Genomic DNA, 57,671 nt, shown 5'->3' with positions numbered 1-57,671 from the left:
CATGCTGGCAGGCCTCGCCCAGGGATTCGCCCATCTTCCGGATCAGGTCCGGATCAAAGGACGCCGCCGTTGCGCTGGCAGCAGGGAAACAAACCGCCTTGATACTGTCATTAATCCCCAGGTGATCGCCTTCCTCATCCTGCTTGCGCAGGCCGTGGGGGCCGTCGCTGACCATGGAGCGCGGAACACCGAGCCGTTCCACCGCTTTCGTATGCCAGAAATCATCTCCGGACAGAAGCCCCGCTTTTTCCTCCAGCGTCATCTGGCCGATCAGTTTTCGTATCTCCTGAATGTTCATAATCCACCTCATTCTTTATTCATTCTTCAGCAGTTCCACCGTGCTCAGGTCCCAGGGTTCATGGATCTTCGGCACATCCGAAATCAGGCGTTTCGTGTAGGGCGCCTCCGGATCCAGCATTACCTTGTCAGGCTTTCCATACTCCACAAACTTTCCATGCTCCATGATATAGACCGAATCGGAAATGTAGTAAGCCAGGCCGATATCATGGGTAATGAAGATTACCGTCATTCCCGTTTCATCCCGGAGCTTCAGGAGCATATCCAGAATCGTGGCACGGGAGCAGGCGTCAATCATGGAGGTCGGCTCATCCGCCAGCAGGATTTTCGGCTTCAGCAGGAAGATCCGGGCGATCATCAGACGCTGCATCTGGCCTCCGGAAAGTTCAAACGGATATTTGTTTGTCAGCTCGGCAAACTTCAGGTTCACAAAGCTGCAGGCCTCCGTCATCAGCTCTGTCTTTTTCTCTTTCGACAGGTGCTTTCCGCCCCGCATATTGATACAGTCCAGCAGCACCGAATCGATCTTATGGAAAACATTATAGCTGGAGAACGGGTCCTGGAAGATCGCCTGGATGCCCTTCCAGTATTCCCTCTTTTTCCTGCCGGAACTGATATCCCGGGGTTTCCCCCTGAAGAAGATTTCCCCTTCCGTCACATTGAGCAGTCCCAGCAGCATTTTGGACAGCGTGGTTTTGCCGCTGCCGGATTCGCCCACGATGGAGACAAACTCTCCCTCATGGAAATCAAAATCCACATGGTCCACGGCGGTTTTTCTCTTTTCCCCTATGCCAAAGACCTTTGTCACTCCCCGGCCGGACAGGCACAGCGGCGCATCAGTGAAATCCTTCACGTTCTGGGAATTCGTTTCACTCATGGCTGTATTCCTCCTTCAGTTCGTCCACTCCCATCAGGCAGCGGTACATACGCCCTTCCTCAAACGCGCGCTCGGGAATGCTGGAATACCTGCACTCCGGTTTCGCGTATTTGCAGCGTTCCGCAAAGCGGCAGCCCTGCGGCGGTTTCTTCAGGTTGGGCGGCGTACCCGGAATAGCGGTCAGCTTGGTTCCCCGGGTTCCCTCCTCAGGAACGAGAATGGAGCCCATCAGGCCATGGGAATAGGGATGCACCGGATCAAATACCATCTCATGGGCCGTTCCCTTTTCCACAATCTGGCCGGCATACATGACCATGATGTCATCCGTCACATTGTAAAGCAGGGGCAGTTCATGCGTGATGAACAGCATGGACTTGATATATCCCTTATCCATCAGGTCGCGCATCATTTTGATAACCATCTTCTGGCTGGTCACGTCCAGCGCGCTGGACGGCTCGTCCGCGATCAGCACCTTGGGGGACAAAATGGTGGAAACGGCGATGACCGTCCGCTGCTTCATGCCGCCGGACAGTTCCACCGCGTGCTTGTCCAGCACGTCTTTCGGCAGGCCAAGTTCGGCAAAGCGGGCTTCCGCCCGAGCCCGGATTTCTTTTTTGTCCGCTTTGGGCTCATGCGCCCGGATCACGTCCGTCACGAATTTGATAATCTTCTGGGTCGGATTCAGCGCGTTCATGGCCGCCTGGGGAATATAGGCAATCTCCGTTCCCAGGATCGTTTTCCGGACAGCGTCCGGATCCATTCCGGATATATTCTTTCCGTCAATGATAATATCCCCGCTGATATAGTGCAGCGGCGGGAAATAATATCCCATCATGCTCAGCGCCAGGGTGGACTTGCCGCAGCCGGATTCACCGGCAATGCCCAGGCTCTTTCCCTCTTCGATTGTGAAGGACACTCCATCCACGGCATATACATCCTCGTGGAACCGGGTAATGTATTTCGTTTTCAGATTTCTTACTTCCAAAATCACTTTTCCCATGATGTCCTCCTTAGTCTCTCAGCGTGGGGTTGAAGACCTGATCCAGACCCGTATTCATCAGGTTCAGGGAGAATGAAATGCAGGTGATGGTCAGGATCACGGGGAAATACGCCCACCAGGAGCCATTGGTATGTGCGGAGTAGAGCATCGCCCAGTTCATCATCAGACCCAGCGTCGGCGTTGTGGTCGTCTTCGGTCCCAGGCCCAGCAGGGACAGCTGCGCTTCCGCCAGGATGCCGGAAGAAACCTGCAGGATGAAGGCCATCACCACATAGCTGGCAATGTATGGCAGGATATCCGTCAGGATAATCCTCACCAGGCTGTGTCCCGATAACTTGGACAGGTTCACGTGGTCCCGGTTTCGCAGCGAGATCACCTGGGAACGGACGGAACGCGCCGTCCAGGTCCAGCTGGTAAAGCCGATCACCATAGCCACCACCGTGGCGCCGCGCTGCTCCTGGCCGATGGAGTAGCTGATCAGGATCAGCAGGACAAAGCCGGGAATCACCGTGAAGATATTCGTCACAAACATGATCAGGTCATCCACAAGTCCGCCCACATAACCGCTCAGCAGGCCCAGGGTCAGGCCGATGAGCGTGGCCACGATCCCCGCGATCATACCGATCACAATGGAGGTTCCGGCAGCCGAAACCAGTTCCTTGAGTACGTCCCGCCCGAAATTGTCCGTTCCCAGCGGAAGGCTCTTGACGTTGGCCACCTGTCCCACATTCACATAGTCCGTTTTGGTGATGCTGCCGATCTCTTCCAGGTCGCCGGTTTCCGCATGCCTGTCCGTGATGACCAGGGTATCAGATGCGCTGATTTCCTTAATAGCGTTGTTCAGCCGCTTGTAGTAATTCCGCTTCGCCTGGGTCATTCCCTTAGGCTTGCTTTCCGGGGTGTAATTGGCCTTCCACAGATCCAGCAGGGCATCCGTATCGCTGATATCCAGGCCGCTGATATCAATCCCCATCGCGGAGAACCAGTCCACCATACTGATCCGGTCCGAATCGCTCAGCAGCTGGTTCAGCCTCTTTTCATCCGCGTCCGCGAGACGCAGCGTTTCGGTGGAAGTCCGCGCAGCGTCATACAGGGATACATAGGTACCCGGCTTTGCGAAGGTTCCCACGCCGATCATCTCCAGGGGATTGCCGGGATTGATCAGGGGATAGATCAGCATCGTCAGCAGAATGATCACAAAGATCACAAAACCTGTGACAAATTTGGAAGAGTGGAAAACCTGCCTGATTGTATTCTTCATAATTTTCCGCCTCCTCTGTTACGCATCGAACTGAGCGGCCTTGACCCGCGGATCGATGAAACCGTAGATGATGTCCAGCAGGAACGTGACCAGCAGCACCATAATGGTAATGATCAGGGTCGTCGCGGAAATCAGCGGATAATCCGCCGCCGTGACAGCGGAATACATGGTACTGCCCAGGCCGGGATAACTGAAAATAATTTCCGCAACCAGCGCGCCGCCGATCATGGTGCCGATGCTCAGCGCCAGGCCGGTCACCTGGGGCAGCATGGCGTTCCGGAACACATAACCGACGATTTTGCGGTCCTTGATTCCCAGGAACCGGGCATATTTGACATAGTCCGCGTTCAGTTCGTAGATGGACATGGAACGCATGCCTACCGCCTGTCCGCCGATGGATACCAGAACAATGGACCAGAAGGGCAGCTGGTAATGGGCAATAACTGATTTGATAAATTTCCAGCTGAAATTGGGAATCATATCAAAAGCATAACCGCCGGAAATCGGCGCAATCTTCCAGGTCACGCCGAACAGGACCAGCAGGATGACCGCCATGCCGAAAGCAGGTACATTGCTCAGGAACAGCGATACCGGCATCAGCACCTTGTCAAAGCCTTTGCGGATGTACGCTGCCAGCGCGCCCAGCAGGTTGCCCAGCAGCCAGCCCACAATGATTGCCGGAAGCTGCAGGCAGATGGTCCATCCGATTGCGGAGCTGATGATGTCGCTCACCTTCCGGGGATACTGGCTGAAGGACGTTCCCAGATCTCCCTTGAACAGGTTCCCGACGAAAATAAAGAACTGTTCCACAATCGGTTTGTTTGTGCCGAATTCCGCTTCGTATCGTTTGTAGATCTCCTGCACGGCACTCGCGTCCGTCATGCCCTGGGCCATTTTACCGGTAATGGCGGACACCGGGTCCGCCGGCATCAGCCGCGGCAGCACAAAGTTCAGGATCACGGCGACAATCAGGGTAATCACAAACCATAAAAGCTTCTTTCCGAAATACTTGCGGTAGCCTTTCATCAGGCATTCCTCCCATTCGGTTGTTCTGAATACCAATCTGGGTCACGGCATCACACCGGAGCATTCCGCGCTTTCAGTGCTCTGGTATGATGCCGTAAGGAAAACGGCCATGCCCCGTTAAGACGAAGCATGGCCGCCTCCGTCAACTCTTAATCAGCAGCTGATTCCAATCAATCACAGATTAAGGATTGACCAGCTCCAGGTCATACAGCGCAGCGATTCCGTAACCGTCTGTGCAGTCAGCCGGAGGAATGTTACGGCCGTCCTCTCCGGAGGGGAAGTTGGTCCATACGCTCTCATTGACAGCGTGGAACAGGGAAGGACGATACATCAGGGAGAAGGAAGGAACTTCAGTCAGGTAGATCTTGGTCAGCTCGGTGTACAGGCCCTTCAGTTCCTCAGTATCCGTGGTCAGCGGGATCTTCTTCAGCAGCGCGTCGGCTTCTGCGTTCACATACTGACCCCAGTTACCGCTCCAGTTGTTCTCAACGCCCACAAACTCGCTGCCCATGAACTGGTTCGCGCGGGTCCAGGGGTTGGAGGGAGAAGCAGCCTCAGGAGACCACATGTAAATGGCATATTCCTTCTGGTTGGGGTTGGTGAATACGGTCTGGTAGATATCCCATTCAGGATACAGCGTGGTGATATCCAAGCCGATCTTGGCGCCGGCAGCAGCCACAACTTCCATGGAAGCCTGCCAGTCAGTCCAGCCGTTGGGGCATACCGCGTTCAGGGAGATCTTCTCACCATTGAACTCACGGAATCCGTCTCCGTCGGTATCCAGCAGTCCGGCATCGTCCAGCAGCTTATTGGCACCTTCGATGTCCATGCCGGCCCACTGCAGGTCCTTCACGGCTTCATGATCATACAGCGCCTGTTCGCCTTCGGTGGGGTTCATCAGGGAACGCGGCACGGCGGCGAAGGACGGGCTCTGGTTGGTCATGGCGTTGGCGATAATGGTGTCATAGTCCACAGCGATGGCGATGGCCTTGCGCAGGGCAGGGTTCTCAGCCAGCACGGGGAGGTTGAAGTTGTACCACGCAGTGGGCATGGTCAGGCACACGCCATAGGGCGCATCTTCATAGTAGGTGGAAATCGGCAGTCCGTCTTCCAGCCACAGGTTCTGCACGTTGCCAATGAACTGCTGGCAGACATCGACTTCACCGGCCTTCAGCGCGTTCTCACCGGCAGGGTTGTCGGCGTAAATCGCATGGGCGATGTACTTCGGCACGGGCAGCTTGCCCCACATGGAAGCATCCTGTCCCCAGTAGTTATCATCACGGATCAGAACCACTTTCTGATCGTCGGTATACAGCTTGGTGTAGGGGCCGGACCAGACGAAGTCATCACCAGGATCGTTCAGGATCTTCACGGAGTCATTTTCGCAGCGTTCCACCAGCTTGTCGATCCAGGCGGCCTGCGCGATAGGAGTGCCGGTCAGGAAGTCCAGCACCTTCAGGGGGTTCACGGGCTTTCCTTCTTCATTCACAGCGGCATTGATCTTCAGGGACTTTTCATCAACAGCTTCGATGCTGGCGATGTAGGCCTTGAAACCAGTGCCGGTGCCGTTGCCGATCTGCACGCCGATATCAAAGGTGCGAACCACGTCAGCGGCAGTGACGGGAGTGCCGTCAGACCACTTGGCAGCGTCTTTGATCGTCAGCGTAATCGCGGTCATGTCATCATTCCAGGCGTAGTCGTTATTCGCCAGCAGGCCGACCAGCTCGCCATTCATGAAGTTGTACATGTACAGCGTTTCATACACCAGCGTACGGTAGCCGGAAGCACCGCCTGCAATTGCCATGGAGTTGTTCTGGTTGGTTCCGATCACGTTCCAGCTGTTCACGGAGCCCCACTGCTGTCCGGCAAAGTACAGGGTTTCGTTGCGGGGGAGATCCTTCACGTCTTCAGCGCCGGCAATCGCGGTCATGCTCAGCACAAGCGCAAGCGCAAGGATCAGGGACAGGATTTTTTTCATTTCGGGTTACCCTCCTTTTCTTTATGTTATGACACAACGGTCAGAACAAACGTTTGCATATTATCATTTTGTTATTGAAATAAAGCCAGTCCGGCGGTTATTACTCAAGCTGGTTTTGTTATTAATTGTCGTTATTTTGTCATCTGTTGCGATTATACAATCACTCCAAAGGCCTGTCAACAAGATTATTTGTACATACATTATGTTCGCAAATTGTTCGTATCAAAAGGTTCCCGGTTTCCTGCAACCCGGTTTTCACCCTGTTTTGGTACAGTTCCTTCATATTATCATATTGTTATCATCGACTGCTTCCTGAGATCGTTTGCGTTTTTTGCGCTTTCATCCCGGATTTCCTTTGTCCGGGGTACAGTATCCATAAAAATAGAAATATTTATATTTTTATTTCCTGTTCCCTTCCGCGATCTTTCCCCGGATTTTTTTTGACTGAAAGCCGTTATTTCTGATATGATGACGGCTGAACCCGGCCGAACCGGCCGCAGGTTCGGAGTATGCCGGCATCCGATTCATTCCGCCGGATCAAAGGAGCAGAAAAAGCCATGCTGTATATCATCCGGCACGGAAAGACCGACTGGAACGTCCGGCATAAACTGCAGGGCCGTACCGACATCCCCCTCAACGAAGAGGGGCGGCAGATGGCCGAAACTGCCCGGAAGGAATACCGGGATGTTCATTTTGACATCTGTTTCTGCTCCCCTCTCATCCGGGCAAAAGAAACGGCTGAGATCCTGCTCCGGGACCGGAACATTCCCATCCTGACGGATGACCGGCTGATGGAGATGAGCTTCGGTTGTTTTGAAGGAATTGAAAACAGCTTCAGTATTCCGGACTGCCCGGTCAACGAGCTCTTTTTTCATCCGGAACAGTATGTTGCTCAGCCAGGTGCCGGCGAAAGCCTGGATGATCTCTTTGCGCGGACCGGCAAATTCCTGCGGGAAAAAGCAGAACCGCTGCTGAAGGAAGGAAAGGACGTCCTGATCGTCGGCCACGGCGCGATGAACTCCAGCATTGTCTGCCAGATCCGGCAGCTGCCCAGGGCTCAGTTCTGGAGCGCGGGCATTGAAAACTGTAAACTGATGAAGCTGCCCTGAATACAAGACCGCTGCCTGATGCTCAGGCAGCGGTCTGATTATTCTTCTCCGGCCGGCAGGGCCGCACCGTCCGGGTTATCCCTGGTCAGGTCTTTCACCCATTTATACTTCCTGAACCGACACATCACCCATGGAATTTTGCCCACTTCATCCAGGCATGTGCATGCATAGACCACCAGCACCGGCCAGTGAAACACAAAAGCGCCCAGCAGCGCCAGCGGAACGGCAATTCCCCACATGCATACCGCCAGAGAATACATATCAAAAACCGTATCCCCTCCGCCGTCCAACACCCCGTTGATCGTGACGGTATTCACACAGCGGCCGATCATATACACCGCCATGATAACCATCATGCCTGTCAGGTATTGCTGCGCTTCTTCCGTCAGGATTACCATGCGCACCACCAGCGGCGTCAGCGCCAGAACCGCCGCCGTGGAAGCAAAGCCAATCACATAGGAAATGTTCTTCAGCTTAATCCCATAAGCCTTGCCCTTCTCCAGGTTCCCGGCGCCCAGTTCATTTCCCACCATAATCCCGGCCGCGCTGCCAACCCCGTTGCACACACAGCAGATCAGGTCCCGGACAACCGCGGCCACCGCATTTGCCGCTGCCGCGTCCGTTCCCATATGTCCCATGATAGCCGTATAGGAAGTGAAGCCAACGCCCCAGAGCAGTCCGCCGCCCAGGAGCGGAAAACACTGCCGCCTGAAATCAGCGGCCAGCAGTTTCTGCCGTTCAAAAAACCTGTTCCAGGCCGGCCGCAGGTAGGAATCGCCGGAGGAAATGACCAGGCACAGCACAAGCTCAATCACACGGGCCAGCGTAGTGGCCAGTGCGGCGCCCCGGGCATTCATGGCCGGAAGGCCGAAAAGGCCGAAAATGAATATTCCGTTCAGAATAATATTGGAAACCACAGCAGAGGAAGAAATCCAGGCGCTGGGCGTCACATGATCCGTCACCTTCATGGTTGTCAGATAGGACTGTGAAACGCCGGTAATCAGATAGGACCATCCGGCAATCCGGAGATAAGCGCTGCCAATCTCAATGATCTCCCCGTCATGGGAAAACATCTTCATCAGCAGTTCCGGGCATAATTCACAGGCCGTGAAGAACACCAGCGAAATCACACCGCACCAGCGCAGCATCATATTGAACAGGCTGCGCACCGTATCCCGGTCATTCCTGCCCCAATACTGGGCGCCCAGGATTGCCCCGGCGGATGTTACAGCCATCAGGAACATATTCTGGACAAACTGGATCTGCGTCGCCAGGGAAACGGCGGTCATTTCATTCTGGGCAACGCTGCCCAGCATCAGCGCGTCCCCGGCTGCCACCGCTGCCAGCATCAGGCTCTGGAAAGCGATGGGCGTCGCCAGCTTCCTCAGCTTTCCGTAAAATACATGATGGTCGATTTGCATGACTCCTCCGTACGCCCTGTGTGCAATCGTTTTCTTGATACGCACATTATCCGAAAGAAACCGGTCTTTGTCAACGGGAGTTTGTTCGCTTTTCTTTCCTTTTCAATTACGGTATAATATTGATATTGATTCAGTTTATACGGAGGAAATGCCATGAGTGAGAACTCCCTGCTGCCCGAACAGGCGCCTTCCATGTTCGGCCAGCCTCTGGCCGCCAGGATGCGGCCCTCATCGCTGGATGAGATCGCGGGACAGCAGCACTTGCTGGGCCCGGGTAAAGTCCTGCGCCGGCTGATCTCCTCTGACAGCATCTGCTCCATGATCTTCTGGGGACCGCCCGGCGTCGGCAAAACCACCCTGGCACGGGTCATCGCCCTGCAGACCAAGGCTTCTTTCATTGATTTTTCCGCCGTTAACAGCGGGATTAAAGAAATCCGCCAGGTGATGAACCAGGCGGAAGAAAACCGCGTCTACGGTGTTCGGACCATCGTTTTCGTGGACGAAATCCACCGCTTCAACAAAGCGCAGCAGGACGCCTTCCTGCCCTTTGTGGAAAAAGGCAGCATCGTGCTCATCGGCGCAACAACGGAAAACCCCTCCTTTGAGGTCAACAGCGCTCTTCTTTCCCGCTGCAAGGTGTTTGTACTACAGGCACTCAGCCGGGAGGATATCCTGACCCTGCTGCGCCGGGCCCTGACGGATGAACGCGGCTTCGGCCGGGATCAGGTCTCCATCAGCGACAAAGCCCTGGAAGCCATCGCCGATTTCAGCAACGGTGACGCCCGCAGCGCCCTGAGCTCCCTGGAAATGGTTGTGCTGAACGGCGAAGCCGGAGAAAACGGCATCCACGTGACAGATGAAATCGTCGCCCAGTGCCTGAGCCGCAAGAACCTCATGTACGACAAGGACGGGGAAGAGCACTACAACCTGATCTCCGCCCTGCACAAATCCATGCGCAATTCCGATCCGGACGCCGCCGTCTACTGGATGATGCGGATGCTGGAAGGCGGAGAGGATCCGCTGTACATCGCCCGGCGCGTCCTGCGTTTCGCCGCGGAAGACGTGGGCCTGGCGGATCCCCGGGCCATGGAGGTCGGCGTGGCCGCCTATCAGGCCTGTCATTTTATTGGAGTACCGGAATGCAACGTACACCTGGCTGAAGCCGTTGTATATATGTCCCTTGCTTCCAAGTCCAACGCCATGGAGATGGCGGTGAACGAGGCGCGGGAAGCCATTGTGAAGGAGCCGGACACCCCTGTGCCGCTGGTCATCCGCAACGCGCCGACCCGCCTGATGAAGGATCTGTCCTACGGAAAGGGCTACCAGTACGCCCACGACTACAAAGAAAAAATAACAGCCATGCAGTGTCTGCCCGACGCGTTGAAAGACAGACAGTTCTACCATCCTACGGACCAGGGACAGGAAAGCCGCTACAAAGAGCGTCTCGAGCAGATCCGTGCATGGAAAAAGGAACAACGCAAATGATCAGAAACCGAAACCATTCCCTGCTGCTCAGGGCCGCCGCGCTGTTTTTATGCGCGGTACTGCTGATACCGCAGGTTTCCTTTGCAGCCAAAGCACAAAACAATACTGTTTCAGACGTCCGGGTACTGCTTACCCGCCTGAATCTGGCGGATGAAGCCTGGATGACGCTGGAAGGCCGGTATCTCGCCCGCGGCGCGGACGGGATGGAAGTCCTGCTGCCTCCGGGGGCACAGATCACCGTGCTTCTGCGAAAAGGAAAGCTGATCCTTTTCCACGACGGTCTTTCCCTGACCGCCGGCAAGGAGCTTTCCCTCCTGCGCCGCCAGGACGGCGATATCGAACCCGGTATCCGCTTTAACCTCCAGGCCGGCGTCTATCCCGGAGACCTGAAACTCACCGTCAAGGACGGCGCGATCCAGCCCATCCTGACGCTTCCCCTGGAATCCTACCTGCAGGGCGTCGTTCCCTATGAGATGAGCGATTCCTTCCCGCTGGAAGCGCTGAAGGCCCAGGCCGTCTGTGCCCGCACCTACGTCCTGAGCAAAATGAACCCTTCCGCGGAATGGGACGTGGTGGACAACACCAATGACCAGGCCTTCAAGGGCACCCCGGACAACAGCGTGAATTCCTCCCAGGCCGTAGAGGAGACCAGCGGTCTGGTGCTGACCTGGAACAACAAACTGATCACCGCCTGGTACAGCGCCTCCAACGGCGGCCAGACAGAGCTGCCCGGCAACATCTGGAAGGGTGACAATATCCCCGGCTGCTTCGCCATGACCGACGACCCCTGGGACGTGCAGAATCCTGACAGCACCGTCCGTACAGCCGTACTTCAGAAAAGCAGGCCCGAACTTTCCGCCGGCTTCCTGCGGCTGATCCGCGAAGCCCTGGCCAAGCTGAAGGAGCTGGACGACTTCCGGCTGGGAGCAGACGATCTCTTCCGCGTGGATGCCATCCGCACGGTTCAGCTAACAACACCCCGGTATAAGGAGCCCAGCCGGCTGATGACCGAAATGGAGCTGACCGTTTCCGTTTCCGCCGTGCTGAAGGAAGGGCGCACCCGTCCCGCCGGCGACGAGGACGAGCTGGATATCAGCGACGTCCTGGATCCGGCCCGCACCGCCGCGCCGGAGACACCGGCACCGGAAGGCGAAAAAGCCGCAGAGCTGATTTCCGCCGGCACCCACACCGTCAGGCTCCCCCTGTTCCCGGACGCCGTATTCCTGCTGGGACTGAGCGTATACGGCGCGGACAATGAAATCATCACCGTAACGGAAAACGAAGCCGACTTCACCCTGACCGCCGGCCGCTACGGCCACGGCGTCGGCATGAGCCAGCGGGGCGCCCAGTACCAGGCCTCCGAAGGGAAAAAGAAATATACGGAAATCCTGGCCTTCTATTACCCCGGCGCCAAGCTGAAGCGCTATTCCGGGGAAGCCGCTCCCCTGCCCACACCTGACCCGGTGCTGGGAAACACCCCCGGGCCGATGCCCACCGCCACGCCCCGGCCCACACTGATGCCCGTGACGGAGACCGTTCCGGAGGGCGCCTGGATGGCCACCGTGGAAAACATTGACGATGACAGCACCCTGAACCTGCGCGAGAAGCCCTCCGCCGGGTCGAAGGTTCTCCGCCGGCTGTACAAGCATCAGCAGCTGATCGTCCTGGAGGAAGCGGAAGTTACCGGCTGGGTCCGGGTCAAGACCGATGTATGCGAAGGCTACGTCATGGCTTCCTTCCTGCAGAAAACAGAATAAAACGCGCATGCAGCCAGCCTGCCGGATCCTTCCGGCAGGCTGTTTTTTCTGCCGTGCAAAACCTTCCGCCCCTTGAAACATAAGGGCGACTGTGTTAGCATTGGAACATACGGGCCGGAGTCAAACGCCCTCCCGTTCAGTCTCTCCATTTAAAAACGGAAAGAAGAAGATACTTCCTATGGCGCTGAGTATTGTAATCCTGGTTATTTCCGCGGTTCTGCTGCTGGGTTTCTCGCTCCGCAGCCGCTACGGACTCCCGCTGTTCCTGCTGAACGCGGGGATCAGTATTACCTCTGTCGCTGTTTTGTTCCAGACCAGCAGCACCTCAATGTATGCCACGCCCCAGGGCTTTCCGCTCCGGTCGCTGGACCTGGAGCTGTTCCAGCTGATCAGCCATATGCGGCTTCCGCTGCGCCAGGCCCAGACCCTGCGCAATTTCGGTACGCTGATCTTTTTCGGCGGCATTGTGCTGATGCTGATGCTGATCGCCCGGAATATCAAAACCATCCATCACCGCCTGGTCTGGGAAGTCCTGTGCGGTTCGGGCGTTCTCCTGTTCATGGCGCTTTATATGATCTTTTTCTCCCCCTCCTGCGCTTTCCGCCTGTATATGAGATACTACCAGCTCGAAGGGGCAGCACGCTCCTCCTTTGTCCAGCTGGTTACCCTGGCAGACTACCTGTTCAAGGGCTTCATCCTGCTGTTTGTAATGTCCCCGGCACTCCTGCTGACCATACATTATATCCGGAAGAATATCACCTGTTTCGGCGATACATTCTTCCTGCTGCTGGGCATCACCAGCCTGTACGGTTTTGTTTTTTTCGTTGTCTTCCACACCATCCCCCTTGCCCTGAGCAGCCAGGCCGTGTTCCTGAGCGCCTTCTGGTTCTTCGCGAACGGTTCCTGGCTGCCCGGATGGATCACCCTGTTCTTCCTGCTGTTCTCTCTCCTGACGCTGATCCTGATCGTGGCCAGCGCCAACCGGGTTTTCAGCGGGGACCTGGTCCTGCTTTCCCGGAAGAAAGCGATGAAGAACAGCATTGAGGACCTGAACCGGAACCTGAAGGACGTGTTCCACTCCGAAAAGAACCTGATGTTCAGCATGATGATCCTGGCCGATGAGGCCCGGTCCGCCTACGGCACACCGGAAGGACTGGAGAAGCTGGACCGCCTCACCGAGATCGCAAAGGACCGCATGGAGATGATCACTTCCTCCCTGAACCGGATCCGGGAGCTTCATCTGCACGCAACGCCCACAGATATGCGTACGCTGGTCAGCCAGGCGCTGGATACCCTGGCCCTTCCGGAAGGCATCCGGTGTGAAAGGCATTTCTGCGACGAGCCGGTCCGCTGCATGGTGGACGAGTACCACACCCGGAACGCATTGAAGAACATCTTTGTCAACGCGGTGGACGCCCTGCAGCTTTGCAAACGGGAAGACAAGGTCATTTCCGTCACCGTGAACGCCAGCCGGGCCTGGGTCAGCCTGTCCATCCGGGACAACGGCCCCGGTATTCCGAAGCAGGAGCTGCGCCGGGTCATGATGCCCTTTGTGTCCACCAAATCCAAAACCAGCAACTGGGGCATCGGCCTCCCCTACGCTTTCCGGGTCGTCAACGCCCAGCTGGGGCAGATGCGGATCCAGAGCAGCGACCAGGAAGACAAATCCTACACCCAGGTGGATATTCTCCTTCCCAGAGAAAGGAATGAAGCGCAATGAAACAGATACGGGTTATGATGGCGGATGACAGCCCCGAAATCCGGAGCTATTTTTCCAACATCATCAGCCATGAAGAAGATATGGAGCTGGCCGGGACCGCCTCCTCCGGCGTGGAAGCCGTCCGGATGGCCCGGGAGCTCCGTCCCGATATCATCCTGATGGATATCCAGATGGAAACCCGGGTGGCAGGTATCTCCGCTTCCCAGCAGATCCTGACAGAATTCCCCGGCACCAAAATCATCATCCTGACAATCCTGGAGGACGACGACCTGCTCTTCCAGGCCTACTGCGCCGGCGTGATCGACTATATCATCAAGACGGACTCCGTCCACCAGATCCTGACCTCCATCCGGAACGCCTATCATAACCAGATGATCCTCCGCCCCAAATACGCGGAGAAAATCATCCAGGAGCTGAAGCGGGTCCGGGAGGAGCAGAACGGCCTGCTCTACGGCCTGAACATCCTCACCATGCTGTCCAACAGCGAGTTTGAAGTGCTGAAGTGCCTGTACCAGGGTATGAACGCCCGGCAGATTTCCGAATCCCGCTACGTCTCCCAGGGCACGGTCAAAACCCAGATCCACAGCATCCTGAAAAAATTCGACATGAAATCAGTCAGCGACGTCGTCCGGCACCTGAAAGAAATCCGGTTCGACCACATCATCGAAACAATGCACCCCGGGAACTGATGCTCCCGGGGTGCCTCTTTTCTATTCTGTTTTTGTGCTGATCAGAACAGGCCGCTGATCTTTCCGTTGTCATCCACGTCGATCCGTTCGGCGGCAGGAGACTTCGGCAGGCCGGGCATGGTCATGATCTCGCCGGTCAGGGCAACCAGGAAGCCCGCGCCTGCGGAAACCTTCAGGTTCCGCACGGTGACCACAAAGCCTTCCGGAGCACCCAGCAGGGTGGGATCATCGGAGAAGGAATACTGGGTCTTGGCCACGCATACCGGTACCTTGTCAAAGCCCAGGGCCGTGAGGCGCTCCGCCTGTTTCTTCGCCGCAGGAGTCAGCACAACGCCGGCGCCGCCGTAAATCTTCTTTGTCACAGCTTCCAGCTTCTCCTCGATGGAGGCGTCCAGCTCATAGGAGAAGGTGAAGTTGCCCTGCTCTTCTTCGCACAGCCGCACAACCTCGCGGGCCAGGTCCTCGCCGCCCTTGCCGCCTTCTGCCCAGACGGTGGACAGCACGGTGTTGACGCCCAGCTCCCGGCACTTGCGGATGATGAAGTCGATTTCCGCGTCCGTATCCGTGGGGAAGCGGTTGATGGCCACCACGCAGGGCAGCTGGTAAACGTTCTTGATGTTGTTCACATGGCGCAGCAGGTTCGGGATGCCCCGCTCCAGGGCCGCCAGGTCTTCATTGGCCAGCTGTTTCTTGTCCAGGCCGCCGTGCATCTTCAGGGCGCGCACGGTACCGACCACAACCACCGCGTCCGGGGTCAGGCCTGCCATCCGGCACTTGATGTCCAGGAACTTTTCCGCGCCCAGGTCCGCGCCGAAGCCGGCTTCGGTCACAGTATAGTCGCCCATCCGCATGGCCATCCGGGTCGCCATGACGGAGTTGCAGCCATGGGCAATGTTCGCGAAAGGTCCGCCGTGCACGAAGGCGGGGGTTCCTTCCAGGGTCTGCACCAGATTGGGCTTCAGCGCGTCACGCAGCAGGGCTGCCATGGCGCCGGTCGCCTTCAGGTCGCCCGCGGTAACAGGCTTGTCATCATAGGTATAGGCAACGATAATCCGGGACAGCCGTTCCTTCAGGTCCGCCATGGAGGAAGCCAGGCAGAACACCGCCATGATTTCACTGGCCACGGTGATGTCGAAGCCGTCCTCACGGGGTGTGCCGTTGGCCTTTCCGCCCAGGCCGTCCACCACAAAGCGCAGCTGACGGTCGTTCATGTCCACGCAGCGCTTCCAGGTGATCTTCTTCACGTCGATCCCCAGGGCGTTCCCCTGCTGGATATGGTTGTCCAGCATGGCCGCCAGCAGGTTGTTCGCCGCGCCGATGGCATGAAAGTCGCCGGTGAAGTGCAGGTTAATATCTTCCATGGGCACTACCTGGGCATAACCGCCGCCGGCCGCACCGCCCTTGACGCCGAACACCGGGCCGAGGCTCGGCTCACGCAGCGCAACGGTAACGTCCTTGCCGATCCGGGACAGGCCGTCCGCCAGACCGATCGTGGTCGTGGTCTTGCCTTCACCCGCGGGGGTGGGGGTAATTGCTGTGACCAGGATCAGCTTTCCGGGCTTCCGGTCGGTTTCGTCAATCAGGGCAGGATCGATCTTGGCCTTGTAACGGCCGTACTGCTCCACATATTTTTCGTCTACGTGGGCCCTCTTCGCGATCTCCATGATCGGCTTCATTTCACACTGCTGGGCAATCTCGATGTCGGATAAGTAGGCCATGGCTGATTCTCCTTTTAATTCATAATTCATTATGATATCTGCCGTTGGGACAGAGTCATGATGCATTGTGCATTATCTGAAGTACTGGACCGCAGATTCGAACATTTTGATATCGTAGTTTCCGGGAACGTTCTTGTACAGGTCTTTGCCAACGCGCTCGCTGTGACCCATCTTGCCGAAGACGCGGCCGTCCGGGCTGGTGATACCTTCAATGGCATACAGGCTGCCGTTGGGATTGAAGCGCAGGTCCATGGTGGGCTGATCGTCCAGATCCACATACTGGGTGGCAATCTGTCCGTTCTCTGCCAGCTTCCGGATCAGGCTTTCCTCCGCCAGGAAGCGGCCTTCGCCGTGGCTGATCGGCACGCTGTAAACCGCGCCCTGCCGGGCATTGCGCAGCCAGGGGCTCAGGTTGCTGGCCACCCGGGTGCGGACAATCCGGCTCTGGTGGCGGCCGATGGTGTTGAAGGTCAGGGTCGGGCAGTGCTCATCGGTTTCAATGATCTTGCCGTAGGGCACCAGTCCCAGCTTGATCAGGGCCTGGAAGCCGTTACAGATACCGCACATAAGGCCGTCCCGCTTGTCCAGCATCTCGGTCACCGCTTCGGTGACGCCCTGGTTCCGGAAGAAGGCGATGATAAACTTCGCGCTGCCGTCCGGTTCATCGCCGCCGGAGAAGCCGCCGGGGATGAAGATCATCTGGTTCTCACGAACCTTCGCGGCAAACTCTTCCGCGCTGCGGACAATATCCTCCGCGGACCGGTTCCGGACCACGAAGATTTCCGCCTTCGCGCCGGCGTCTTCCGCGGCGCGGGCGCTGTCGATTTCGCAGTTGGTGCCGGGGAATGCCGGGATCAGCACGCCGGGCTTCGCAATATGCAGGGCCGGGGCTTTCCAGCCGTTGGCCTTGTAGTTGAAGGTTTCCGTCCGGTCTTCCTTTCGGGCCGCGGGCCAGCAGGCGTCCGCTTCTGCCCGGTCTTCCAGGGACCACTCCGGATTCAGGGTCGGATACACTTTTTCCAGCTTGTCCCGGCCGATCACGCGCAGCTCCTTCACGTCCGCCGCGTTATCCCGCCAGGTCAGCACGGGTTCTTCGGTCACAACGCCCAGCTTCCGGCCGAGGTCCATGTCTTCGGACAGTTCCGCGATAAAGCTGCCGTAGCGAACCTCCGCCAGCTCCTTCAGCTCCCAGTCCTTCTCAAAGGCGAAGCCCAGGCCGTTGCCCAGCGCCATCTTCAGCACAGAGGCAAGGGATCCGCCAACCTCTGCCGTACGGCAGGAAACAATCTTTCCTTCACGGATCAGCCCTGTCACCTGGTTGTAGAGAGCCAGCAGGGATTCCGTTACCGGCAGGCCCTGTTCATCCCGTTCCGGCTCCAGCACGACCACGGGATGACCCGCTTTCTTGAACTCAGGGGAAATGATGTCGCCGGTCTTTGCCGTGGTCACCGCGAAGGAAACCAGCGTAGGCGGCACATCCAGCTTTTCAAATGAACCGGACATAGAGTCCTTGCCGCCGATGGCGCCGACACCCAGGTTCATCTGGGCTTCAAAGGCACCCAGCAGGGCCGCCAGAGGCTTGCCCCAGCGTTTTCCGTCCGTTCCGGGTTTCTCAAAGTATTCCTGGAAGGTCAGGTACACGTCCTCAAAGGAGGCACCGGCCGCAATCAGCTTGGTGACAGAATCCACCACAGCAAGATAGGCACCATGATAGGGGCTGAAGGAGGTCAGCTCCGGATCATAGCCCCAGGCCATCAGGGAGCAGTCATCCGTGTGTCCCTTTTCCAGGCTGATCTTCTGGACCATCGCCTGGATGGGGGTCAGCTGGTTCTTGCCGCCGAAGGGCATCAGCACCGTGCCGGCGCCGATGGTGGAGTCAAACCGCTCGGACAGGCCCCGGCGGGAGCAGACCGCCAGGTCGGAAGCCGTGGTCTTCAGCAGCCCCGCAAAGTCCGCGGGCTCCTGCTTCGGCAGATCCGCGGCGGGATGGGAAGCTGCGGGGGTAATCGCGGTATGCTTCGGGGCACCGTTGGAGTTCAGGAACTCACGGCTGATATCCACAATGGTCTTTCCGTTCCAGTTCATCCGCAGGCGCGGCTCAGCCTTCACTTCCGCCACGATGCAGGCCTGCAGGTTTTCCTCCGCCGACAGGGCCAGGAAAGCTTCCGCATCTTCCGCGGCCACAACCACGGCCATGCGCTCCTGGCTCTCGGAAATGGCCAGCTCAGTACCATCGAGGCCTTCATATTTCTTCGGTACCGCGTTCAGGTCGATTTCCAGGCCGTCCGCCAGCTCGCCGATGGCAACGCTGACGCCGCCCGCACCGAAGTCATTGCAGCGCTTGATCAGCCTGGTGGCCTTCGGATTGCGGAACAGCCGCTGGAGCTTGCGCTCTTCCGGCGCGTTACCCTTCTGGACTTCCGCGCCGCAGGTTTCCACGCTGTGGGCATTATGAGCCTTGGAGGAACCGGTGGCACCGCCGATACCGTCACGGCCGGTGGAACCGCCCAGCAGGATCACCACGTCGCCGGGAGCCGGACGCTCGCGGCGTACATTTTCCGCGGGAGCCGCGGCAATCACTGCGCCGATCTCCATACGCTTGGCCGCGTAGCCGGGATGATAGATTTCATCCACAATGCCGGTGGCCAGGCCGATCTGGTTGCCGTAGGAAGCATAACCGGCTGCCGCGGTAGTCACCAGCTTGCGCTGGGGCAGCTTGCCGGGGATGGTTTCAGAAACGGGCTTGGTGGGATCCGCAGCACCGGTCACGCGCATCGCGCCGTAAACATAGGCCCGGCCGCTCAGGGGATCCCGGATCGCGCCGCCGATACAGGTGGCCGCGCCGCCGAAAGGTTCAATCTCAGTGGGATGGTTGTGGGTTTCATTCTTGAACAGCAGCAGCCAGGGCTCCTTGACCCCGTCCCGCTCCACGTCCATCTTCACCGTGCAGGCGTTGATTTCTTCGCTCTCGTCCAGCTTGTCCAGCTTGCCGTGCTTCTTCAGGTACTTCACCGCAACCGTGGCGAGGTCCATCAGGCACACCGGCTTCTTTTCCCGGCCGAGTTCAGCGCGCACATCCATGTAGCGCTTCCATGCCTTCTCCAGCACCGGATCTTCAAAGCGGACGCTGTCGATCTCGGTCAGGAAGGTGGTGTGACGGCAGTGGTCGCTCCAGTAGGTGTCCAGCATCCGGATTTCCGTGATGGTGGGTTCCCGGCCTTCTTCCCGGAACCAGGACTGGCAGAAGGTGATATCATCCACGTCCATGGCCAGGCCGTAATCCGCCACAAACTTCTCCAGGCCGGCGCGGTCAAGCTTCGTGAAGCCTTCCAGGGTTGCCACTTCCGTGGGCACCGCGTATTCCGTCTTCAGGGTTTCCGGCAGATCCATGGAAGCTTCCCGGGCTTCCACCGGGTTGATCACATACTTCTTGATTTCCGCGATCTCTTCAGCGGACAGGCTGCCGTAGAGCAGGTAAACCTTCGCGCTGCGGACGAGCGGACGCTCGCCCTGGGAAAGGAACTGAATGCACTGGGCAGCGGAGTCCGCCCGCTGGTCAAACTGACCGGGCAGGTATTCCACCGCGAACACGGCAATCGCGCCTTCCGCGTCAAACTGATCCATTGTATTGTCCAGCTGGGGCTCAGAGAACACCTCCCGGACCGCCAGGGAGAACATATCATCTGAGATGTTCTCAGCGTCATAGCGGTTCAGCAGCCGGACCTTTTCCAGGCCTTTGATCCCCAGGAACTTTTTCGCGTCTCCCAGCAGTGCCCGGGCTTCATTGTCCAGGCCGGGCTTTTTTTCAACAAAGATTCTGTAAACCAAGGTAACACCCCACAAATCCATTCTTAATCATTTCAGTGCTGAAAGCGCTCTCTGTCCGATATCACGCCGGCAGTACTTGTTGCCGAATTCAATCCGATCGGCCATGGCATAGGCTTCCTTCACGGCCTCCTGCAGGGTGTCCGCCACCGCGGTCACACCCAGCACCCGGCCGCCGGAAGTTACCAGTTTTCCGTCCTTCAGCGCGGCGCCGGCCACGAAGACGTGATCCTGCACATCCGCGGGAATGGTGATCTCGTATCCCTTTTCATAATGTACGGGATAGCCCATGGAGGCGAGCACCACACAGCAGGCATGCGCGTCTTTGAATTTCACTTTGCAGTCCGCCAGTGTGCCGTTGGTGGTTGCCTGCATCACGGTCAGCAGGTCGCTCTCCAGCAGGGGCAGCACCACCTGGGTTTCCGGATCGCCGAACCGGCAGTTGTATTCTATCACTTTCGGTCCGTTCTTGGTGAGCATCAGGCCGAAATACAGGCAGCCGCGGAATTCCCGGCCTTCCGCCTTCATCGCCCGGATGGTCGGCAGGAAAATGGTTTCCATGCAGGTCTTTGCAATCTCTTCCGTGTAGAAGGGATTCGGCGCGACAGTGCCCATGCCGCCGGTATTCGGGCCGTTGTCTCCGTCCTCCGCCCGCTTATGGTCCATGCTGGATACCATGGGCTTCACGGTCGTACCGTCCGTGAAAGCCAGCACGGTTACTTCGGGTCCTTCAAGGAATTCTTCAATGACGATCTGATCGCCGCTCTTGCCAAACTTCTTGTCTTCCATGATCTCCCGCACGGCTTCGCGCGCTTCCCAGCGGTTCATGGCCACGGTCACGCCCTTGCCCAGGGCCAGGCCGTCCGCCTTGATTACCGTCGGAATCGGAGAGGTTTCCAGGTATTCCAGCGCCTTTTTCGGATCGGTGAACACTTCATAGGCCGCGGTGGGAATGCCGTACTTCTTCATCAGGTCCTTGGAGAAGACCTTGCTTCCCTCAATGATCGCCGCGTTTTTCCGGGGACCGAAGCAGGGAATGCCTTCCGCCTCCAGGGCGTCCACACAGCCCAGCACCAGCGGATCATCCGGAGCCACAACCGCGTAGTCAATCTTTGTGCTCCGGGCAAAGGCAGCAATGCCTTCAATATCCGTAGCTTTTACGTCCACACAGGTCGCATCCGCCGCGATCCCGCCGTTTCCCGGCAGGGCATAAATGGTTTCGACTTCCGGGTTCTGCCTCAGTTTCTTGATAATGGTATGCTCACGGCCGCCGCCGCCGACAAGAAGAATATTCATAATCTATTATTAATTCCTTTCAGGAAAGTATTCAGGCTGATTGATTCATCAATGAAACACGAGGCTGTTCCACCGGATTAATGGTGGAACAGTCTCATGTGAGTGAACGCCATCGTCATGCCGTACTTGTCGCAGCAGTCAATCACAGCGTCATCGCGGATGGAGCCGCCGGGCTCGGCAATGTATTTCACGCCGCTCTTATAGGCGCGTTCAATGTTGTCGCTGAAGGGGAAGAAAGCGTCGGAGCCCAGCGCCACATTCTGCCGGGTATCCAGGAAGGCGCGCTTCTCCGCGTCGGTCAGGGGAGCCGGCTGGGCGGTGAAGTACTTCTGCCAGTTGCCGTCGGCGCAGACATCTTCCTCATTCTGGTTGATGTAGCCGTCGATGACGTTGTCCCGCTCGGGGCGGCCCAGATCCGCACGGAAAGGCAGGTTCAGCACCTTCTCATGCTGACGCAGGAACCAGGTATCCGCCTTGGAACCGGCAAGGCGGGTGCAGTGGATACGGCTCTGCTGGCCGGCACCCACGCCGATGGCCTGGCCGTCCACCGCGTAGCAGACGGAATTGGACTGGGTGTACTTCAGGGTAATCAGGGCGATGATCAGGTCACGCACGGCGGAATCCGGCAGATCCTTGGTCTTCGTCACGATATCCGAGAGCAGTTCCCGGTTGATTTCAAAGTTGTTGCGGCCCTGTTCGAAGGTGATGCCGAATACCTGCTTGCGCTCCTGCACTTCAGGCACATAGTCGGGATCGATCTCAACGATGTTGTAATTGCCCTTGCGCTTCTGCTTCAGGATTTCCAGGGCTTCGGGCTCATAGCCGGGAGCAATGACGCCGTCGGACACTTCCCGCTTGATCATCTTCGCGGTGGTCACGTCGCACACGTCGCTCAGGGCAACCCAGTCACCGAAGGAGCACATACGGTCTGTGCCGCGGGCACGGGCATAAGCGCAGGCCAGGGGGGAATCGTCCAGGCCTTCGATATCATCCACAAAGCAGGCCTTCTTCAGGTCAGCGGACAGCGGAATGCCAACCGCAGCGGAAGTGGGGCTCACGTGCTTGAAGCTGGTCACGGCGGGCATGCCCAGGGCAGCCTTCAGTTCCTTCACCAGCTGCCAGCTGTTGAAGGCGTCCAGGAAGTTGATGAAACCGGGACGGCCGGACAGGATTTTGATCGGCAGCTCGCTGCCGTCGCTCATGTAGATCTTCGCGGGCTTCTGGTTGGGGTTGCAGCCATACTTGAGTTCGAATTCTTTCATGATCTTATCTCCTTTTCTTCTTGCGATCGCCGTTACCAATGCTCCGTTCGCCTTCGGCTCCTGATCATTGACGGCTGTAGCATGGGACGTGTTTCCAAAATCTGAGATTTTGACATGTCCGCATCACTGTATCACTTGTTCTTGTTGACCAGCCGGCTTTCAGCGGCGCCGGTCTTCAGGTCCACATAGCGGACATAGAGGCTGATCTTGTTCTGCTCGTTCAGGTTCTTCCACAGGATATCCGTCATATCATCGATATCGTCGCTCACCGCGATGCGTTCCGGCTCGCCCTGGAAGGTGGGAATCGGATTACCGTCGCACACATAGGTGTGGATGAAGTGGCCCAGGCCGTTCAGCGGAGCATAGCTGTAGGTGAAGCGGTTGCAGGCGCTGCCTTCAGCGTCGGCGCTCTTCAGGATGCTCATCTGGTAGGTAAAATCTTCGTTTCCGAAGGTCAGCATACCGCTGATGCGGGGGGTGAAGTTCGGGCCGTCCGGCTCAAACTCCCGGCTTTCCAGCGCGGCGGAGAAGGTTTTACCGTCCTTCAGGCCGTCGTAAATCGTATCAGTCTGGTTGCCGTTGGTCACGATCAGGTTGTTCCCGAAAGAACGGATCGCGGCATAGATGATCAGGGAGGGGTCCTGGACCTTCGAGGCGTCGAAGGGCTCGGTGAAAACTTCGCCGTTCTTCTCGGTGAAGATCCGGTTGCGGCTGTTGTCGCTGCGGCCCATGATGAAATAGGCGGTCATGGCTTTCGTTCCGTCCGGCGTCTTGCCGATGATGATGCCGCGTCCGGGGTAGGTGTTGTCCTTCAGCAGTTCCTCAGGGGTATTGATGCGGTAGATGTCCATAGGCTCCTCCTTGTTTTAATTCAGAATTAAGAATTCAGAATTATATTTTGTTTGATCTGCTTTTCTTTTGCTCCTCACACAACGGCTTTCACAGGGCAAAAGTAATCAGCATTTTTCATTCTTCATTATTCATTCTTCATTGTTGAAATAATTTCTTTAGAAATGATTTCAACACTCTTGGGCAGGATGATCCATTCTGCCTGCTCCATGACCCGGCGCTGCAGGATCTCAGGGGTATCTCCGGGCTGGATGTCCACCGCCTTCTGGGCGATGATCTCTCCGCCGTCCGGAATCTCATTGACAAAGTGCACGGTCGCTCCGGTGACTTTCACGCCCCGGTCCAGCGCTGCCTGGTGAACCTTCAGGCCGTAGAAGCCCGCTCCACAGAAACTGGGGATCAGGCTGGGATGAACATTGATAATCCGGCGGGTATACAGCGTAGTGAAGTTCTCCGTCAGGATGCTCAGGAATCCGGCCAGTACAATCAGGTCAACCCGGTTGGTTGTCAGGGCCGCGATCAGCTGCTGCTCAAAGGGCACCTGCCCGCCGCAGGCCTTCTTGTTGATTTCCATGGTGGGGATACCGGCTTTCTGTGCGCGCTCCAAGGCATAGGCTCCGGAACGGTCGCTGATCACCAGAACCACTTCCCCGTCCGGGATTTCTCCCCGGGCTGAAGCGTCCAGGATCGCCTGCAGGTTGGTTCCGCCGCCGGAAACCAGTACGGCAATACGGGCTTTTGCGCTCATACGCACCTCCGTCAATCCGATCAGATGATCGTGATTTTATCCTCGCTCTCGATGATTTCACCGATCACGTAGGCTTCTTCTCCGTTGTCCTTCAGAATCCGCAGCGCTTTCTCCGCATCCTCTGCCGCAACAACAATGCTCATGCCGACACCCATGTTGAAGGTGTTGAACATATCCCGCTCGCTGATGCCGCCCTTTTCGGCGATCAGGTCAAAGATCGGGAGCACCTTCACCTGGCTGCGGGTGATTTTCGCGCCCAGGCCGTCCGGAATGCTCCGCGGAATGTTCTCATAGAATCCGCCGCCGGTGATGTGACTGATGCCCTTCACCGCCACTTCCTTCAACAGAGCCAGCACAGGCTTTACATAGATCCGGGTGGGGGTCAGCAGGGTCTCGCCCAGGCTCTTTCCGCCCAGCTTTTCCACCGGCGCCGTCAGGTCCGCGTTTTCCACGTCGAACACTTTCCGCACCAGGGAGAAACCGTTGGAGTGAACACCGGTGGACGGCAGCGCGATCACCACATCCCCGGCCTTCATGGTCTTGTTGTCAATGATCTGTGCCTTGTCCACGATACCCGTGGAATATCCGGCCAGGTCATAGTCGTCCTCGGGCATCATCCCGGGATGCTCTGCCGTCTCGCCGCCGATCAGCGCGCAGCCGGCCTGGATGCAGCCCTCGCAGACGCCCTTGACGATCTCTGCAATCCGCTCGGGCACATTCTTTCCGCAGGCAATGTAGTCCAGGAAGAACAGGGGCTTCGCGCCGCAGCAGATGATATCGTTGACGCACATGGCCACGCAGTCGATACCGATGGTATCGTGCTTATCCATCAGCAGGGCAATTTTCAGCTTGGTGCCCACGCCGTCGGTGCCGGATACCAGCACCGGTTCCTTCATGCCGGTCATATCCGGCTGGAACAGTCCGCCGAATCCGCCCACATCAGAGCAGACCCCGGGGGTCTCTGTCCGCTGGATATGCTTTTTCATCAGCTCAACAGACTTGTAACCGGCAGTGATATCAACGCCAGCGGCGGCGTAGGCTTCAGATCTGGATTCGTTCATTGTGATGGTTCCTTTCTAATAAGGTATATTTCGTAAGCATGTAAACAATCGTCGTCTCATCCGCAATCTCAGTCGTCGTCTCCACGTCCGTCCCAACAATAGGTACAAAGCTCGCAGGGATCAATACCGATGGCTTTAATCACGCCTTCCAGGGTCTGGAACTCCAGGGAGGCGAAGTTGAACTTCTTGCAGATGCAGTCCCGGAGGTTCTTGCCCCGCTCGGTGCTGCCGTCGGCATATTCATCAATATGCTTGAAGCCTTCCTCCCCTTCCAGCTCCAGGATCACCCGGCGGGCAATCAGCTCAAGGTCGCTGTTGGAACGGGAGAAGTTCAGGTACTTGCAGGCGTACATGATCGGCGGGCAGGCACTGCGCATATGCACGGACTTGGCACCGCTCTCATACAGGAACTCAACGGTCTCCCGCAGCTGGGTGCCGCGGACGATGGAGTCATCCACAAACAGCAGGTTCTTATCCTTGATCAGCTCGTTCACGGGAATCTGCTTCATCTTGGCGATCTTGTCCCGGTCCGTCTGGTTGGCCGGCATGAAGCTGCGGCTCCAGGTGGGGGTGTACTTGATGAAAGCCCGGGCAAAGGGCGTTCCGCTGCGGTTGGCGTAGCCGATGGCGTGGGGCGTACCGGAGTCCGGCACACCGCCGATATAGTCGATCGGGTCATCCCGGCCGGCTTCCTTGTCGTTGTCCGCCATGATCGCGCCGTTGCGGTAGCGCATCTCCTCCACGTTCACGCCTTCGTAGGTGGAGGTGGGATATCCGTAATAGCTCCAAAGGAAGGAGCAGATCTTCTTTTTCTTTCCGGGAGCAACCAGCCGGGTCATCTTGCTGGGAGTCAGCTCAACGATTTCCCCGGGTCCCAGCTCGCAGACGTCTTCGTAACCGGTCTTGTGGAAAGCAAAGGATTCAAACGCCACAGCGTAGCTGTCATCCCGCTTGCCGATGGCCACCGGCAGACGGCCCATCCGGTCCCGGGCCGCAATGATGCTGCCCTTGTCCGTCAGGATCAGGATGGAGGCGGTGCCCACAATGGACTTCTGGGCAAACTGAATGCCCTCCGCAAAATTGCTCTTCTGGTTGATCAGGGCGCTGAGCAGCTCCGTCTGGTTGATCTTGCCGCCGGTCATGGAATCAAAGTGACCGCCGCTGAAGCTGAGGTACTGGTCGATCAGCTCATCCGCGTTGTTGATCACGCCGGTCATGCAGATGGCATAGGTGCCCAGGTTGGAACGAATCAGCAGGGGCTGGGGATCCGCGTCGGAAATGCAGCCGATCGCGGAAGTGCCGCGCATCTCCTCAAAAATATGTTCAAACTTCGTCCGGAAAGGAGCATTGCAGATGTTGTGAATTTTCCGCTGCAGACCGATCTCCTCATCCCATGCGGCCATACCGGCACGGCGGGTGCCCAGATGGCTGTGATAGTCCACACCGAAAAACACATCCAGCATACAGTCCTTCTTGGACGTTATTCCGAAAAATCCACCCATAGTTCAAACCTCCGGTTTTATATCAATTCATAATTCATAATTCACAATTCATAATTCGGACCACTTTTCCGTTTCTGTCCTGTGAAAGATGTTCCTGATTACGTTTTTAAGTAATCATAATTCTGAATTCTTAATTCTGAATTCTGAATTAAAGCCGTTCGGCTATCCCGGCGTCTTTCGCCAGGACCGCTTCCGCGTCAGCCTTCCGCTTTGCGTCCAGCTTCGCCGCAAGGTCCGCGTCTTCCACCGCCAGGATCTGTGCAGCCAGAAGCGCTGCATTGGCTCCGCCGTTCACCGCCACGGTGGCCACCGGGATGCCGGTGGGCATCTGAACCGTGGAAAGCAGTGCGTCCAGCCCCTCCAGGCAGGGCCCCTGGCAGGGAATCCCGATCACCGGCAGGGTGGTGTTAGCGGCAACGGCACCGGCCAGATGGGCCGCCATCCCCGCCGCCGCAATCAACGCGCCAAAGCCGTTCTTCCGCGCATTGATAGCAAAAGCCCGGGCCTCCTCCGGTGTACGGTGTGCCGAATAAACGTGCACCTCGAAGGGAATGCCCAGGCTTTTGAGCTGATCTGTTGCTTTTTTAATCACGGGCAGGTCGCTGTCACTACCCATGATGATACCTACTTTTCTCACGTTAAGATCCTCCTGATTCCTCCATTGAAACCGTTCTCAATATACTTCAAAACACGAACATTGTCAATTAAAAACAAAGGAAATTCATATATTTTTAAATAAAAACCCGAACGTTCGGAAATAAACGTTCGGGTTTCTTCGGTTTTTGTGCATTCTGGTGCAGTTTTTGCTATTTAGCCCCATCCGCCTCTCAGAGGTTGGATGCTTTCGTTTCGCAGTAAACGCACCGGTATTCCTTTTTCTCCCTGTCTGTCAGGTGGAAAACCTGATCCAGTTCCTGTTCACAGGAGGAAATGCACCGGGGATTTTTGCAGAAGAGAACGTTCACCAACTTCTCCGGCATCTCGATGCGTTTCTTCTCGATCAGTTCTCCGTTCCGGATGATATTAACCGTGGCACCCGGATCCACATAGCCGATAATATCCAGGTCCACATCAATCGCCGCGTCCACCTTGATGATATCCTTACGGCCCAGCTTGCGGGAAACTACGTTTGTGATCATGGCCACCGGGGCTTCCAGGCTTTCCAGTCCCAGCAGGCGATACAGCTTCATGCCGCAGCCGGCGGCAATATGGTCAATGACGATCCCGTCGTGGATGGAATCTACGTTCATAAAGTACCCGCCTCCTTAAGCAGCATCAGGATCAGTGCCATGCGCATGTACTTTCCGTTCAGCACCTGCTTGAAGTAGCAGGCCCGGGGATCATCGTCCACTGCCACGCTGATCTCGTTCACCCTGGGCAGGGGATGCATGACGCACAGGTCCGCCCGGGCTTTCTTCATCTTTTCAGGCGTCAGGATGTAGCTGTCCCGCAGGCGCAGGTAATCTTCCTCGTTGAAGAAGCGTTCCCGCTGCACCCGGGTCATGTACAGGATGTCCAGATCGCCGATCACCTCTTCCAGATCCGTGGTCTGGACGTACGGGATGTTCTTTTTCTTCAGGGCATCGTTCTTCACATAGCTGGGAACCTTCAGTTCCTCAGGGCTGATCAGCACAAAGTTCAATCCCTCGTAGCGGGACATGGCGTTGATCAGGGAGTGTACCGTACGGCCGAACTTCAGGTCGCCGCACAGGCCCACGGTCAGGTTGCCGAGCCGTCCCTTTTCTCTGCGGATCGTCAACAGGTCCGCCAGCGTCTGGGTCGGATGGCAGTGGCCGCCGTCTCCGGCGTTGATCACCGGCACAGAGGCGTTTCGCGCTGCCACCAGCGCCGCGCCTTCCTTCGGATGGCGCATGGCGATGATATCCGCGTAGCAGGAAACGGTTTTTGCCGTGTCCGCCACGCTTTCACCCTTGGCAGCAGAGCTCGTGCCCGCGCCGGTCACGCTGAGCACGTTTCCGCCCAGCTCGTACATGGCCGCCTCAAAACTCAGGCGGGTCCGGGTGCTGGGTTCAAAGAAGAGGGTGGCCAGTTTTTTCCTGCGGCAGGCGTCTGCATAATCGTCCGGATGGGCGATGATGTCTTCCGCCGTGTCCATCAGCCGGTCCAGCTCTTCCGGACTCAGATCCGGAACGTCAATAATGCTTCGTTTCATCTTATCCTCCGCGTTTATTAATGAAGCGACCGTCCGGTGGACAGATCGCTTATTGTAGTAATTAAAGTGTCGCCCAGCTCTCGTCAGACGGATTATTACGGAACCGGATCAGACGGGAAACATCCTCGGGACGGATATATCCTTCCTTGGCGGCTTCTTCCGCGATGATATCAAAGTTCGTCAGGGAAACGTTCTTCACGTTCGCGGCTGCCAGCCGGTCAATGCCCTTCTGCATACCGTAGGTAAAGATGCTCACGATGCCCAGCACTTCCGCGCCGGCCTGCCGCAGCACGTCCACCACTTCCAGCACGCTGCCGCCGGTGGAGATCAGGTCTTCCACAACCACAACCTTCTGGCCGGGTTCCAGTTTTCCTTCAATCTGGTTCTGGCGGCCATGATCCTTCGCGCCGGAGCGTACATAGCCCATGGGCAGTCCCATGATGTGGGCCGTGATCGCCGCGTGGGCAATGCCCGCGGTGGAGGTGCCCATCAGCACTTCCACGCCCGGATATTCCTCTCCGATCAGCTGGGCCAGGCCCTTTTCCACATCCATGCGGACTTCCGGCGCCGTCAGGGTCAGCCGGTTGTCACAGTAAACAGGGCTCTTGATGCCGCTGGCCCAGGTAAAGGGCTCCTCCGGCCGGAAAAAGACTGCCTTGATCTTCAGCAGGTCCTTTGCAATCAGCTGGTTCAGTTCTTCCCTTTTCATAAGTACGTTTCACTCACTTTCAATTCATAATTCACAATTCATTATTCATTGATATGGATTTTGCGGCTTCAGTATTAATTCTGAATTCTGAATTCTTAATTCTGAATTGTGTTTTATCCAATAAATTCACTGACGCAGCGTTCATAGGCTGCCACCGGATCCTCCGCCGCGGTGATCGGACGGCCGACCACAATGTAGTCGCTGCCGACTTTCTTTGCTTCCGCCGGGGTCATAACCCGCTTCTGGTCGCCCACATCCCCGTCCGCAAACCGGACGCCCGGGGTCACCGTCAGGAAATCTGCTCCGCATACATCGTGCACTTTCCCCGCTTCCAGGGGAGAACATACCACGCCGTCCAGGCCGGCTTTCCGGGCATTCAGGGCGTAGTGCATCACCACTTCATCGATCGGACGCTCAATCAGCAGATCCTTTTCCAGCGCCTCCTGATCCGTGCTGGTCAGCTGAGTCACCGCAATCAGCAGCGGCCGGCTGCCGTCCGGCCGGGTCAGGCCTTCCAGGGCAGCTTCCATCATGCGGATGGTACCCGCTGCGTGCAGGTTGCAGATATCCACATCCAGATCCCGCAGAACCATCATGGCTTTTTTCACTGTATTCGGAATATCGTGCAGTTTCAGATCCAGGAAGATCTTGTGTCCCCGGGCCTTGATCTGCCGGACAATGTCCGGGCCGGCGCCGTAGAACAGCTCCATACCGATCTTCACAAACGGCTTGCGCCCCTGGAATTTATCCAGGAAAGCCAGCGTCTGCTCGGCATTCGGAAAGTCACAGGCAACAATCACGTCTTTTCCCATGTTCAAATCTCTCCTTTCAATTCCTGCAGGGATTTGATTCCATATTTATCCATCGCAGCAGGCAGATCCTCAATAATCTTTCTGCAGGCGCAAGGATCTGTCAGGTTTGCCGCGCCGACCTCCACGGCCGTGGCGCCGGCCATCATCATCTCCAGCACATCCTCCGCGGTGCTGACGCCGCCCATGCCGATCACCGGAATCTTCACAGCCCGGCATACCTGCCAGACCATCCGGAGGGCCACCGGGAACACCGCCGGGCCGCTGACGCCGCCCATCACGTTTTTGATCACCGGTTTCCGGGTCCGCAGGTTGATGCGCATGCCCTGCAGGGTATTGATCAGGGACACGCCGTCCGCGCCCGCGTCCTCGCAGGCCTTCGCGATGGCCGTGATATCCGTCACATTCGGACTCAGCTTCATGATTACCGGCTTCGTCGTGACCTTCTTCACTGCCGCGGTGACTTCCGCCGCCGCCTTCGGATCCGTGCCGAAGGACATGCCGCCGCCGTGCACATTCGGGCAGGAGATATTCACTTCCAGCCAGCCAACCTGTTCCTCCGCGTCCAGGCGTTCACAGGTATAGGCGTAATCCTCCACGCTGAAGCCGCTGACGTTCGCCATCACTTTTTTATGGAAAACTTCCTTCAGTTTCGGCAGTTCCTCCGCGATTACCTTATCCACCCCGGGATTCTGCAGGCCCACGGCATTGATCATGCCTGCCGGGCACTCCGCGATGCGGGGCGTCGGATTCCCGAAGCGGGGATCCTTTGTCGTTCCCTTGAAGGAAAAAGTTCCCAGGCAGTTGATATCGTACCATTGGGCAAACTCATATCCGAAACCGAAGGTTCCGCTGGCGGGGATCACCGGGTTGTCCAGTTCCAAGCCACATAAGTTAACACTTAAGCGTCCCAAATGATCTCCTCCTTCTCCAGCACCGGACCTTCCCGGCAGATCCGCTTGTATCCGGTAATAGTTTTGCAGCTGCAGCCCATGCAGGCGCCGAAGCCGCAGCCCATCCGCTCCTCAAAGGAGAGCTGGCCGGAAGTTTTGGTCGCCCGGTATACCGCCCGGAGCATGGGTTCCGGTCCGCAGGTGTAGAAGTAGCTGTATTCCGCCGGCAGGGCATCGGTCACAAAACCCTTGACGCCGTAGCTGCCGTCGGCCGTGGTCACGGTCACCCCGCAGCCCAGCGCTTTGAATTCCGCTTCGCCGAAAACCTCCGCCGCCGTGTTGAATCCCAGCACAGCCTGCGGCTTTTTCCCTTCCGCAATCAGCTTTTTCGCCAGCAGGTACAGGGGCGGAACGCCGACACCGCCGCCCAGGAGAACCGGCGTCTCTCCGGATTTGGACAGGTCATAGCCGTTTCCCAGGCCGATGAGCACGTCCAGCGTTTCCCCGGGCTTCATCGCGGCCATCTGCTCCGTCCCCTTGCCCACCACCTTATACAGGATGGTCAGGCTTCCGGGTTCAGAGTCATACACGGAGATCGGCCGGCGCAGGAAGAGTCCATCCAGGCGGATGTTCACGAATCCGCCGGGATTCTGGGCTTCCAGCTCCGCGCCTTCCAGCCGCATCCGGTAAACACAGCTTGTTACCGGCACGTTTTCCGTGATGGTCAGTATCTCTTGTTTCATACTACCCTTTCAGTTTAACTAATAATTCTGAATTCTGAATTGTTTATGCGTCAATGGTGGAAATCGTCAGCGTCGTTTCTTCCAATACGTCCAGCAGCACCCGCACGGTATCCAGGCTGGTGAAGATCGTCGCGTTGTTCTCCGTGGCGCAGCGGCGGATCTGCAGACCGTCGCTCTCACTCTCCGCTTCACCGATCTCCCGGGTGTTGATGATGTAGGCCACGTGGCCCTGGCGGATGCTGTTCAGGATCTCGTCGGAGCCCTGGCTGAGCTTCAGCATCGCATGGGTGCGGATGCCGTTCTCCTTCAGGAAGCGGGCAGTGCCCCTGGTTGCTTCGATATTGAAGCCCAGGTTGTAGAAGCGGCGGATCAGCGGCAGCGCCTCGTCCTTATCCCGGTCGGCGATGGTGGCCAGCACGGTGCCGTAGTTCTGCAGCCGGGTTCCGCCGGCCTGCAGCGCCTTGTACAGGGCGCGGTTCAGCTTGTCGTCGTAGCCGATGGCCTCGCCGGTGGACTTCATTTCGGGGCTCAGGTAAGCGTCCAGGCCCTTGATCTTGTTGAAGGAGAAGACCGGGACCTTCACGTAGTAGCGTTTCTTTTCTTCCGGATAGAGATCGAAGATGCCCTGTTCCTTCAGGCTCTTGCCCAGGATCACTTCAGTGGCGATATCCGCCAGGGAGTAGCCGGTGGACTTGCTCAGGAAAGGCACGGTCCGGCTGGAACGGGGGTTCACTTCGATGATGTAGACGTTCTCGTTTTCATCCACAATGAACTGGATGTTGAACAGGCCGATAATGCCGATGCCCAGGCCCAGCTTCTTGGCATACTGCAGGATGATGCCCTTGACCTTGTCGCTGATGGAGAAGGTGGGGTAGACGGAGATGGAGTCGCCGCTGTGAATACCGGTGCGTTCCACCAGCTCCATGATGCCCGGCACGAAGACGTCCCGGCCGTCGCAGATGGCGTCGACTTCCACTTCCTTGCCGCGGATGTATTTGTCCACCAGCACCGGCTTGTCCGCGTCGATTTCCACCGCGGTCCGCAGGTAGTGGCGCAGCTGCTCCTCGTCTCCGACGATCTGCATGGCCCGGCCGCCCAGCACGAAGCTCGGACGCACCAGCACCGGATAACCGATCTCCTCGGCCGCCTTCACGCCGTCCTCGATCCGGGTAACCGCCCGGCCCTGGGGCTGCGGAATATGGAGGTCTTCCAGGATCTTTTCAAAGCTGTCCCGGTTTTCCGCCCGCTCGATCGCGTCGCAGTCTGTACCAATGATCTTCACGCCGCGCTTCATCAGCGGATCGGCCAGGTTGATGGCCGTCTGGCCGCCCAGGGAAGCGATGACGCCTTCCGGCTTTTCAAAGTCGATGATCGCCATGACGTCTTCGGGCGTCAGGGGCTCGAAGTAGAGTTTGTCCGCGGTGGTGTAGTCCGTGGAAACCGTCTCGGGGTTATTGTTGATGATGATGGCTTCGTATCCCGCGCGGCGGATCGTCTGTACCGCGTGCACGGTGGAGTAGTCGAACTCCACGCCCTGGCCGATACGGATCGGGCCGGCACCGAGCACCACAATCTTTTTCTTCTCTGTGAGGATGGAGTCGTTCTTTCCGCTGTAGCTGGAGTAGAGGTAGGCAATGTACTTGCCGGTATGCAGGGTATCCACCATCCGGAAGACCGGCACGATGCCCTTTTCCTTCCGCAGGGCGTAGACGTCGATTTCCTTCATATTCCAGAGCCGGGAGATCGTCAGGTCTCCGAAGCCCATTTCCTTCGCTTCCTTCAGGAGGGCCACGTCACCGGGAGCCGCCTTCAGGCGCTTTTCCATCTCGGTGATCTTTTTGATACTCTCCAGGAACAGCTCCGTGATCATGGTCCGCTCGTGGATTTCGCTGATTGCCACATCCCGACGCAGCAGTTCCGTGACCGCGAAGAGGGTGTCTGCCCGGAAGTCCTTCACATATTCCAGCAGGTCTTCCGTGCTCATGCTGTCAAACTTCGCCAGGTGCAGGTGGCACACGCCGGTCTCCAGGCTCCGCACGCTCTTGAGGATGCATTCCTCCAGGTTGCTGCCGATGCCCATGACCTCACCGGTCGCCTTCATCTGGGTACCCAGCTGGTTGCTGGCGGAAGTGAACTTATCGAAGGGGAAGCGGGGGAACTTCGCCACGATGTACTCCAGGGAGGGCTCCATGGCTGCGTTTCCGCCGGCGACCGGAATTTCTTCCAGCGCCATACCCAGGGCGATCTTCGCCGTCACCCGGGCAATCGGGTAACCGCTGGCCTTGCTGGCCAGGGCGGAAGAACGGCTGACCCGCGGGTTAACCTCAATCAGGTAGTACTTGCTGCTGTTGGGATCCAGCGCGAACTGCACGTTGCAGCCGCCTTCCACCTTCAGCTCGCGGATGATCTTGATGGCGCTGTCATTCAGCATCTTCAGGTCATGGTCGGACAGGCTCAGGATCGGAGCGACAACAACACTGTCACCGGTGTGCACGCCGACGGGGTCCACGTTCTCCATGCCGCAGATCGTGATCGCCTTGTCATTGCTGTCCCGCATGACCTCGAACTCGATTTCCTTGAAGCCCCGGACGCTCTTTTCCACCAGCACCTGGTGCACAGGGCTGAGACGGAAGGCGTTGGTGCCGATCTCAATCAGTTCTTCTTCATTGTTGGCGAAGCCGCCGCCGGTGCCGCCCAGGGTGAAGGCGGGACGCAGCACCACCGGATACCCGATGTCCAGCGCCGCTTTCTTTGCTTCTTCCAGGTTGTAGGTGATCTCGCTGGGGATGACCGGCTCGCCGATGGACTCGCACATTTCCTTGAAGAGTTCCCGGTCCTCAGCCCGCTCAATGCTCCGGCTGCTGGTGCCCAGCAGTTCCACGCCGCACTCCTTCAGCACGCCCTTGCGCTCCAGCTGCACCGCCAGGTTCAGGCCGGTCTGGCCGCCGATACCGGGCACGATGGCGTCCGGACGTTCATACCGCAGGATCTTCGCGATATATTCCAGTGTCAGGGGCTCCATGTACACCTTGTCCGCAATGGAGGTATCGGTCATGATCGTCGCCGGGTTGGAGTTGCACAGCACCACTTCGTAGCCTTCCTCTTTGAGGGCCAGGCACGCCTGTGTGCCGGCATAGTCAAACTCCGCCGCCTGTCCGATCACAATGGGGCCGCTGCCGATAATCAGTACCTTTTTGATGTCTGTCCGTTTCGCCATGTTCCTCTTCCTCCATCTTTTATCCTATATATACTGTCCTGCCTGCGTGCACTGTCTTCAGGCACCGGCCGTATACGCTCTGTCCGGCAAAGGGCGTTGCCTTCCCCATGCTCTCAAACTCTTCCGGGTTGATCGTATATTCCGCGTCCAGGTCCCACTCACACAGGTCATCCTCCCGCAGCGGAATTCCGAAGCGTTCCCGCGGGGCCGCCGCCATCAGGCTGACCAGCCTTTCCAGCGTCAGGATGCCTTTTCTCACCAGCCCGGTATACAGCACCGGGAACGCGCATTCCAGGCCGACCACCCCGAAGGCGCTGCCTGCCAGCCCGCGGCTCTTTTCCTCCGCGCTGTGGGGCGCATGGTCCGTGGCGATCATGTCGATCGTGCCGTCCAGCAGGGCCTCCAGCAGGGCTTCCCGGTCTTCCTTCGCCCGCAGGGGCGGATTCATCCGGAAGCGGCCGTCCTCCTGCAGATCGTTCTCATCCAGCAGTAGGTAATGCGGGCCGGTTTCACAGGTTACGTTCACGCCGTCCTTCTTGGCCTGCCGGATCAGTTCCGCGCTTTCTTTGCAGCTGATGTGGCACACATGGTAGGCGCAGCCTGTTTCCTTCGCCAGCTTCAGATCCCGGGCAATGGGACCCCATTCGCTTTCGGAGCAGATGCCTTTGTGTCCGTGCGCCGCGGCGTAGATGCCGTCGTGTATGTATCCTCCGCGGACCAGGGTTTCATCTTCGCAGTGAGCGGCGAGCACCTTCCCCAGCTTTTTGCACCGCTCCATCAGGGAGCGCATCATACTTTCGGACTGGACGCCCTTTCCGTCGTCAGAGAAGGCGATCACCCGGGGCGCCAGCTCTTCCAGCGCCGCGGCTTCCTGTCCCTTTTCCCCGACGGTCAGCGCCGCGTAAGGGTAGATATCCACGAGACCGCCGGCCGCCCGGATCAGGTCCTCTTCTTCCTTTAAGTGTGCCAGGCTGTCCGGCACCGGCTTCAGGTTCGGCATCGCGCAGACGGCCGTGTAGCCGCCCCGGGCTGCCGACCGGCTGCCGGTCACCATCGTTTCCTTATAAGAAAAACCCGGCTCCCTGAAGTGAACGTGCACATCACAGAAGCCGGGAAAAGTAAAGACATTATCCTTTTTGCTGACAAGGGAGCCCTGGGCCGCCTGGGACGGAATCCGGTTCATTTCCAGTCTGACCGTCATCATGCAACCCTCCTTACAAAAAAACTCTGCCGGAGAATCGGCAGAGTTCGGATCGCATGCATACAGCGTCTGCCGCACAGCGGCATACGCGCCAATCCAATCTTGCCGATATCTCTGTATCGTCTTAAAGATCGGTACCGGTATATCTTTTATCATACGGAACGATCCTTGTCAAGGGTCTTTTTGTTCCCGGGATTGATCTTCTTTTGCTTCCTCCGCAGGCTCGGGTTCGTTCAGCGCGGCATCCAGCATTTCCCTGCGCTTCGCGGCTGACATGGTCTCCCAGCCGCCCTCGATGTCGTTCTCCCGCCGCCCTCGGACCCAGTCAATCACATTGCCGAAGCCCAGCGAAACCGCCTGGGCCATGAGCCGGGTAAATACCCGCCGGGTTTCCGGATCCACTTCCTTCCGGTTGCCCACCATGGTCATCATCGTCCGGAGTTTTTCCCCGGTCAGCTCGCTCATCCGGGTCACCTTGGTGGTCTCCACCATGCCGAACAGCGCGTCCACAAAGTCCGCCCGCTGTTCCGGGGTGCTGTTCTGCAGCCACTCATGCAGGGTATCCCGTACCACGATCGCTGTCTGGTCCACCGAGGAAAGGGTTTCAAACTGCGGACCGTAAATTTTCCAGGTCATGGGATCGTGCTGGCTGATGCCGCTGGCGGTGGAACGCACCACCGTATACGGCTCATAGAAATCCATCAGCAGGCCAATGATGCTGGTCTGGGGAATAAAGGAACGGATCTTGTCCTTAATCCTCAGGTATCCTTCCGACTGGGAGGTCTCCCGGTTCATGCCGGGACCGTCATAGCTTATGATGCTTTCAATCCGGTCCTGCACCCGTTTGGAGGCGAAGGCCGCGGCGTAAACCGCCAGGTTGCCCCCCTTGCTGTGCCCCACCAGCCGCAGCGGCGCTTTGGACAATGCCGCGGCCCGCCGAAGATACAGGATTGCCGCCTCCTGGGCAGGCACCCGGGTGGTGTAGGCCATGTCAAAGTCTTCGCGCCAGCCCACGACGGTGTTGTCTGTTCCCCGGAACGCCACGCACATGCTGCCGTCCGGCAGGTCCAGGCACATGGCGGAAAACTGCATCCCGATCTCCGGATCCGTCATGGCAATGGCATGGTGCAGCCGGCATCCGCGGAAGCGGGCACCGGAAGCCATGGCCTGAAAGACCGTTTTACGTCCTGCAAAAGTGGAAGTGTTTCCCTCCTGGATCAGGTCAATCCGGGACATCTCCTCCAGGGTCCATCCCTTGGGATCCCGTCCTCCGTGGAAATTCAGATAACTGATGGTAGCGACCAGCAGGCCGTCTATCTCGTTCCATGGCGAGATTTCAAACGGAACGTCTCCCCGCCAGGCCAGATAGTCCACCATGTTCGCCATTGATTACGTCATTCCTTCCGTTGTTCTCTTCATTTCTTCCCATTCTTCCCGGGTGATCAGGCACTTCCGGGGTTTGCTGCCGTCCTTGGCGGCCACAATGCCCCTCTCTTCCATCTCATCCGTCAGCCGGCCCGCCCGGGCATAGCCGATCTTCAGCCGCCGCTGCAGCGTGCTGGTGGAAATCTGGCCGTCCTGGATGGCAAATTCCACCGCCTGCTCGAACAGGCCGCCGTCTCCGCCGCTCATGTCGGAGCTGTTGATGATGATATCCGCGTTTCCGGTTTCTCCGCCGTTGGCGATTTCATCCAGCTTCTCCAGGATATCCGGATCATAGGTGCTGGGGTTCGCTTCCTTCACATGTTTCGCGATCCGGTTGACTTCCTCATCACTCAGGAAGCAGCCCTGCACACGGGTAGGCGCAAAGGAGCCGGTGGGCGCATACAGCATATCGCCCCAGCCCAGCAGCTGTTCCGAACCATTCCGGTCCAGGATGGTGCGGCTGTCCACAGAGCTCGCGGTTTTGAACGCGATACGGCTCGGAATATTGGCCTTGATCAGGCCGGTGATGACGTCCACCGAGGGACGCTGCGTCGCGACAATCAGGTGAATGCCCGCAGCGCGCGCCAGCTGCGTCAGGCGGCAGATATATTCTTCCACGTCCTTTTTGCAGACCATCATCAGGTCCGCCAGCTCGTCAATGATGATGACAATCCGGGCCATGGGTTTTTCGCCCGTCTTTTCCACCAGCTGGTTGTAGCCTTCCAGGTTCCGGACCTTCTTTTCGGCGAACTTGTCGTACCGTTCCATCATTTCCGCCACGGCCCAGGCCAGCGCGGCCGCCGCCTTGCGCGGATCGTTCACCACAGGAATCAGCAGGTGTGGAATCCCGTTATAGCACTGCAGTTCAACCACCTTCGGGTCGACCAGGATCAGCTTCACCTCGTCAGGGCTGGCCCGGTACAGCAGGCTGTTGATAATCGCGTTGATACACACAGATTTACCGCTGCCGGTCTGGCCGGCAATCAGCATATGCGGCATCTTCGCCAGGTCGCACACAATGGGCGTTCCGGCGATATCCTTGCCCAGCGCCACAGTCAGGATCGACCGGGCGTTCTGCATCGGCTCACTCTCCATGACTTCCCGCAGAGTAACGGTAGTCACCTTACGGTTCGGTACTTCCACGCCGACCAGGCGCTTGCCCGGAATCGGCGCCTCAATACGCACAGAGGTGGCGGACATACCGTAGGCAATATCCTTTTCCAGTTCCGATACCTTGTTGACCTTGGTACCCGCTTCCAGTTCCAGCTCGAAACGGGAAATGGCGGGGCCGTGGGTCACGTGCACCACCCGGGCCGGTACCCGGAAGCTTGCCAGGGTTTCTTCCAGCTTGCGGGAACGGGTGATATCCTCTTCGCGGGTATCCTCGACCCCCTGCTGCGGCCTGGCCAGGTCTGTAATCGGCGGATAGTTGTAGGGCGTCGGCATCCATATGCCTTCTTCCTCTTCCTCCGCCTTCTTTTTCACAGGCACCTTGATCGGAGCCTGATAGGCTGCTTCCCCGATGGTCTGCTGTACCACAGGCACGGCCGGCCGGGCCGGCTGCACTTCGGGCTTCTTCTGCTCCGGTTCCGCGGGACGGCGGTACCGTGAGTCGTCCCGGACAGGCGGGGTTTCCACTGCCGGCTCCTGCTCCCGGACCAGCTGCCTTCCGCGGGCCGGTTCCGGACGGACAGGCGCCGGTTCCTCCGGAATGTCCGCCATCGTCTGCTGTACAGGCTGCGGCCGGCGTTTGCGGCCGTTGTCGATCTCCAGCGGGATCTCCGCCGTATCCTGCCGCCAGTGGGTCTGGGGCTCGCCGATCTCCGCTCCCGTTGCCGTCCGGCGCGCAGGTCTTCCTACCGGCCTGCGGGCTGCCGTTCCGGCATCGGCCAGGGTGGATCCGTCGCTCAGGCCGTCATACTCTTCCTTTTTATTCCGGCCGAAAATCCGGCTGGCAAAGGATTTCTCCTGGGAGGCCGGTTTTGCCTGGTTCTTTTTGCCGAAAATACTGCTCTGGTGTCCGGTTGCCGCGGAAACCGCCTGACCGGCAGCCATCTGCTCCTGCCAGTCGCGAACGCCCCCGTCACCGGATACTGGCTTCTGCTGCACAGGCGGCTGCATCTCCTGCCCCGGCATATAGGCCTGCTGCGCAGGCTGCATTGGCATCTGCTGTTGCTGCTGCATCTGGTACTGCTGCTCCAGGATCTGCTGCTGTTGCTGCTGCCAGAGGGCCTGTTGCTGCTGCCATGCCAGCTGCTGCTGTTCCATGCGTTCCCGCTCCAGCTTCTGCTGCTGTCTGCGCGCGCCGGCCTGGCCCGTAAAGAGATCCCGGATCCGGGAAGGGGTCAGGTTCACCGCCAGCAGGACGCAGAACACGGTCAGCACAAAGATAATCATCGTGCCCAGCACAGGTCCCAGATAATTCCACAGCGGCCAGGCCAGGATGGTTCCCACGGCGCCGCCGCCGTTCGGGTTCACCATTCTGGAGCTTTCTATATAGGCACCGTTGATCACGTCGCCCCAGCTGCTGCCGTAGGTGTTCCTCAGGTGCTCCATGGCTCCGGTTATCATCAGGAAAGCGCACAAACCAAAGAAGGCCAGCAGCGCAAACAGCCACGGCCGCACAGGCGCGCGGCGCTGGGTGGACCAGATCACCAGTACGCCGGCCCACACCGGCAGTACAGGCAGCACATAGGCCATAATCCCGCACAGGCCGAAGCAGATAATCCGCAGACCCTCAAAGATATTTCCCGGCAGCCGCATGACCACCGCCATAAAGATCAGGACGCCCAGCGCAATCAGGACCAGTCCGGCCATATACCGGATGGCCATCGCGTCCGCAGAATACGCGGGGGCCTGTCTTCTTTTTCCGCTCCCTTTCTGAGCCATTCTTTCCTTCTGTTCCTTTCTCTTTGCTCCGTTATGCCGTCAGTACAATACAGATCAGGCATCCGGTATCATCACTGTACAGCCGCAGCTGATATTCCCCGCAGCTGTAGTAATCGCAGGTCCCCGGCACCAGCCGGTTGGCCTCCGCCTTTTCTTCATCAATGGCCGCTGAACCGTCCGGTTCACCGAGCACGGAGATCCAGTCCTCCCGCATGGTCTCATTCACGCACAGTCCCCAGAGACAGCCCTGATCCATCCGGATGCCTTCCACCTTGCTGTTTTCCCAGCCGCGGGTCAGGTCATCCGTCATCAGGTAAACACCCCGGAAACATCCGCCCTCCAGCGCGAACAGGCGTCCGCCCTCAAAGCCGTCCGGATCCGTCAGCAGGTGATACCGGTCGGTCATCTCCTGCACGCTGTCCCCCAGCTTCACCGGAATACCGGTCAGGGATCCTTCCGCGGACGCGGCCAGCAGCTGTTCCGCGCTTTCAGCGGTCAGGGTGATCATCTGTTTCACGCCGATCCGGTCCGGAATGCTGTCCTCGTCCAGGTTCAGCACGTCCTTCAGCACATGCCATCCGATCCGGATATCGCCGGCACGGTCTCCCAGGGTGCTCAGCTGGCTCACCGGATACAGAAGCGTCAGGCCGGAAGGCTCCAGTAAAAAAGTCTCCGGCAGGGGCTCCAGTTCACTGTTCTGCAGATGGGCGCTGAGCTCCGGCAGAACCTCGTCTTCCAGATAGGTACGGATCTGCTCACGGCCGGCTTCCTCATCCGTGAACAGTTCCGAAAGGGTAATCCTGCGGCCGTCCCGCAGGTCTGCGGTGCAGGCGTTCCATACATGCGTGGAACGGGAGTTTTCCACAGCGCCGACAGCTGACACCGCACAGCTGAACACATCGCCCATGATCCCGCCCTGCCAGCTGACCTGCAGGCTTCCGCCGGCGATCAGCTGCGCCGTACGGGCAAGGTAATCCCCGATATGGCAGTCTTCCCGGATCATCGTATTAATCTGTTCAAGCAGCGCTTCATCTCCCGGGCCGGACAGCACTGGATAGTGAACGCTGAGCGTTTCCGTCATGTCCAGTCCTGCGTCTTCAATATGAAACGCTTCTTCTGCCGGACAGACAGGGATGAAAAGCAGCATCGCCGCAATCAGGCAGATTGCCAGGCGAATCAGGCGATTAGATTTCATATCCTTACCCTCCGTGAACTATTATTTTACATCCTTTTGGATTCCGGAGCAAGTCAGCCCGCCCCGTGCCGCGGTTTCCGGCCTTTACAGGCACAGTTTCCTTTCTTTATAAACAACGAATCCGGAGCCTGAAAACCTGCCGTCCGGGCTTCCCGGACAAACCGGTCCGGACGGTTCCGCACAATTTGACAGTGTTCTTCCGCCCCATATATAATAGATTCCAGCGGAACAGAAACCGCTGCCTGAATCAGGAAAAGGAGGGGGTGGCATCTTGGCTGACGGAAAGAAAATACGCAAGTATCTCCTCCGGATTGTGGAAATCCTGTTTTCCGTCGCCCTGCTGGTGATGCTCGCCGTCTCCCTGATCCTGGCCAAACCCCAGGAGGATAAAAACATCTCCCCTGACGTGAAGCCTGCCGCGGAAACAGGTACCGCGCTCCGGATTGATAACGAAAGCGACCTGGTACAACTGGACTTTCCCGCGCCGATGATGTGCTTTCAGAACTCCTCCGGCATGACCTTTGTCGGCGCCACCTGTGCCGACACGCCGGTTCCGGGTGGATACGGCCGGGTGGTCATAACGAACTGGCAGACCCCTGAAGGGGAAGATATCGCCCTGCAGAGCATCTGGCCGGCGGACACCCTGAATATGCTGGAGGATGGTTTCCATTTCATGCCCTATGCCGGGCCGACCTTCTTCGGAAACACCTCTGTCCGGATGGAAAATGATCAGTATATCCGGCTTCACACCACCACGGACCAGGCGCTGTATGTTGTGATTCTGCCCCGCAGTCTCAGCAAACAGGTCAGCTCCCTCTGCGGTTTCCTGAAGCTTTACACAATCCGTAACGAGCAATAAAGCCCGTCATCTATATTGATAAAGGAGGAAAATGTCATGTCTAATCCCTATGCCGGAACCCAGACCGAAAAGAACCTGGAAGCCGCTTTCGCAGGTGAATCCCAGGCCCGGAACAAGTATACCTATTTCGCTTCTGTTGCCAAAAAGGAAGGCTATGAGCAGATCTCCGCGCTTTTCCTGAAGACAGCTGAGAACGAAAAAGAACATGCCAAGATGTGGTTCAAAGAACTCAAGGGCATTGGCTCCACGCCTGAAAACCTGGCGGCTGCCGCCGACGGTGAAAACTATGAGTGGACCGATATGTATGAGTCCTTCGCAAAGACCGCTGAGGAAGAAGGCTTCACTGAACTGGCCGCGAAGTTCCGCGGTGTTGCCGCCATCGAAAAGCATCACGAGGAACGGTACCGCGCCCTGCTGAAGAACATTGAAATGCAGCAGGTCTTCGAAAAGAGCGAGGTCAAAATCTGGGAATGCCGCAACTGCGGCCACATCGTTGTGGGCACCAAGGCTCCCGAAGTCTGCCCCGTCTGCAATCATCCCCAGAGCTACTTCGAAATCGCTGCCGAAAACTATTGATCTGCGTCACTAAAAGAAAAGGGACTGTCTCATATGGGACAGTCTCTTTTGCATGGGATAAGAAAACAAAAAGCGGCGCTGATTTGTTCGATAAATGTTACTCGTTTCCTCATAGCAACTTCACAGACAATATCAACTCAAAACACCCTACTAGTCCCTTCTTCTTGATTAATCCGTTCGATCTATTAACAATATACTTTGAATATCCTCTTCATAGATTCTATAGTCCTTTGGTCGGGAATTATTTAGATTCTGAGGGTTGAGATTCCTTTTTATAATCTCTGCTTTTTTCTCTTTACGAGAATGTTCCTTCAATATTAAGCCCATAACCAACGCACTAGGTTATAGGTTCAAACAAATAAGGTATTGCTTCCAATAACGCATGTAGTATTCTAAATCATTCCCGGAAAAAGTGTTTTCAACCATAAGCTGTCCAAGCGTTTTTTAACACGTTGCGGGCAAATCATTATTTGCACTATATATTTTCTTATATACATCCGATGTTTCTAATAGTTTCTTGTGACTTCCTATATTTGCAATTCTTCCTTCATCCATTACCACGATAACATCTGAATCTATAACAGTTGATAATCGATGTGCAATAATAATCTGTGTACAGTTTTCCTCTTTGAAATATTGAAAAATCTGCGATTCATTATATGTATCCAAAGCGCTAGTTGCCTCGTCCAGGATAATGAGCTTGGGTCTTTTCAAAATTGCCCGCGCAAGCACCACTCTCTGTCGTTGTCCACCAGAGAGATTCATACCCATCTCAGTCACCTGGGTATCATACTTCATCGGCATTTGCATGATTTCGTCATGTATCCTTGCAATCTTTGCCGCCTCAACGATTTCCTCCTTGGACACATCGTTTCTACCCATTCCAATATTGTATTCAATGCTACGATTAAATAGGGTCATATCCTGTGGCACGATTCCCATGTGCTGCCTTAATTCTGAAGTATCAAATGTGTGGATATTTGTATGATCGATCATAACCGTTCCTTCAGTCGGTTTATAAAGACCCATCATAACCTTGCCGAGTGTACTTTTCCCCGAACCAGACATACCGACAATCGCAACTTTTTGCCCACTGTATATTTTTAAATCTATATTCTTCAGAACTTTGCTGGAGTGCTTCGAATAAGAAAAAGACACATTTTTTAGCTCGATCTCGCCATTTACATGTTTTGCATGATCCCCGCGACTTTCTTCACCCTGCTCAAATGTCAGAATATCGTGAATTCTTTCAAGATAGATGATGCTGTTCACATAGCTGTTGTATACATTCGACACAGAAGCTGCTAAACCAAAAAAGGTTGAGCTCAGAGAATAAAACGCCATAATATCTCCGAGCGTTATCATTCCTTTTCTAAAGAGTCCGACGCTTGCAGCAAGCACAATATATGGGGACAATTGTGAAATCAACGAGGTAACAAACATATATTTGTTTTTTAGCCGATCAGCTCTTTTCTGTTTCTGTAAATAAGAACCCTCCTTTTCGCTCCAATTGTCAAAAACATAATTTTCGATTCCAGCCATTTTGATTCCGAGAATGGAATAGATCATCTCGACCTGCTGTCCATCCACTTCATTACGCTTGTTTAGTAGCTGCCGGTCCTCGTTCAACAAACGGGGGCGTGACCAGCCAAGGAAGACAGCATTCAGTACAAACAGAGCAATACAAAGCAGACATATTACAGGGGTTTGCAAATATAGATATACCACCATAAAAATGATCGCACCTATGTTGATAATTCCCTGAACAAGCTGCTTTGCCACAATCTCTCGGATGATATATCCACTGTTGACCGTCATGATCAAATCGGACTTCCGTCGTAATTCAAAAAAATGATAAGATACATTCAGCAGCTTTCTTACAACCTTGGCAGTAATCTTATAATCCATAAAGGTTCTGTAGCTGATTAAGCAATTGCTTTGAATATACCCAAGCAATGAGGCAAGTCCGACAAATATGATCAGCATGATTAAGGGTTGTTCCACAGATTCTGTTTTTATATTGATGCTGTCAATCGCATATTTCATCAAGATAGGAACCGCCAATGAAAACGCGTATATAACAATCGATATGACAAATATCGCTGCGAATAATCCCTTCTTTTCCTTAAATACCTGAATGTATTCGGAAAACAGATGGATGTCTCTTTTTTGCGGAACAAAATTTCTGTCCGGTGCAATACATATGATATATCCTGAGTATATTTCTTTGAATTCATCGTGAGAAACATACTCTGCTCCGGAAGCTGGGTCTACAATATATACATATTTCTTGGTGATCTTCTCTACGACAAGAAAATGACTGTTGTAGCAAAGAGCAATAAAAGGTGCCTGATTTCTCTCAATCTGAGAAAAATCAATCTTTTCCGGCTTAGCAAGCAGATTCAGCTTCTTACACAGCGCCACCAGTTGACCAATTGAAGTGCCGTCTCTTCCTGTGTCCAGCAAATCCCGGAGCTGTTGCAAGCTCACATAGCTTTTGTAATACCTCAGAAGCATTGCAACACAGGTGATACCGCACTCAGTAGTGCTGATTTGTTCGATAAATGTTACTCGTTTCCTCATAGCAACCTTATCCTAACCACCATCTTCTTGTGCAGCATATAATTACATAATTAAGCATGGCAGCTCCCATACAGAAGCCTATCTGTTGAAAAGAAGCCGCTCCATTGAGCATCATTTCCGGCAAAAGCGCAAACTGAGTAAGCAGATAACCTGCAACCGTGTTGATATTGAAGTGAGATTTTACCAAGCCAATAATTTCTGCGAACACCCCTAAAAAGAGGGAAAACATCAAAACTACGCAAATACCCTGATTCTTTATAAAACTACCCATCAAAACAGCAACAGATGCCAAAAGCATCGCTCCGACCAAGTAGGTGAGCATTGTCATACCAAACAAACGTAACATCTCTTCCAGCTGTACGCCTTCTATCTGCCCGTATGTCGCTATGAACGACAGGATGCAGCTCAACGCTGCAATGACCAGTGCCTCGACTGCCGCTGCAATGAGTTTTGCGCCGATAATGTGCGGCACACTGTATTTCCCGGTAAAAGCCTGAATATATGTGCCATTCTCAAAGTCATCGGTCGCCACACATACACAGATGCCGATCACGAAAACATATCCAAGATTTGCCAGGATCGAATAAACGAAGACTGCTGCTCCGGCATCACAAGCACGTACTAATACCATTACGAACAGACAGATCGCCGCAACCAGTAGCCACGACTTCCATTTAATTATTCTGTTACATTCATTTTTAATATACTGATACATTTTACTCCAAATCACTCCATTAATCCGAATTACATCGCCACAACTTCGCTATATACAGTCTCGATTCCGATAAAAGACATAAGCAACTGCATACAAACCTGCAATATAGACAAGCAGCAAAACCCCATCCTCCCAAGAAACCATCTGAGTTTGAGACCATACCGTGATAATCCCGTTCGGGGTTTTTTTCAGTATCTTGCTCACCATACCCAGCGGTCCGTTCTCGTCCAGTTGTCCCTGTGTGATAATAAAGGGCAGTAGATAGTTAAGGACAAGCGGGGGCAGCACCGCAATAAAGTACGCCTTTTTATACGAACGTACGCTGTATGCGATCAACATCACATAAGCAGACAGGAAAACTGCTGCGCCCATATAGATCACCAGCAAATTCAACGCATAAGTTCCCTCGACCAGGCTCGGATCGACTTTTTTCAGCTTCTGAATACCGATCGTCTGGTTGATAAGTGCAGGCAAATAGAATATGCCGGCCACACAAATCACACTGAGCAGCCGTCTGGCAATAAGCTTCCATCCGCTCTCTATGAACACATACAGTTCCTTGATGGCACCGCTACGGAAATCCTCCATATGCAAGTTGGTTATCACGACCATCATGCCAATAAAAGAAGTCCAGAAAAAGTAATAGTTCAAGACAGCAACTGAATAGGATCTCAAATCTCTCCGCCAAAACTGGGCAATCACCACAAATGAAAACAGACAGAAGATTCCTATTGCTTTATAGTTGCGCTTCAGATCATATAAAACTGTTTTCACTGATCTTCCTCCTGTTTGATTGCCTTGATGAAACGTTCTTCCAGGTTCTCTCTGTAGGGTGCGATTCCCGTCAGGTTCAGACCGTTTGCTACAAGCAATTTGATCAGCTCGTTCACTTCGGTATCCCTGGTTCTAACCATCAACTTATTCTCTGTACGCCGCACCGAATAGCCCTTCTCACGCAGGAATGCTTCTATCTGCACAGTCTCACTCGACGAGATGATATAATCTTCCTCTGCGCTGCCCGCGTCTTCCTTCAGATCAATGGATTCTATGATCCGCCCCGCCTGCAGAACTATCACCCTGTCGCACATGGACTCGATTTCCCCTAAGATATGGCTGGAAATCATGATGCCTGTGCCTGCCTCGCGCGCGCGGGAGACCAGATATTTCCTTAACGCAGGTATGACTTCAGGGTCTACGCCACGCATGGGCTCGTCGAGCAGCAGGTACTTGGGACTCCCAAGCAGTGCAATAGCGATTCCGAGCCGTTGCTTCATACCAAGAGAGTATTTTTTCACCTTCTTGTTAATAAAATCCCCCAGCTCCAATGCCCCGACCAATGCTTTTATCTCATCTGTGGTGACTGTATCCGTGAATGAGGTAAAATACTTGATATTCTCCATGCCTGTAAGTGCCGGATACAGACCGGGATTCTCTATCAAACAGCCGATATTCTTCTTTCTTCGCATTGAACGAATATTTACGCCATCGATTTCCACGTTTCCCGTATAGTTCCTTTTCAATCCGCAGAGAATAGACAGCAAGGTACTCTTGCCTGCGCCGTTTGTCCCTACAAGACCGACAATTTCCCCCGGCATCAGGGTCATATTGATGTTATTCAGAACCGTGTTGTTTCCATATTTTTTATACAAGTCAGTCACGCAAATCCCATTATGCATTATAGTGTGCCTCCAAAGTCCGAAATAATTCGTTCAGAATTCATAATTACATCCATGTAACTCTCAAATTCAAAGAATCCATTGTGTTTCCAGAACCGGTATTCAAAGTTGGGCTCTTCCTCATAAAGCTTCATGTTTTTCTGCATGGAATGAAAGATATAATCAAGATCCTTCCGCTCACGCTCACCAATGTGCGTCGGATCATTTAGGGCTCCAATAATGTCTGCGACCATTTCTTCGGTTCTCTGTACATTCTCCACCTCCTGCACATCATTCTCTGTGAAGACAAGATAATTCTGGAAGGAGACCTCTCGTCCCCCCATAAACTTCACCGCCGAAGACAGATAGGTCTTCACGAAGTTTGCTCCATTCCCACAAGAGGATGTGAGAAGGGCCGTCGGCTTTCCACAGAGGCACATCAGATGCATCCAGTAAGACATTCTATCCAGCAAAAGTTTCATCTGCGCCGTGATATTCCCTGCGTATATGGGCGTGCCGATCAGCAAAACGTCTGCCATCAGAATCATCTTTTTGAGTTCGGGCATATCGTCCTGCAGATCCAGCGGGCATTTCCCAGTTTCAAAGCAGTTCGAGCAACCTCTGCAGAAGCTCACCTTGTACTTGCTTAAATCAAGCTCATACGTTTCGATGTCGATCCTCTTCCGAAGCCCGCTGACAACAGCTTTGAGAAAGGCTCCAGTGCTTGATTTTGCCCCTCTTGGGCTCCCATTTATCGTCACAATTTTGTATGTCGTACTCAATCCTCCTCCTCTCTGTGAACGCAAGACAACCCCGTACAACTCAAATCTGCGATCATGACGGCTTTCCTTGATGCTATGATTGTTTTTATTCAGTATGTATAGATGATGGTAACACGTATTACCCTCATGATCGGGATGTTCATTTCTGTGTTTCGCCTTACTAAACTGCAAGAATATTGGGGATTCGAGCGTTTCTGTCCTCTAATGCAATTAAGCCGTATCCGATTCCGGCAAGCCCTGTCATCAGACCAAAGCCAGCATTTTCCAGAAAATCCGGACTGCCTTTCAGCCGTTCTATCAATTGTGTGGCGAGACGCTCTGTGTTCCGTCTGACTTGTTGCTGTAGAGCTCCATCCTGCAAAAGCACTGCCGCTTGTTGCAAGATCATGAGATTGCCGATGTCGCCATGGCAAAGGCAGTAATCCGCGCCAAAGCCCACTTGCTTCAGCGTCCGAATGCCAATCTCAATCTCACTGTCGAGGAGGCTATCTGAATATCCATCCTCCTTGAGCGAAAGGCGGTTGAGCAGAATGCCCGACATTCCATGACACCACTTGCAATCACAGCGTTTGTCAGTAAGGCTCCTGCGGAAATTACCTGCTTCTGTAACGTATTGTCCACGCTCATAAGCAAGCATTTTTTCCACAGCCAAAAGGATGTGCTCATCCCCTGTCCGCTTGTAAACCTTGTACAAGGCATGGGAAATACCTGCTGTGCCGTGCGCATAGCCAGTGTAACCTTCCTTTCCTATAAAACAACCTGTAGGATACACATCTGCCGCTTCTATGATCTTCTGCGCAAGTGTATGCAGATACGGATCAATGATCGCGTCTCCGGGCTCCGACAAGCGGGCAGCAACAAGAATCGCTCCCGCATTTCCTATCATCACATCGTTCTTCTGAGAGAGCACTCTACTACTCGCCATCTCCCGCAGTAATCTGTCAGCATGCGCTCTGTAAGATTCCTCATGGAGCAAATCCGATATGACAGCGTAGAGATAGACCGCGCCGCTACATCCATTGTATAAACCATTTTGTGTTTCCTTGCCGATGCTATTTTTCTCAAAATACTGTTCAATCGGTCGGAGCACTTCCCGCATAGTTTCCAAATAGCACCGCTTCTGCGTATACTTGTATAGCGCGGCATAGAAAAGCACCATCCCAGCATTGCCATCGTAAAGATTAATCCCGATGGGAGTAATCGTTCGAAACTGATCCTCCACCTCAAGATATCCGATCCATGAACGCTCGGTCTGACCGTTCACCGTAAGACTAATACTGTTTGCATCGCAATATTTCGCGACCTGTTCCACCAGCACATGGATCTGTGACTCTCCGTCCGGCTCTTGCGCTTCTTCGGCTTCATGATAGCGATAGCCTGTAATATAAACATCATTTCTGTACAGGTCTGCATAGCTGTAGATAATCACGCGCCTCTGAAAGCAAAGATCTGCCGCACCCATTCGTTCAAGTTTACTTCGGAGCATCTCCAGCGCTGAATTTTGTACAATACCTTCCAGTGCCTGGCCTGCACAGGTGTAGAGGCTCCGCTCGTCTGTGGACGCCATGAACATAGGAACATCGTCTCTCTTCATATCCTCAATTTCGGCCAGAACCAGAGCGATATGCTTCTCATCAGCGTTCAAAAACAACCGGTTCAGGTAGATTTCCCTGTCCAAAAAAGACTGCACAAGGTCGGGATGATACATCGTTGAAAGCATCTGGCCGTATGTCACTGTACCTCTGAGCAAGACGCGGAACATCAGCCCGCTGAAGTGCTCCTCAATGTACGCCAATACAGACTCCCGATTATTTACAAAATACTCGTAGGTGATTTCGAAGCCGCGGAGCATCTCCCCGAGATATTTTTGAGATTCCATACTCCGATTATGCAATTTTACACTGTTGTTATGTCCACCTATAGCAAGGTTTTTTGCAACAATATGAATCGTATCCTTGTCTGCATCCATGATACAAAAGGACTTGTAGGGGGATTCTTGTTCCTCGTCCATGGACAAGCCAGAAAGATCTACCTGCTTATTCGTCTTTCGATTTCGGATCATTGTCGGCAGGATGGCAGAGGCCTTAACAGAATAGGTCAGGAGGCTACCAATATAACTGAACACAGACTTCTCTATTGTTTTCTGATCAAACAGATCAGCAGAGAAAAGTGTCTCCATGTCAATGACCAGCGGATATGCACCGCATGCGATAATATTCTCCGCATGGAAGTCAGAGGCGCTGAAGAGATAGAAGATCGCAAGCAGTTCACCAATCCGCGTGTAATAATCCCTGACTTCGGCTTCTTCTTTGCAGGGTTTCTGCCTTACAAACTCGCACCAGCCAGTCTCTCCGGTGTTTTTCAGACGGATTGTTTTGATGTCTAAAAACCCTGGGATGTGCGCTGCATTCAGGTGCTCAATGAAAGTATTGTAGCGCTGTTCGAGTTGAAGAGTCCTTGGCTTATAGACCAGGATCCCTTGTTCGAACTCAATGATTGCAACGCTTTTCCCCTGGTTGTGGGTGTCACCTTCTCCGAGCCTGATATGGACAAGTTTCCCGAAGGTAGATCCGCCGTTCAGTTCCCGCCCGATGGCTTCATGATTCGTTTCGTAATCTGTTATAATGGATTCAATATATTCACAGATCAGCCCGGTCTTCTTCAGCATCATATCAGTCAAGACCTGGTATCTGGAATAGACAGCCTTCAAATATGATACATCCTGCAAGAGCACCTCTTTGTAATATGTTGCTCTCGCAACGGTATCAGCACCCTTCAGCAGACCTTCATCCCGGCTCGCATTGGTTTCAGCAATAAGTACGCGAAATGCCATCTGGAAGAGAATTCTGGCAAGTGCACTCACCGAACGACAAAACAGAGCTCTTGGCTCCAAAACAACCGAACAATGATGGATTCGGTTGAACAATGGCTCCATACACGAGACGAGGAGCGGTTTAAAATAGTTCATCCACCCCAAAATATCTTCGTTCACCGCTTCAAGCCCCTGCTGGATACTAGCAACATATGTGTCATTGAATTCCTGTTCAAAGAAATCAAACGAAATCTGCTTCTGACTATCGAATAAACGCCGCAGAGCAGACTCATCGAGCTGTTCCCCAAGGGACTTCAAACTGTTTAGTAGGGCTGTCCGCTCCTTTATCTCTGGGAAGAGACCATCCCAGAAAGATAGACTGTCCTGAAAATCGAAGCCAGCGTCCGTCTGCTGACTCTGCCGAGGAACCAGAAGTTTCATAACAATCAACCATCCCAGCCGCTTTACGCTTGGTACAAACAGAATGAAAAATATGCAGACAAGCGGCGGCCTTTCTTGTAAAATGAGCTTGAAAGAACATATACTATGACGCACGGTAAGGCGCGTCGTAGATTATTTTCGAAATTCAAGCATATAATAATCTGTGTTGGTTTCACCTTTTCAACTACAAATATGCGATACCTTGAATCTATATACTAAGGGGTGTTTAAACACCTGCTAAATGCTTGTTAATCCAATCATTGCGTTCTCCTCACCATTCCAGTACAAGGAGATCAGTTTTGATCAACAGACTCCCCCGTTATTACACTCGGTAGATATTGCGGCGATGAGAATTGCCTATCCGCAATGCCCACCGCCGCAAATTACCTAATTAGCACGCTGTGCCGCCATTACACTCAGCAGACAACGTAAGAACTTCTCCGCACTTGAACTTTCTGGTCGCCTTATCATTTGACCATGCGGTAAGGCCTGTAATTGCCGTAATTGCAGAAATGACAGTTAAGACGGACTGTACTCTATTGCCACCACCGTCCACTGCGCCACCAACAGGCACCATAAGATCCTGTTCCTGAATTTCCTGCATGAGATCTCCAACTACAAAGCTCCTCTTTTTGTTCATTGTGTCTTTTCCTCCTTTAATAATTTAATATGTGTACTTTAAGCGTACAAATCTATATCACAGCAAATCGGAAAGGAGCACGGTACCAAATGCACAATCCCTCTCTGCCATAATATCAGTTTTAACCCGTAGCTATTTGGGAAGAGTTCAATCGCCTGCTGACTTCTGCGACATGAATGCAAAACTCCGGTTTCAAAAAAGCAGATGATATAAAACTGCAACTTCATTATGAAAGCATGTTTCGTATAAATGGAATCTGTACCCGCTGCCTATATATGTTCGTCAAGTCCGTTATTAGCACTCAAACCATTCCAAAGAAGCAGAACATCCCCCAGTCAGCATGGAGACATCAGATTGCGCATGTAATAATTGCTGCCAAGAGTTAGCCCACCACACAAAATGAAATCAGAAATACAAACATAAAATGACAAAAAGAAAAGTCCTATCTGACAAAAAGTTCAGACAACAGTACTCAGGGCTGTTGCATACAATAAAAAGCGTTCATCCGGGATTTATATATCATAAGAGATGTAGCAACAATATCAGGAGTATCAGTAAACAAAATGTGAGCAACGACTGTAAGAAATGAAAAATCATTCCGAGTGCTAAATATCCTCTAAAAAACTTTATTAACCATCTTTTTCACCTCTTTCTATTTAAGCTCATAACCAATTCCCAAGATTCCAGGGTCAAGCGGATATAATTTTGCCGCCAACATTGCACAAAGTATAACACACACACACACACAATATAACCAAATCTGCAAATCTGGTCAGATTAACTGCATAATTGGAAAGCGATTCATCAACAAAACTGTAGAAAAAGCAAAGTCAGGATTCCTGTGACTATAACAGCAGGTGACAAAAAAACCGCTGTCCGAATTCGGACAGCGGTCCCTATGCGTGTGTTTATTCCTCTCCGATTCCTTCCAGGCCGATCTCCTCCGCGTGGGGCCGCATGCCTTCAATACAGATTTCCGCCACTTCCCGGACTTCCATCCCCAGCAGGTCGCAGCCCTTCTGGATCAACTCCCGGTCGCATTTGGCCGCGAACTTCTTATCTTTATACTTCTTCATGAAGCTTTTGATCTCCAGGTCCCGGATGCCTTTCGGACGCATCCGGGCGCAGGCCTGGATGATCCCCGTCAGCTCATCCACCGTAAAGAGGCTCTTTTCCATATTGCTTTCCGGCTTCACGTCCGTGCAGATCCCCCAGCCGTGGCTCATGATCGCCCGTACGTCCTCCTCCGGCACCCCCGCTGCCAGCAGCGGCTCCTGCGTATGCTGCAGGTGCTCCTCCGGATACTTCTCATAGTCATAGTCATGCAGCATTCCGACTGCCTGCCAGTGTTCCCGGTTCTCCCCGAAATAATCCGCCATTGCCCCCATGGCATAGCAGACATTCTTCGCGTGAATGATCAAGTGCTCATCCGACACCATGGTTGCGTTCAGTTCCGTTGCTCTCTCCAGGCTCAGCATTGGGGGATCCTCCTTCAAATCCTTACCATTTATTCCTGACCTTCTCCGCGAATCCGGTCAGGTGATCAATCTGCAGTTTCCGGCCGTCATCCAGGACTACCGAACCGGAAAACCGGCCAAACACCTGATGCTGGTCTGAGCAGATAATCAGCAGATCTGTTTTCGCACAGCGGTCCATGATCGGTTCAAACTTCATCTCAAACCGTCCGTCGCTGCTCGTAAAATTCCACGGGGACAGATAATCTTCCTTCCCGTCCTTTTCCGGAATTTCGAATGTTACCTGCTCCAGTTTGTGAATTTTCCCGTCATAAACCAGGACGTTCTCACTGGCTGCGGACGTATCCCCGAAACCATAGCCGATATTGAATCCGAAGGGAACACCGTCCACCAGGCCCGAAGCTGATCCCCAGTACCAGGTATTGTCATAAGTCCATACGCCCCGGCCCCAGTCCAGTACAGCAAAGGTATCCGCCGGATCACACCGGTATTCCCGGCCACCCAGCGTTATGGTTCCTTCCACACGCATACAGTTGATTTTCTGGTTATAGTAGAAGGCTTCCGGATGATCCTTGTAGGGCGTCACAATCACCATGGATTCCTTCGGTTCATCCGTCAGCATCACATCAAAAACAATGGTGTTTTCTCCGCTGAACCTGTTCATAAACCCGATCAGCCGGCGGCTGATCCCATCATTTTCAAAGGAGATCATATATCCCTTCCCGGTCACACTGATGCTGCCGTTTTTGCTGCTGGACGGAAGTTTCCGCGGAGCAAACAAGGGCAGGTTCATTGCGGATTTCGTAATCTGGCTTTTCCGTTCAAAATCCAGCAGGGAGATACTGTCCATGGTCATATAGCCGTTATGATCAATGGTCAGCGCCAGGCAGAACCGGTCTGAACAGATCGCATAGTAATCCCATTCCTTGATCCTAGACCTGCCCGTGCAGATCCGGGTTCTGTCATAGGTCTTGATGAGCTCTGTGGCATATCCGGTTTCGATCAGATGACCCTTTTCATCATGAAGCGGACCGGGTGTTATGATTCGGCGCTGCATATCTCCCGCCTCCGTTTATTTAATTTGACTGTTTTGGGCTATTATACTTCATGAACCTTCAGAAAACAACGCCTTACCCGGATCAGAGAACCATGGACAACAGCCCGAAGAAAATAAGCAGCATAACGAGGAACAGGAGCTCTTGTTTCCATCTTTTGTGCAGCAAGCCTGCGGTTTCCCGGATAAACGCATTGGGCCAGAACCACCATCTCGTCCTGCTGCCGATTCCCTCTGCCGTCAGTCCTGCGCGTTTCGCCAGGATCCCGCTGCGGAAAACATGATAGCTGCTTGTCGCAAAAAGCACTTTCCCTTCCGGGTTCTTCTCCCGGATCATTTCTCCGGAAAAGCTCATATTCTCAAGGGTATTTCTGGATTTTGTCTCTGTCAGGATCAAATCATCCGGTACCTCCTGTGACTGCAGGTACCGCCGGATCGCTTCCCCTTCCGGCATAGTTTCATCCTTTCCCTGTCCGCCGGACGGAACAAAAACCGCTTCCTTTCCGGTTGCCTCCTTCTGCTTCTTCCAGAAGGAAAGCGCTTTGTCCGCCCGGTCCCGCAGCAGCGGCGGAAGCGTTCCGTCCTTCCGGAACCAGCATCCATGGATGATAATGAAATCCTTGTCCAGGTCCGGAGTGTGTTTCGCCGCCTTGATCCCGCAGATCACAGCGCCCGTCAGCATACACTGACAATAGATAAAGAGCGTGGCATAGGTGTTCTCCAGGGTTCTTTCCAGCCTGATTTCCCATTCAGATCCGCTGGAAAACCGCATCATAAAGTACAGTTCCAAAGCCTCTCCCAGGATAATGACGATACTCACCAGCAGTCCGAGCGCGTTCCCCGGCTGCCGGCCCTCATGCCGCATAAGCACAATATTGCTTACCGCCAGTATAATGGCAAACACAATCATCACAGGAGCCGTCAGCTTCATGAACCAGGCGCTGGCCCCGCTGATACTCGAGTAAACCGTCATCATATTATACCTTTCCGGATGAACTGCATGGGAAATGGTATTAACCATTATTGTCAGTCCGGTTACCAGGGCAAACAGGGAAAAGCCTGCATAATATATGGTGCTGTAATCGTAAAAGGCCGTCCCCTTCGCCTGGAAGAAATGCCAGAGCATGATCGCGCTGACAAAGAGCCATAACAGCGTTACTCCGATCATGAGCGCCGTATCACCGGTAAAGTTATCATTGTTTTTGTCATATACCGTATGAAAATGCCCCACCCTCAGGATATGCATGGAATTCTCTTTACTCTCTCCAACAGTAACATCCAGAACCGTCGTCCCCGTTTCCCCCGGGTATACAGGCGTCCGGATAAATCCCTCTCCGCATACAGTTTCTCCTGCCTGTATCACTTCCGGTTTTTCCACCGTTACCTTGATTTCGTCCTGTTTACTGGATGGGATATAGCTGTATATGGAAAAATCGTTAAAGAAGGCAAAACGAAGCACGACGCAGAGCACAATCAGCCCTGCGATACACCATAAGATCTGTTTCGCCGCTTTCCTCACGACTTATTCCCTGCCTTTTTTATATCTTATGATCCTGTGTTATCCGGATAGTTTCCTATATTATACACTACTATTTGGCATAAAAGTAGATCAGAGCCTGATCTTTTGATCAGGCCTTTTGGGCTCCCCAGGGGGGAACGAAGGAAGCGGTAGCCCAGTGGGCTATCCTGCGAAGCAGGAAGAGCCCTGAGTGAGTCAATCGAAGCAAGCAGCGGGTTGAAACGCCAGTGATGCCCGCTGCGCCGACTGAGATTGCGGAGAGAGAAGTGGTGACCCAGTGGGTCATTTGCCGAAGGCAAAAGCGACCTGAGCGAGTCATTCGAAACGAGCAGAGGGCTGAAGCGTCCTCGCGAGGCCGTCTGCGACGATTGTGGTTGCGGGGAACGAAGGAAGCGGTAGTCCAGTGGACTATCCTGCGAAGCAGG

Annotated in this window: 44 protein-coding genes (1 of these 44 running past the window's edge); 7 read left to right on the top strand and 37 right to left on the bottom strand. The window is 54.9% G+C overall.

Going from position 1 to position 57,671, the window contains the following annotated elements; translation table 11 throughout:
- The 6 genes from JRC49_08375 to JRC49_08350 all read right to left on the bottom strand — a co-directional run.
- A protein-coding gene (locus tag JRC49_08375; GenBank protein QTE69830.1) for a glycoside hydrolase family 3 C-terminal domain-containing protein crosses the window boundary here: on the bottom strand, positions 1–298 show its 5' portion. 1,985 nt of this gene lie to the left of the window's left edge; the window shows 298 of its 2,283 coding nt (coding positions 1–298); its start codon is at positions 296–298; its stop codon lies off the left edge, out of view.
- Between the two features lie 15 nt (positions 299–313).
- Positions 314–1,174, bottom strand: coding sequence for an ABC transporter ATP-binding protein (locus tag JRC49_08370; protein QTE69829.1), 861 nt, complete (start codon positions 1,172–1,174; stop codon positions 314–316).
- The gene (locus tag JRC49_08365) at positions 1,167–2,174 is read right to left on the bottom strand and encodes an ABC transporter ATP-binding protein (GenBank protein ID QTE69828.1); all 1,008 of its coding nucleotides are present in this window, start codon (positions 2,172–2,174) and stop codon (positions 1,167–1,169) included. Before JRC49_08365 ends, JRC49_08370 begins: the two co-directional genes overlap by 8 nt.
- 10 nt (positions 2,175–2,184) lie before the next feature.
- Positions 2,185–3,435 carry an ABC transporter permease gene (locus JRC49_08360; GenBank protein QTE69827.1) on the bottom strand — a complete coding sequence of 417 codons (1,251 nt, stop codon included), beginning with the start codon at positions 3,433–3,435 and terminating at the stop codon, positions 2,185–2,187.
- An 18-nt stretch (positions 3,436–3,453) separates the two neighbouring features.
- The gene (locus JRC49_08355; protein QTE69826.1) at positions 3,454–4,461 is read right to left on the bottom strand and encodes an ABC transporter permease; all 1,008 of its coding nucleotides are present in this window, start codon (positions 4,459–4,461) and stop codon (positions 3,454–3,456) included.
- A 181-nt stretch (positions 4,462–4,642) separates the two neighbouring features.
- Positions 4,643–6,439: an ABC transporter substrate-binding protein gene (locus tag JRC49_08350; protein ID QTE69825.1), complete on the bottom strand. Its 1,797-nt coding sequence runs from the start codon at positions 6,437–6,439 to the stop codon at positions 4,643–4,645.
- Positions 6,440–6,996: 557 nt separating this feature from the next.
- Here JRC49_08350 and JRC49_08345 point away from each other — a divergent pair.
- Complete coding sequence (locus JRC49_08345) at positions 6,997–7,548, top strand: histidine phosphatase family protein (protein QTE72846.1); 552 nt, start codon at positions 6,997–6,999, stop codon at positions 7,546–7,548.
- A gap of 38 nt (positions 7,549–7,586) precedes the next feature.
- Here the strand turns inward: JRC49_08345 and JRC49_08340 are convergent, their stop codons facing one another.
- On the bottom strand, positions 7,587–8,969 hold the full coding sequence (locus JRC49_08340) for an MATE family efflux transporter (protein QTE69824.1): 1,383 nt from the start codon (positions 8,967–8,969) through the stop codon (positions 7,587–7,589).
- Between the two features lie 192 nt (positions 8,970–9,161).
- On the opposite strand from JRC49_08340, the gene JRC49_08335 reads away from it, so the two are divergent.
- The 4 genes from JRC49_08335 (at position 9,162) to JRC49_08320 (ending at position 14,620) form a co-directional block, all read left to right on the top strand.
- Entirely contained in the window at positions 9,162–10,454 is a 1,293-nt protein-coding gene (locus tag JRC49_08335; GenBank protein QTE72845.1) for a replication-associated recombination protein A, read from the top strand.
- Positions 10,451–12,211 carry a SpoIID/LytB domain-containing protein gene (locus JRC49_08330; protein ID QTE69823.1) on the top strand — a complete coding sequence of 587 codons (1,761 nt, stop codon included), beginning with the start codon at positions 10,451–10,453 and terminating at the stop codon, positions 12,209–12,211. The genes JRC49_08335 and JRC49_08330 overlap by 4 nt, the downstream gene beginning before the upstream one ends.
- 178 nt (positions 12,212–12,389) lie before the next feature.
- Positions 12,390–13,931, top strand: a complete 1,542-nt coding sequence (locus tag JRC49_08325; protein ID QTE69822.1) for a sensor histidine kinase — start codon at positions 12,390–12,392, stop codon at positions 13,929–13,931.
- Entirely contained in the window at positions 13,928–14,620 is a 693-nt protein-coding gene (locus JRC49_08320; GenBank protein QTE69821.1) for a response regulator transcription factor, read from the top strand. The genes JRC49_08325 and JRC49_08320 overlap by 4 nt, the downstream gene beginning before the upstream one ends.
- A 41-nt stretch (positions 14,621–14,661) precedes the next feature.
- On the opposite strand, the gene JRC49_08315 is transcribed toward JRC49_08320, so the two are convergent.
- From JRC49_08315 to JRC49_08220, 20 genes are all read right to left on the bottom strand, one after another.
- Positions 14,662–16,338 carry a formate--tetrahydrofolate ligase gene (locus tag JRC49_08315; protein ID QTE69820.1) on the bottom strand — a complete coding sequence of 559 codons (1,677 nt, stop codon included), beginning with the start codon at positions 16,336–16,338 and terminating at the stop codon, positions 14,662–14,664.
- A 72-nt stretch (positions 16,339–16,410) separates the two neighbouring features.
- Positions 16,411–20,166: a phosphoribosylformylglycinamidine synthase gene (locus JRC49_08310; GenBank protein QTE69819.1), complete on the bottom strand. Its 3,756-nt coding sequence runs from the start codon at positions 20,164–20,166 to the stop codon at positions 16,411–16,413.
- A 27-nt stretch (positions 20,167–20,193) separates the two neighbouring features.
- Positions 20,194–21,459, bottom strand: a complete 1,266-nt coding sequence (gene purD / locus JRC49_08305) for a phosphoribosylamine--glycine ligase (protein ID QTE69818.1) — start codon at positions 21,457–21,459, stop codon at positions 20,194–20,196.
- A gap of 77 nt (positions 21,460–21,536) precedes the next feature.
- Positions 21,537–22,721 carry a phosphoribosylaminoimidazolecarboxamide formyltransferase gene (locus JRC49_08300; GenBank protein ID QTE69817.1) on the bottom strand — a complete coding sequence of 395 codons (1,185 nt, stop codon included), beginning with the start codon at positions 22,719–22,721 and terminating at the stop codon, positions 21,537–21,539.
- A gap of 131 nt (positions 22,722–22,852) precedes the next feature.
- Positions 22,853–23,572 carry an IMP cyclohydrolase gene (locus JRC49_08295; protein QTE69816.1) on the bottom strand — a complete coding sequence of 240 codons (720 nt, stop codon included), beginning with the start codon at positions 23,570–23,572 and terminating at the stop codon, positions 22,853–22,855.
- A gap of 125 nt (positions 23,573–23,697) precedes the next feature.
- Complete coding sequence (locus JRC49_08290; GenBank protein QTE69815.1) at positions 23,698–24,318, bottom strand: phosphoribosylglycinamide formyltransferase; 621 nt, start codon at positions 24,316–24,318, stop codon at positions 23,698–23,700.
- 20 nt (positions 24,319–24,338) lie between these two features.
- On the bottom strand, positions 24,339–25,379 hold the full coding sequence (locus JRC49_08285; protein ID QTE69814.1) for a phosphoribosylformylglycinamidine cyclo-ligase: 1,041 nt from the start codon (positions 25,377–25,379) through the stop codon (positions 24,339–24,341).
- A gap of 68 nt (positions 25,380–25,447) precedes the next feature.
- Positions 25,448–26,881, bottom strand: a complete 1,434-nt coding sequence (locus tag JRC49_08280) for an amidophosphoribosyltransferase (GenBank protein QTE69813.1) — start codon at positions 26,879–26,881, stop codon at positions 25,448–25,450.
- Between the two features lie 148 nt (positions 26,882–27,029).
- Positions 27,030–27,497, bottom strand: coding sequence for a 5-(carboxyamino)imidazole ribonucleotide mutase (gene purE / locus JRC49_08275; protein QTE72844.1), 468 nt, complete (start codon positions 27,495–27,497; stop codon positions 27,030–27,032).
- 211 nt (positions 27,498–27,708) lie between these two features.
- A complete protein-coding gene (locus JRC49_08270) occupies positions 27,709–28,131 on the bottom strand; it encodes an aspartate carbamoyltransferase regulatory subunit (protein ID QTE69812.1) in 423 nt (140 codons plus the stop codon).
- The gene (pyrB, locus tag JRC49_08265; GenBank protein ID QTE69811.1) at positions 28,128–29,054 is read right to left on the bottom strand and encodes an aspartate carbamoyltransferase; all 927 of its coding nucleotides are present in this window, start codon (positions 29,052–29,054) and stop codon (positions 28,128–28,130) included. Before pyrB ends, JRC49_08270 begins: the two co-directional genes overlap by 4 nt.
- A 61-nt stretch (positions 29,055–29,115) precedes the next feature.
- A complete protein-coding gene (locus tag JRC49_08260; GenBank protein ID QTE69810.1) occupies positions 29,116–29,763 on the bottom strand; it encodes an orotate phosphoribosyltransferase in 648 nt (215 codons plus the stop codon).
- 113 nt (positions 29,764–29,876) lie between these two features.
- Positions 29,877–30,575, bottom strand: coding sequence for an orotidine-5'-phosphate decarboxylase (gene pyrF, locus JRC49_08255; protein QTE69809.1), 699 nt, complete (start codon positions 30,573–30,575; stop codon positions 29,877–29,879).
- Positions 30,576–30,577: 2 nt separating this feature from the next.
- Complete coding sequence (locus JRC49_08250; protein QTE69808.1) at positions 30,578–31,486, bottom strand: dihydroorotate dehydrogenase; 909 nt, start codon at positions 31,484–31,486, stop codon at positions 30,578–30,580.
- Positions 31,474–32,208: a dihydroorotate dehydrogenase electron transfer subunit gene (locus JRC49_08245; GenBank protein ID QTE69807.1), complete on the bottom strand. Its 735-nt coding sequence runs from the start codon at positions 32,206–32,208 to the stop codon at positions 31,474–31,476. Before JRC49_08245 ends, JRC49_08250 begins: the two co-directional genes overlap by 13 nt.
- 43 nt (positions 32,209–32,251) lie before the next feature.
- On the bottom strand, positions 32,252–35,425 hold the full coding sequence (carB, locus tag JRC49_08240; GenBank protein QTE69806.1) for a carbamoyl-phosphate synthase large subunit: 3,174 nt from the start codon (positions 35,423–35,425) through the stop codon (positions 32,252–32,254).
- Positions 35,426–35,444: 19 nt separating this feature from the next.
- Positions 35,445–36,629 carry a dihydroorotase gene (locus tag JRC49_08235; GenBank protein QTE69805.1) on the bottom strand — a complete coding sequence of 395 codons (1,185 nt, stop codon included), beginning with the start codon at positions 36,627–36,629 and terminating at the stop codon, positions 35,445–35,447.
- 168 nt (positions 36,630–36,797) lie between these two features.
- Positions 36,798–38,012, bottom strand: coding sequence for a DUF2974 domain-containing protein (locus JRC49_08230; GenBank protein ID QTE69804.1), 1,215 nt, complete (start codon positions 38,010–38,012; stop codon positions 36,798–36,800).
- A gap of 3 nt (positions 38,013–38,015) precedes the next feature.
- Positions 38,016–40,940 (bottom strand): DUF87 domain-containing protein, encoded by a 2,925-nt coding sequence (locus tag JRC49_08225; protein ID QTE69803.1) that lies wholly within the window; start codon positions 40,938–40,940, stop codon positions 38,016–38,018.
- A 31-nt stretch (positions 40,941–40,971) separates the two neighbouring features.
- Entirely contained in the window at positions 40,972–42,135 is a 1,164-nt protein-coding gene (locus JRC49_08220; protein QTE69802.1) for a hypothetical protein, read from the bottom strand.
- Positions 42,136–42,406: 271 nt separating this feature from the next.
- Here JRC49_08220 and JRC49_08215 point away from each other — a divergent pair, with 271 nt between their 5' ends.
- Together JRC49_08215 and JRC49_08210 are read left to right on the top strand one after the other, a co-directional pair.
- Positions 42,407–42,994 carry a hypothetical protein gene (locus JRC49_08215; protein ID QTE69801.1) on the top strand — a complete coding sequence of 196 codons (588 nt, stop codon included), beginning with the start codon at positions 42,407–42,409 and terminating at the stop codon, positions 42,992–42,994.
- A gap of 36 nt (positions 42,995–43,030) precedes the next feature.
- Positions 43,031–43,570 (top strand): rubrerythrin family protein, encoded by a 540-nt coding sequence (locus tag JRC49_08210; GenBank protein ID QTE69800.1) that lies wholly within the window; start codon positions 43,031–43,033, stop codon positions 43,568–43,570.
- Positions 43,571–44,014: 444 nt separating this feature from the next.
- Here JRC49_08210 and JRC49_08205 read toward each other — a convergent pair whose 3' ends face one another.
- The 10 genes from JRC49_08205 to JRC49_08160 form a co-directional block, all read right to left on the bottom strand.
- The gene (locus tag JRC49_08205) at positions 44,015–46,153 is read right to left on the bottom strand and encodes a peptidase domain-containing ABC transporter (protein ID QTE69799.1); all 2,139 of its coding nucleotides are present in this window, start codon (positions 46,151–46,153) and stop codon (positions 44,015–44,017) included.
- Positions 46,154–46,160: 7 nt separating this feature from the next.
- Entirely contained in the window at positions 46,161–46,784 is a 624-nt protein-coding gene (locus JRC49_08200) for a hypothetical protein (protein QTE69798.1), read from the bottom strand.
- Positions 46,785–46,916: 132 nt separating this feature from the next.
- Positions 46,917–47,642 (bottom strand): hypothetical protein, encoded by a 726-nt coding sequence (locus JRC49_08195; protein QTE69797.1) that lies wholly within the window; start codon positions 47,640–47,642, stop codon positions 46,917–46,919.
- Complete coding sequence (locus JRC49_08190) at positions 47,639–48,544, bottom strand: ABC transporter ATP-binding protein (GenBank protein ID QTE69796.1); 906 nt, start codon at positions 48,542–48,544, stop codon at positions 47,639–47,641. The genes JRC49_08195 and JRC49_08190 overlap by 4 nt, the downstream gene beginning before the upstream one ends.
- Complete coding sequence (locus JRC49_08185; GenBank protein QTE69795.1) at positions 48,544–49,305, bottom strand: flavodoxin family protein; 762 nt, start codon at positions 49,303–49,305, stop codon at positions 48,544–48,546. Before JRC49_08185 ends, JRC49_08190 begins: the two co-directional genes overlap by 1 nt.
- A 160-nt stretch (positions 49,306–49,465) precedes the next feature.
- On the bottom strand, positions 49,466–52,558 hold the full coding sequence (locus JRC49_08180) for a type 2 lantipeptide synthetase LanM family protein (protein ID QTE69794.1): 3,093 nt from the start codon (positions 52,556–52,558) through the stop codon (positions 49,466–49,468).
- A gap of 391 nt (positions 52,559–52,949) precedes the next feature.
- On the bottom strand, positions 52,950–53,198 hold the full coding sequence (locus JRC49_08175; protein ID QTE69793.1) for a plantaricin C family lantibiotic: 249 nt from the start codon (positions 53,196–53,198) through the stop codon (positions 52,950–52,952).
- A gap of 908 nt (positions 53,199–54,106) precedes the next feature.
- A complete protein-coding gene (locus tag JRC49_08170; GenBank protein ID QTE69792.1) occupies positions 54,107–54,676 on the bottom strand; it encodes a hypothetical protein in 570 nt (189 codons plus the stop codon).
- A 22-nt stretch (positions 54,677–54,698) separates the two neighbouring features.
- A complete protein-coding gene (locus tag JRC49_08165; GenBank protein ID QTE69791.1) occupies positions 54,699–55,730 on the bottom strand; it encodes a DUF2804 domain-containing protein in 1,032 nt (343 codons plus the stop codon).
- 82 nt (positions 55,731–55,812) lie between these two features.
- Complete coding sequence (locus JRC49_08160) at positions 55,813–57,246, bottom strand: YdcF family protein (protein ID QTE69790.1); 1,434 nt, start codon at positions 57,244–57,246, stop codon at positions 55,813–55,815.
- Positions 57,247–57,671: the final 425 nt, after the last annotated feature.

The organism is Clostridiales bacterium FE2011, assembly GCA_017569305.1.
Classification (GTDB): domain Bacteria; phylum Bacillota; class Clostridia; order Christensenellales; family Aristaeellaceae; genus Aristaeella.
This window is presented reverse-complemented; position numbering and strand designations above follow the sequence as displayed.

Coding starts and splice junctions, on each gene's coding strand:
- JRC49_08370 (QTE69829.1), bottom strand. CDS start 1,174: ATGAGTGAAACGAATTCCCAGAACGTGAAGGATTTCACTGATGCGCCG.
- JRC49_08365 (QTE69828.1), bottom strand. CDS start 2,174: ATGGGAAAAGTGATTTTGGAAGTAAGAAATCTGAAAACGAAATACATT.
- JRC49_08360 (QTE69827.1), bottom strand. CDS start 3,435: ATGAAGAATACAATCAGGCAGGTTTTCCACTCTTCCAAATTTGTCACA.
- JRC49_08355 (QTE69826.1), bottom strand. CDS start 4,461: ATGAAAGGCTACCGCAAGTATTTCGGAAAGAAGCTTTTATGGTTTGTG.
- JRC49_08350 (QTE69825.1), bottom strand. CDS start 6,439: ATGAAAAAAATCCTGTCCCTGATCCTTGCGCTTGCGCTTGTGCTGAGC.
- JRC49_08345 (QTE72846.1), top strand. CDS start 6,997: ATGCTGTATATCATCCGGCACGGAAAGACCGACTGGAACGTCCGGCAT.
- JRC49_08340 (QTE69824.1), bottom strand. CDS start 8,969: ATGCAAATCGACCATCATGTATTTTACGGAAAGCTGAGGAAGCTGGCG.
- JRC49_08335 (QTE72845.1), top strand. CDS start 9,162: ATGTTCGGCCAGCCTCTGGCCGCCAGGATGCGGCCCTCATCGCTGGAT.
- JRC49_08330 (QTE69823.1), top strand. CDS start 10,451: ATGATCAGAAACCGAAACCATTCCCTGCTGCTCAGGGCCGCCGCGCTG.
- JRC49_08325 (QTE69822.1), top strand. CDS start 12,390: ATGGCGCTGAGTATTGTAATCCTGGTTATTTCCGCGGTTCTGCTGCTG.
- JRC49_08320 (QTE69821.1), top strand. CDS start 13,928: ATGAAACAGATACGGGTTATGATGGCGGATGACAGCCCCGAAATCCGG.
- JRC49_08315 (QTE69820.1), bottom strand. CDS start 16,338: ATGGCCTACTTATCCGACATCGAGATTGCCCAGCAGTGTGAAATGAAG.
- purD (QTE69818.1), bottom strand. CDS start 21,459: ATGAATATTCTTCTTGTCGGCGGCGGCGGCCGTGAGCATACCATTATC.
- JRC49_08300 (QTE69817.1), bottom strand. CDS start 22,721: ATGAAAGAATTCGAACTCAAGTATGGCTGCAACCCCAACCAGAAGCCC.
- JRC49_08295 (QTE69816.1), bottom strand. CDS start 23,572: ATGGACATCTACCGCATCAATACCCCTGAGGAACTGCTGAAGGACAAC.
- JRC49_08290 (QTE69815.1), bottom strand. CDS start 24,318: ATGAGCGCAAAAGCCCGTATTGCCGTACTGGTTTCCGGCGGCGGAACC.
- JRC49_08285 (QTE69814.1), bottom strand. CDS start 25,379: ATGAACGAATCCAGATCTGAAGCCTACGCCGCCGCTGGCGTTGATATC.
- JRC49_08280 (QTE69813.1), bottom strand. CDS start 26,881: ATGGGTGGATTTTTCGGAATAACGTCCAAGAAGGACTGTATGCTGGAT.
- purE (QTE72844.1), bottom strand. CDS start 27,497: ATGGGTAGTGACAGCGACCTGCCCGTGATTAAAAAAGCAACAGATCAG.
- JRC49_08270 (QTE69812.1), bottom strand. CDS start 28,131: ATGAACGTAGATTCCATCCACGACGGGATCGTCATTGACCATATTGCC.
- pyrB (QTE69811.1), bottom strand. CDS start 29,054: ATGAAACGAAGCATTATTGACGTTCCGGATCTGAGTCCGGAAGAGCTG.
- JRC49_08260 (QTE69810.1), bottom strand. CDS start 29,763: ATGAAAAGGGAAGAACTGAACCAGCTGATTGCAAAGGACCTGCTGAAG.
- pyrF (QTE69809.1), bottom strand. CDS start 30,575: ATGGGAAAAGACGTGATTGTTGCCTGTGACTTTCCGAATGCCGAGCAG.
- JRC49_08245 (QTE69807.1), bottom strand. CDS start 32,208: ATGAAACAAGAGATACTGACCATCACGGAAAACGTGCCGGTAACAAGC.
- carB (QTE69806.1), bottom strand. CDS start 35,425: ATGGCGAAACGGACAGACATCAAAAAGGTACTGATTATCGGCAGCGGC.
- JRC49_08235 (QTE69805.1), bottom strand. CDS start 36,629: ATGATGACGGTCAGACTGGAAATGAACCGGATTCCGTCCCAGGCGGCC.
- JRC49_08230 (QTE69804.1), bottom strand. CDS start 38,012: ATGGCGAACATGGTGGACTATCTGGCCTGGCGGGGAGACGTTCCGTTT.
- JRC49_08225 (QTE69803.1), bottom strand. CDS start 40,940: ATGGCTCAGAAAGGGAGCGGAAAAAGAAGACAGGCCCCCGCGTATTCT.
- JRC49_08220 (QTE69802.1), bottom strand. CDS start 42,135: ATGAAATCTAATCGCCTGATTCGCCTGGCAATCTGCCTGATTGCGGCG.
- JRC49_08210 (QTE69800.1), top strand. CDS start 43,031: ATGTCTAATCCCTATGCCGGAACCCAGACCGAAAAGAACCTGGAAGCC.
- JRC49_08205 (QTE69799.1), bottom strand. CDS start 46,153: ATGAGGAAACGAGTAACATTTATCGAACAAATCAGCACTACTGAGTGC.
- JRC49_08200 (QTE69798.1), bottom strand. CDS start 46,784: ATGGTATTAGTACGTGCTTGTGATGCCGGAGCAGCAGTCTTCGTTTAT.
- JRC49_08190 (QTE69796.1), bottom strand. CDS start 48,544: ATGCATAATGGGATTTGCGTGACTGACTTGTATAAAAAATATGGAAAC.
- JRC49_08180 (QTE69794.1), bottom strand. CDS start 52,558: ATGAAACTTCTGGTTCCTCGGCAGAGTCAGCAGACGGACGCTGGCTTC.
- JRC49_08175 (QTE69793.1), bottom strand. CDS start 53,198: ATGAACAAAAAGAGGAGCTTTGTAGTTGGAGATCTCATGCAGGAAATT.
- JRC49_08170 (QTE69792.1), bottom strand. CDS start 54,676: ATGCTGAGCCTGGAGAGAGCAACGGAACTGAACGCAACCATGGTGTCG.
- JRC49_08165 (QTE69791.1), bottom strand. CDS start 55,730: ATGCAGCGCCGAATCATAACACCCGGTCCGCTTCATGATGAAAAGGGT.